Consider the following 55,129-nt stretch of genomic DNA (forward strand, 5'->3'; position numbering starts at 1 on the left):
GAGCCCGTGCATGACCGATATCGACGATGGCGCACGCGCGCCCCGTGCCCACCAGAAAGCGCGAGACCGCCTCGATAGGTTTTTGCGTGGCCGACAGGCCGATCCGCGTCAGCGGCTCGGTGCACAGCCCTTGCAGGCGCTCCAGGCTTAACGCCAAGTGACTGCCGCGCTTGCTGGCGGCGATGGCGTGGATCTCATCGACGATCACCGTGCGGGTGCTGCCCAGCATCTGCCGGCCGGAGTCCGAGCCCAGCAGCACATACAGCGATTCGGGGGTGGTCACCAGGATATGCGGCGGGCGCTTGCGCATCAGGGCGCGGTCTTTTTGCGGGGTGTCGCCGGTGCGCACGGCGGTGCGGATCACCAATGGCGGCAAGCCGTGGTGCTGTAACTGTGCGGTGATGCCCGCCAAGGGGTTTTGCAGGTTGATCTGGATGTCGTTGGACAGCGCCTTGAGCGGCGACACATACACCACCAGCGTTGCATCCGGCAGTTGCCCGCCATGGGCCAGGCCCTGATGGACGAGGTCATCGAGCACCGCCAGGAAGGCGGTCAGCGTCTTGCCGGAGCCGGTGGGCGCGGCGATCAGGGTCGAGCGACGCTGGCGGATCAGCGGCCAGGCCTGGGCCTGCGCATCGGTCGCCGAGGGGAAGGTATTGCGGAACCAGGCGCTGACGGCGGGGTGGAAGCCGTCCAGGGCCGTGTCCGTGGATTCAGGAAGGTTCATGCAGTCAGTTATGGCGCCGGCCCCGACAAGTTGCAACCCCACACTTTTATCCGTGACGGTTGCGCGATAAACCCGCAAAATGCAACGATTCTTACAAATATCCAAAAACCTTCGTTCCACACAGACCGGGCCTGCTCAATCTATGCGAATGCGCCTAATGTTACTGGGCGGCGGGAATGCCCTCGGGCAGGCGCTGATTCGCCTCGGTGCAGAGGAAGACATCGGTTTCCTCGCACCCAAACCGCCCCAAGATGGCTGGGATGCCGCGAGCCTCACCCAACTGCTCGACGACACCCGTCCCGATGCGTTGATCAACCTCGCCTACTATTTCGACTGGTTCCAGGCCGAGGCCGTCAGCGAAAGCCGTCTGGCCGCCCAGGAGTTCGCCATCGAACGCCTGGCTGAATTGTGCCAACACCACGGCATCACCTTGCTGCAACCGTCCAGCTACCGTGTGTTCGACGGTTCCCGCGCCACCGCCTACAGCGAAAAAGACGAGCCGGTGCCTTTGGGCCTGCGCGGCCAGGCGTTGTGGCGTATTGAACAGAGCGTGCGCGCGACCTGCCCGCAGCATGTGTTGCTGCGTTTTGGCTGGCTGCTGGATGACAGCGTGGAGGGCACCCTGGGGCGCTTTCTGGCCCGTGCCGAAAAAACCGATGAGTTGTTGATGGCGGACGACCGTCGCGGCAACCCGACGCCGGTGGATGACGCTGCGCGGGTGATCATTTCAGTGCTCAAGCAACTCGATTGCGCGGCACCGCTGTGGGGCACCTATCACTACGCCGGCCAAGAGGCGACCACGCCGTTGGCCCTGGGCCAGGCGATCCTCACCGAAGCGCGCAATTATCACGCGCTGGCCATCGAATCACCCACCGCCCAGGCCCACGCGGCACGGCCGGATGCGAGCGATGAACCGCAACATGCGGTGCTGGCCTGCAAGAAAATCCTGCACACCTTCGGCATCAAGCCACGGGCGTGGCGGGCGGGGCTGCCGGCATTGCTGGACCGCTATTACCGCCACACCTGACCCGCTACAAAACCGAATGTGGGAAAGCTCCAAATGTGGGAGGGGGCTTGCTCCCGATTGCAGTGTGTCAGCCAATATACATTTGACTGATGCACCGCGATCGGGAGCAAGCCCCCTCCCACAATCCCCTCCCACAGGGTGATACGGTGTTGCTTAGAACTTGTAGCCGATACCCACCATGTAGACCATCGGGTCCACGTCGACATTTACCTTGGCGCGAGTGCCTTGGCCCAGCGCGTTGTTGTCCACGGTCGCCTTGGTGCTGATGTCGATGTAGCGCGCCTGGGCGTTGATCATCCACTTGTCGTTGATCATGTAATCGGCGCCGATCTGCGCGGCCCAGCCCCAGGAGTTCTCGGCCTTGAAGTTGCTGAAACCGGCTTGCTGTGCACGGCTGCCGACGTGTTCGTCGTAGATCCAGGTGTAGTTGATACCAGCGCCCACGTAGGGTTGGAACGCCGACTTGCTGTCCAGCGGGTAGTACACGACGCTCAGGGTCGGCGGCAGGTGTTTCAAGGTGCCGAGCTTGCCGTTGGCGGCGCCCAGGGCGGTGTTCTTGATCTTCACGTCATGCTCGAACGGAGTGGCGGCCAGCAGTTCGATACCGACGTGGTTGGTCAGCATGTAGGCGAAGTTCAAGCCCAGCTGGGTGTCGCTGCTCATGGTCGCCTTGCCGCCCAGGTTGGTGCCCGCCAATGGGCCCTGGTCAACTTTCACGTGGCCGCTGTCAGCCTTCGGGTTCACGGTGATAGCACCGGCGCGAACCAGAATGTCGCCCGCTTCGTGAGCGTGGACGGCAGGGGCGGCGAGGGCGAGCGCGAAGAGGGACGCGCCGAGCAGGGACTTGTTCATGGGAGCTCCAAAAGGACGTTTAAAAGTTGTACGTCCAATGGTAAAGATCGTTCCGTTCGATCTTTTGACTCAGCTCAATGAATGGGCAATCAGCGCTAGTCCGGCAGTTCGTAGACGTAAATCTTCTCGGCATCCATTTGGTAACCGGCATCCGCCAACTCGCTGGTGGAGGGTTTGACCTGCATTGAACCCTCGATCCAATACGGTTGGTAGAGCTCATCGAGCTTCACGCCGATTTCGCTTTTCACATGCACGATCTGGTTCGACGGCGGCGGCGGTACGTGAATGCACGCGCCGAAATACGGCACCAGCAGAAACTCGGTGGTGCGGCCTTCTTCGCTGACTTCCAGCGGCACGATATAGCCCGGCAAGCGGATATGCTGGCCGTCCAGGCTTTGCACTACCGGCGCGTTGGGCAGTTCCTGCTTGGCCGCGGGCGCGGCCTCGACCGACAAGGCATCGGCCATGTTCGACAGGTCGTGCAACGGTTTCATGTTGGGGATTTCCGGTGGCGCATCCGGCGGGATCATCTCCTGCCAGGACAGGTCCTTGGGCTGGTCGGCGGACCAGGCGGGCACGCTCACCAGCAGCAACAGCGCAAACAGGGCACGACGCATCGAAGCCTTCCTCATAAACGGATCGACAGGCCATCGGCCAGGGATTGCCGATAGGCGCGCCACGCGGGCACGCTGCCCATCAACAACGCTGCGCACAGGATACCGGCGAGCAGTGTCCATTCATATTCGCTCGGCCACGACATCGGCAAGTCCAGCCCGTAGTTGGCCTGCAAATACCCACGCGATGCGGCGATGCACAGGTACAACAAGCCCACGCCCGCCACCACGCCGGACAACGCCAGGGCGAAGGCTTCAAAGATCAGCAGCGTGGCGATATGCCAAGGCCGCGCGCCCACCGAGCGCAATATCGCCATTTCGCGGCGTCGTTCGTTGAGGCTGGTGAGGATCGCCGTGAGCATGCCGATCAAACCGGTCAGCACCACAAACAACGAAATCACGAACAGCGCCTTTTCGGCGGTGCCCATCATGCTCCACAGCTCTTGCAAGGCCACGCCCGGCAAGATCGCCAGCATGGGCTCGCCACGGAAATCGTTGATTTCCCGTTGCAGGGCGAAGGTGGAAATCTTGTTGTTCAGCCCGAGCATGAACGCCGTGATGGCCTGCGGGGTGAGGTCCATATTGCGCGCCTGATCGGCACTGATGCGGCCCTTGCCCTGGGCCGGTACGCCGTTGTGCCAGTCGATATGGATCGCTTCCATGCCGCCGAGGCTGATGTGCAGCGTGCGGTCTACCGGGGTGCCGGTGCGCTTGAGAATGCCGACCACGGTGAACGGCTTGTCATCGTGTTTCACCAGGCTGACGACTGCCACGCCGTGGGCCAGCACCAGCTTGTCGCCGAGTTTGTAATGCAGCGCGTCGGCCACTTCGGCGCCCAGTACCACTTCGAACGGGTCGGTGGCGAAAGCGCGGCCGCTGGCCAATTCGAGGTTCTGTTTGCGGCCGTATTGGTAATGCTCGAAGTAGGACTGGTTGGTGCCCATCACGCGGTAACCGCGATGGGAGTCACCGAGGGAAATCGGGATCGCCCACTTCACTTGCGGGCTGGCGGCGAAGTGCTCGAAGCTGTCCCAGCGGATGTTGTTGGTCGCGTTGCCGATGCGGAACACCGAATACAGCAACAGGTTGACCGAGCCTGAGCGGGCGCCGACGATCAAGTCGGTGCCGCTGATGGTGCTCGCGAAGCTGTTGCGCGCTTCGGTGCGTACCCGCTCCACGGCGAGCAACAAGCACACTGAAAGCGCGATGGCGAAGGCGGTGAGGATCGCGGTAAAGCGGCGGTTAGCCAGGCTGGCCATGGCTAGACGGAACAGATACATCTCAAACCTCTGCGGGCGTGGCGGCGCGATTGAGTTCGGCCAGCGACAGGTTGCGGTCGAACAGCGGTGCCAGGCTCTGGTCATGGCTGACAAACAACAGGCTGGCGCCCGCTTCGCGGCATTCGGCGAACAGCAACTGGATGAACGCTTCGCGGGCGTCATGGTCCAGGGCCGAGGTGGGCTCGTCGGCGATCACCAGTTCCGGCTGGCCGATCAGCGCACGAGCAGCGGCCACCCGTTGCTGCTGGCCGATGGACAGCGAGTCGGCGCGGCGCTCCAGCAGGTCTGGGGCGTTGAGCCCCAGATGCGCGAGCAAGGTGGCAGCCGCCTGATCGACGCTGCCATGACGCTGAACCGCCCGTTGCGCACGCAGCCTGGAGAAGTGGCAGGGCAGCTCGACGTTCTCGCGTACCGACAGAAACGGCAGCAGGTTGAACTGCTGGAAGATATAGCCGGTGTGGTCGACGCGGAAACGGTCGCGGGCACCTGCCGACAGTTCGGTGAGTTCCTGGCCGAGCAGGCGGATGCTGCCGCGGCTGGGTTTCTGCACGCCGCCCAGCAACCCGAGCAGGGTGGTTTTGCCGCTGCCGCTCGGGCCTTTGAGGAACAGGGTTTCACCCGCTTCCAGGCGGAACGCGGGAATGTCCAACAACTGGGGGTGACCCGGCCAGTTGAAGCCCAGGTCAGACAGTTCGATCAATGCTTGGGTCATGTGTTCAGAACTTCAGGGTGGCTGCGGCGGCCGTCGCTTCAACACCTTGCTGGCCGCTCGGACCGATCAGTTGTACCTGGATTTTCTGGGTCGCGGGGAAGGTCTTGAACACTTGTGTCAGGTCAAGGTTGCTCAATGCCGTCGGCGTGGCGCAGGTGAATTGATAGTGGGCGTGGATCTCGCTGTGATCGTGATGATGCTCGTGGGCGGCGGCGCCTTTGCCGTCGGTGGCATGGTCGTCATCGTCGTCGTCATGCTCGGCTTGCGGCTTGTCGCCGAACAGCGGGCTGTTGAGTTCCTGGGTGCTGATCACGCAGCCGGCGGCCTTGGGCAGGTTGAACAGCGCCAGCGGGTTTTCCAGCTGTTTGCGTGCGGCGGCGACCTTGGCCTTGTCGGCGGCGGTGCTGGCCTGGTGTTCGAAACCCACGAGGTTCATGGCCGGGCTGTCGAACTCCACTTCCAGCGCCTGGCCGTCGAGCACGGCGTTAAGGCGGCCGACCCCGTGCTCATGGGCGCCGAGGCTGCCATGTTCATGTTCGTGATCATCATGAGCGTGGGCGACAGCCAATGGCAGCAGGGCAAACGGCAAAGCGAGCAGCAGACGGCGCATGAGAAGGCTCCAGAACATGAAAGTTTTGTTATGTGATCTTATAACAATGTGTGCAGAGTTTGACCGCCCGCTTGGCGTTGCGCAAGCCGCGTGGGAGCATGCCTGTCAGAAAAATGCAGGAGGAAGGACGATGTTGCGAATTCGTGGAACCGTTGGCGATCTGCCGGTGGATTTGACCCTGGAGCTGGACGACGCCGACTGGGCCCGGCTGGGCGCGCAGTTGCAGGCCGCCCCGGCGCCCCTCGCGCCGACTGCTGCGCCAGTCAAGCAGACCGATGATCTATGGCAGAAGGCCCAAGACCTGTTGCGCCAGGCCGGGCAACTCAGCGGGCTGGAATTGCTCGATCAACTGGAAGGGCTGGCCGGCGATGCCGCGTCCGGCAAGCGCCTGTTGGTGCGCTTGCGACACAGTGCCAATGTCAAAGTCGCCAGCGGCGGGGACACGCCGCTGTACCGTTGGGTCGAGGCTTAATACAGCGCGGCGAACAACTTGCGGCGGTATGCCGTGACCAATGGGTGGTCGTTGCCGAGCAATTCGAACACCTGTAGCAGGGTCTTGTGCGGCAAGCCTTCGCTGTAGCTGCGATTGCGGATAAACAGTTTCAGCAAGCCTTCCAGCGCCGCGTCGTACTGCTGGCGTGCCAGTTGTTGAATCGCCAGCTGATAGGCGGCTTCATCGTCCTGCGGGTTTTGCGCCAGGCGGCTTTTCAGGTCGGCGGCGTCCGGCAGGTCGGCCGCCTGGCGCAGGAAGGTGATCTGTGCCTTCGCCCCGGCGAGTGCGGCTTTGTGATCGTCGCTCTTCACGGCATCCAGCACCGCCTGGGCTTCGCCCAATTCACCGCGTTCGGCCAGGCAGCGTGCGTACAGGATCAGCGCGGCGGCGTGGGTGTTGTCCTCGCCCAGCAGTGCGACCAGCACCGCTTCGGCCTCGCTGATACGCCCTTCGGCAAACAGCGCCTGAGCCTGTTCCAGCGGATCGGCCGCGGCCGGTGGCGGCATCTGCACATGTGGTTCCAGCATCGCCCGCACCGCCGACTCCGGCTGCGCTCCGGCAAACCCGTCCACCGGCTGGCCATCCTTGAACAACACCACCGTCGGCAGGCTGCGAATGCCAAAACGCGCAACGATATCCTGCTCGGCCTCGCAGTCGACCTTGGCCAACAGCAACTCGCCCTGATAACTCTCGGCAATCTGCGCCAACAGCGGCATCAACGCCTTGCACGGGGCACACCACTCGGCCCAGAAATCCAGCAACACAGGCTTGTGGAACGAGTTTTCGATGACTGCCTGATCAAAGGTGGCAGTGGTGGCATCGAAGATGTACGGCGTGGGCTCACTCATGGGGCGTCTCGAATAAAGCGGGAATGGCGCAACTATAAGGGCTGGCGCGGGCTACCGGAAGCGGCTTGGCGTTCACTCGCGGGCGGCTTGCCAAAAGGCGTCTTCATACCAATCTCGGGGAAAACCCATCGACTTAAGGTTAACGGCGGGAAACTCACTGATCAGGTGATATAAGCGTTGGTCCCAGCGGGAGTGGGGGCTTATCTGATGCATCAGGTGGGTAAGAATGCAGAGCACCGGAAAAATACGGGCATGTGGTCCAAGTTGGAAAAGATATTCAGGCCAAGGAAAATTGGCTTTCTTTGGCAGTTCCGGACGAATACCGAGTTCTCGATTCCACATTCGCGAGTGATGGGCGCAAATGTTTCGAATAGTGGTCAGTGTATGCAGCCAGGACTGCATTAATGGAGCCGCAAGCCTCAGGCGCTTGGCGATGGCTTTTTTATCGGCGTCCTTGGCCAGGCCTTTGTAAAGATGGGATAGATCTCCCAGGGTGAGTTCCTCCAACATGGCCCAACCAGGCATCAAAGCCGGATGGTTGTAGTTCGTTGGGTAATGGCGTGAGTAGCTCTCTTTCGCTCTATGGCGCTTCAATCGCTCTTTTCTGGTGTTATTTGCGTTCAGCCTGTCGATCCGGTCGCATTCGCGCTGGTAATCACGCAATGCAGTTGACTGTTTCGTCGACAATGTTGAAAGCAGGCGCTGGTGATCGAACGTCGAATGAAATCTCTGTGGATCCATATACCAGTGGCTACCGTAGGTAGGTCCCATGTGGTTGCTGATAACAGCGCGGGATGCAATCTCAACTCTTTCGATGGCATCCATCGTTAGTAATCGAAGGCGCCGGTCAAAATCGTACAGTTGGGTTAACTGGCGGAACTGGCTGCCCTCACGGAACCGATGGTCGAGACTTTCCGGCTTTTGGAAAGGCCGCATGTAAGGGCTTAATCGAAAGAAACTGACGACCTGTAAAAAGGACTCGGCGCGGGCCTCATTTTGAATGTGCAAACCGCGCTGCTTGAGCAGTTCCAATTGAGCAGGAACGTCTATGGCAGGCTTGTTGAATGTCCTCATGCTCAAAAAATACCGAGCATAAAAAACCCGCACAATTTGTGCTTGGTTACTGACGCAACCAGAGGCATGGCGGGTGTATTACTGCGAAGGTTAGGCAGCTGCCCGGCGTTTTGCAAGCCCTTCATACGACCGGCGATAGGCGACGGGGTCTGGAAATGCATGCTGATTAATTGTCCAAGTGCGTGCAAAAGGAGGGCATTTTCCACAGCCATTCCTTTTATGTCTCAGCGAACGTATTGCCAGAAATTTGTAACGTTCGGGTTTAACGCCGCGAATGGTACAGGCTCACCTTGCGAAACTCCCAAGGCTCGGCCAGGTCGGGCAGTGTCAGTGCATCAAGGATCTGCAACCGCCGATAATCCGGGTGCTGGAAGTCCCTGACCCGCGAGTCGGCCACCAGTGCTTCGCGGCCACGGGTGAGGAATTGATCCAGCAGCGGCAGGTTGGCCCGGTCGTAGAGCACGTCGGCCACCAGGATCAGGTCGAAGCGGTCGGCTTCGGCGAAGAAGTCTGCCGAATAACCCAGCGTCACACCGGTGAGTTCGGCATTGGCCCGGCAGGCGGCCAGCGCCAGTGGGTCAAGGTCACAGGCCACCACTTCGCGTGCGCCCGCCTTGACGGCGGCAATCCCGGCCACGCCGGAGCCGGCGCCGAAGTCCAGTACGCGTTTGTCGGCAACCCACTCGGGGTTGGCCGCCAGATATCGCGCCAGTGCCAGGCCGCTGGCCCAGCAGAAACTCCAGTAGGGCGGCTCATGCAGGATACGCCGGGTTTCTTCCTGGCTGAATTCGCGGTCCATGTTGTCCGCATCCAGCAGCCACAATGACAACTCGGTGCCCGGCAGCGGGCAGGGCACCAGTTGGGCGTCGCCGATCAGCTCGCTGAGGGCGCGCTGCAGAGGCAGCGGTGGCGTCATGGTGCCTTGACGAGTTGCAAGGGACCGGTGGTCTGGGTAATCGCCTGGGTGATACGCACGGCAGGCAGGTGCAGGATCAATTGACCGGACTGGCTGGCGCGGCCGCGTAATTCAACCCGCGCACCGGCCGGGAACGCCTCGGGGTTGAAGCGCAGGCGGAAGGCCAGGGGCTTGCCGTTGGCGGACAACACGCTGCTGGCGAGCAATTGTTGCGGGCGGTTGCGCTCATCGATCACCAGCAGTGCCAATTCGACTTCGGCATTGGCCGGCACGCCGTTGAGGATGCCGCTGATTTCCCGCTGATACGCCGGCAAGGGGCCAAGGTCTTCAATACCCGGGACTTTTTTCTCTTGGGCTGGTGTCGGTTGAGGCGCGGTCGGCTTGGGGGCTTCGCTGCTGCAGGCGACCAGAAAACTGAACAGGCCGAGTAAAACCAGTGGTCGTAACTGCATGTACGGCTCCAGAAGTGACAAAATCCGTGGTTTGAAAATCAAGAAACATAATAGCCCGCCTATATACCGTAAAGGCTATGGCTTGTCTTGCCACGGGGATGCGCTACCATGGCCCTCCCTTTTTTTGTTGCCTGCCACCATGCACTGTCCCTTCTGCGGTGCCAACGACACCAAGGTCATTGATTCGCGTCTGGTCGCCGAGGGCGATCAAGTGCGTCGCCGGCGCGAATGCCTGGCCTGCGGTGAACGTTTCACCACCTTCGAAACCGCCGAACTGGTATTGCCGCGTCTGATCAAGTCCGACGGCAGCCGCCAGCCTTTCGACGAAGACAAACTGCGCGCCGGTATGCAGCGCGCCCTGGAAAAACGCCCGGTGAGTGTCGAGCGGCTGGAGGCGGCGCTGGTGCACATCAAGCACAAGCTGCGCGCCACCGGCGAGCGCGAGGTCAAGAGCCTGGTGGTTGGAGAACTGGTGATGGGCGAGCTGCAAAAGCTCGACGAAGTCGCCTATATCCGTTTCGCCTCGGTGTATCGACGCTTCCAGGACCTCAATGAGTTCCGCGAAGAGATCGACCGCCTGGCCCGTGAGCCGGTCAAAGAATGAACCCGTCTTCCACTGCCGAGCAGGCTGTCCTCGACGCTCATTACATGGCCCGCGCCCTGGAACTGGCGCGCAAGGGCCTGTACACCACCCACCCCAACCCGCGTGTAGGCTGCGTGATCGTGCGCGATGGGCAGGTGGTCGGCGAAGGCTGGCATGAGCGCACCGGCGAACCCCACGCCGAGCCCAACGCCCTGCGCGCCGCCGGCGACAAGGCGCGTGGCGCCACGGTGTACGTGACCCTTGAACCCTGCAGCCATCATGGGCGTACCCCGCCGTGTGCGGATGCATTGGTGAGTGCCGGTGTGGCGCGTGTCGTCGCCGGGATGCAGGACCCGAACCCGGAAGTGGCCGGGCGTGGCATGCAGCGCCTGGCTCAGGCCGGTATCGAGGTGCAGAGCGGTGTGCTGGAAGCACAGGCGCGTGCACTGAACCCGGGCTTCCTCAAACGCATGGAGCACGGCCTGCCGTTTGTGCGGGTCAAGCTGGCAATGAGCCTGGACGGCCGCACCGCCATGGCCAGCGGCGAAAGCCAATGGATCACCGGCTCGGCTGCCCGCGCCGCCGTGCAACGCCTGCGTGCCGAAGCCAGTGTGGTGCTGACCGGCGCCGACACCGTGTTAGCCGACGGCGCCCGCCTGACCGTGCGTGCTGCCGAACTGGGCCTGGATGAGGCGACCACCGCTTTGGCCATGTCGCGTCCGCCCTTGCGCGTGCTGATCGACGGCCGCCTGCGCGTGCCGCTTAACGCGCCGTTCTTCAAGGCCGGCCCGGCCCTGGTCATCACCTGCGTCACTCCGGAGAATCAGTTCCCGCGGGGCCCTGAATGCCTGGTGGTGCCGGGGGTTGATGGCCAGGTCGACCTGCGTTCGGCCCTGGTTGCCCTGGCCGCGCGTGGCGCCAACGAGGTGCTGGTGGAGGCCGGTCCGAGCCTGGCAGGCGCCTTCGCCCAGCAGGGGCTGGTGGACGAGTACGTGATTTTCGTCGCCGGCAAGTTCCTTGGCTCCGCCGCCCGGCCTTTGTTGGACTGGCCGCTTGAGAAACTGGCGGATGCCCCCCAACTCAAGATCACTGAAATGCGCGCTGTGGGCGACGACTGGCGAGTCACTGCCATTCCTTTGCCAGTAGCGAGCGTATAATTTCCGGCCTGCGCCCGGCGCAGCCCTGTTTTCCTGGAGAAGGCCATGTTCACCGGCATTATCGAATCCATCGGCAGCATCCGCGCCATGACCCCAAAAGGCGGCGATGTACGCCTGCTGGTTGATACCGGCAAGCTCGACCTCGGCGACGTCAAGCTGGGCGACAGCATCGCCGTCAACGGCGTATGCCTGACGGTCATCGAATTGCCGGGCAACGGCTTTGCCGCCGACGTCAGCCGGGAAACCCTGGACTGCACGGCGATGAATGACCTCAAGGCGGGCAGCCCGGTCAACCTGGAAAAAGCCCTGACGCCCACCACCCGCCTGGGCGGTCACCTGGTCAGCGGCCATGTCGACGGCGTCGGCGAAGTGGTGGCGCGCAGCGAAAACGCACGTGCCGTGGAATTTCGCATCCGGGCTCCCAAAGAGCTGGCCAAGTACATCGCCCATAAAGGCTCGATCACCGTCGATGGCACCAGCCTGACCGTTAACGCGGTAAATGGCGCCGAGTTTGAATTGACCATCATTCCCCACACCCTCAGCGAAACGATCATGGCCTCGTACCAGCCGGGTCGCCGGGTGAACCTGGAAGTGGACTTGCTGGCCCGTTATCTGGAGCGCCTGTTACTGGGCGAAAAGGCCGCAGAGCCATCGTCCGGGAACATCACTGAAAGTTTTCTGGCCGCTAACGGCTACCTGAAATCCTGACCAAGGGGGTGCCGCGTGGCGCTCAATAGCATCGAAGAACTGGTTGAAGACATCCGCCAAGGCAAGATGGTCATCCTGATGGATGACGAAGACCGTGAAAACGAAGGCGACATCATCATGGCCGCCGAGGCCTGCCAGCCTGAGCACATCAACTTCATGGCCAAGCACGCCCGCGGGCTGATCTGCATGCCCATGAGCCGCGAGCGCTGCGAGTTGCTCAAGCTGCCGTTGATGGCGCCGCGCAACGGCTCGGGTTTCGGCACCAAGTTCACGGTTTCCATTGAGGCGACCACCGGCGTCACCACCGGTATCTCCGCCGCTGACCGCGCACGCACCGTGCAAGCCGCCGCCGCCAAAGACGCCAAGGCGGAGGACATTGTCAGCCCGGGTCACATTTTCCCGTTGATGGCCCAGCCGGGTGGCACCCTGGCACGTGCCGGCCACACCGAGGCGGCCTGCGACCTGGCGCGCATGGCCGGTTTTGAGCCGAGCGGGGTGATCTGCGAGGTGATGAACGACGACGGCACCATGGCCCGTCGTCCTGAGCTGGAAGCTTTTGCCGCCGAGCACAACCTCAAGATCGGCACCATTGCCGACCTGATTCACTACCGCATGATCCACGAACGTACCGTTCAGCGGATTGCCGAGCAGCCTCTGGACAGCGAGCTGGGCCAATTCAATTTGGTGACCTACCGTGATTCAGTGGAAGGCGACGTGCACATGGCCCTGACCCTGGGCAACATCTGCGCCGAAGAACCGACCCTGGTGCGGGTGCACAACATGGACCCGCTGCGTGACTTGCTGATGGTCAAGCAACCGGGGCGCTGGAGCCTGCGGGCCGCCATGGCTGCGGTTTCCGAGGCAGGCAGCGGTGTGGTGCTGCTGCTCGGTCACCCGCTCGATGGCGATGTGCTGCTGGCGCATATCCGCGAAACCGCCGACCACGCACCGGTGAAAAAACCGACCACCTACAGCATCGTCGGTGCCGGTTCGCAGATCCTGCGTGACCTCGGTGTGCGCAAAATGCGGCTGATGAGTGCACCGATGAAATTTAATGCGATATCCGGTTTCGACCTGGAAGTTGTAGAATACGTGCCCTCCGAATAAAGGCCGGCGATTTTTGCCCCTTGTTCGCGGTTAAATCATCACTAAGGGGCGCCTTTTTCGCGTCCCGGCTCTTTAAGAGATTTATCGAATGACCCTGAAGACCATCGAAGGTACCTTCATCGCCCCCAAAGGCCGCTATGCCCTGGTGGTTGGCCGCTTCAACAGCTTCGTGGTTGAAAGCCTGGTAAGCGGTGCCGTGGACGCCCTGGTTCGCCACGGTGTGAGCGAAAGCGACATCACCCTCATCCGTGCCCCTGGCGCCTTCGAAATTCCGCTGGTTGCGCAAAAAGTCGCACAGCAGGGCGAATACGCGGCGATCATCGCCCTGGGCGCGGTCATTCGTGGCGGTACTCCGCATTTCGAATACGTGGCTGGCGAATGCACCAAGGGCCTGGCCCAGGTGTCCATGGAATTCGGCGTACCGGTTGCCTTCGGCGTGCTGACCGTTGACTCCATCGAGCAAGCCATCGAGCGCTCCGGCACCAAGGCCGGTAACAAAGGCGCCGAAGCTGCCCTGTCCGCCCTGGAAATGGTCAGCCTGCTGTCGCAGTTGGAGGCCAAGTGATTTCCGACGAGAGCGATCGTTTCAACCCACGCGACCCACGCCCAGCGGACGCCGGCAAGCCATCGAAGAACGAGAAGCGTCGTGCTGCTCGTCAGCTGGCGACCCAGGCGCTGTACCAGCGCCACCTGGCGGGTGCTTCGTTGAACGAAATCGAAGCGCAGTTTCGCGTCGACAACGATTTTACCTTTGCCGACCTGCCGTACTTCCACGACATCCTGCACGGCGTGCATGCCCACCTGACCGAGATCGATGCGGCCCTGGCACCGTGCCTGGACCTGACCATCGAAGAGCTGGACCCGGTTGAACTGTGCGTGATGCGCTTGTCGGCCTGGGAACTGCTCTATCGCGTTGACGTACCGTACCGCGTGGTGATCAACGAAGGCATCGAGCTGGCGAAAGTCTACGGTTCGACCGACGGCCACAAGTTCGTCAACGGCGTGCTCGACAAACTGGCCCCGCGCCTGCGTGAAGCTGAAGTGAAGGAACACAAGCGCTGATCTGCGCTTGAGTCCCTGATGGGTGAGTTCGAGCTGATCCGCAACTACTTCGCCGCCGCGCCCTGTGCGCAAGGCGGCGAAGGCATTGCCTTGGGGATCGGCGACGACTGCGCCTTGCTGGCGCTCCCGCTTGGGGAGCAGTTGGCAATCTCCACGGATACGTTGGTGGCCGGCGTGCATTTTGCCGACCCTTGCGATCCGTTCCTGCTCGGCCAGCGCTCGTTGGCTGTGGCGGTGAGCGACCTGGCTGCCATGGGCGCCAACCCTCTCGCGTTTACCCTTGCCTTGACGACGCCGACGGTCGATGCCGATTGGCTGCAACGCTATGCCCAGGGTTTGAACGCCATGGCCCAACGCTGCGGTGTGAGCCTGGTGGGTGGCGACACCACCCGTGGGCCGCTGAGCCTGACCCTCACGGTATTGGGGCGTGTCCCGGCTGGGCAGGCGTTGACGCGCAGCGGGGCACGGCCGGGTGACCTGCTGTGTGTGGGCGGTGAGTTGGGCGACGCTGCTGGTGCCTTGCCGCTGGTGCTGGGCCAACGCAGTGCCCAGGCGGCCATCGCCGATCCGTTGCTGGCGCATTACTGGTCGCCGCAACCGCAGCTGGCCTTGGGGCTGGCGTTACGGGGCAAGGCCACGTCTGCGATGGATATCTCCGACGGGCTGCTGGCGGATTGCGGGCATATTGCCAAGGCGTCATCTGTCGGCCTGTTGGTCGAGCGTCAGAAGCTGCCACTGTCCACGGCCTTGCTGGCGTTTGTCGGCGATGACGAGGCGCGTGTGGCCGCCTTGAGTGGCGGCGACGACTATGTGCTGGTATTTACCTTGCCACCGGCCCAGTTGGCGCCGCTGCAGGCCGACGGCTGGCCGATCCATGTGATCGGTCGGGTCGAGGCGGGGCAGGGCGTGAAGCTGCTCGATGTAAACGGGCAGGACATCACCCCGGCCGTTCGGGGCTATCAGCATTTTTGCGAAACGCCATGAACCGGCGAGCTGCGCTACCCTTTATACGGTCCACACTGTGTTGGAGACCGTCACCATGCCTATGCGTCACTGGCTGCTGATTGCGTTGTGTGCCGTCGCCCCGCTGGTGCCGGCGGATGAAGCGTCGCCCCCAGGCAAGATCATGCTGGCCAGCGAGGAATGGAACGACTACACCAACGCGGATGGTACGGGGCTGGCCTGGGACGTGTTGCGCCAGATCTTCGAGCCGGCAGGCATCACCTTGCAACGCCGCAGCGTGCCTTATACCCGCTCGGTCGGCCTGGCCCAGCGCGGCGAAGTGGATGGCTGGGTGGGGTCCTACCGCAACGAAGCCGATGGCGTGCTGTACCCCCGCTGGCACTTTGATTCGGATCACATCTACGCCCTCGGGCTGGCCACCGCGCCGACACCGGGTATCGCCACGCTGGGCAACTATCGTCTGGCCTGGGTGCGTGGCTACAAATATGAGGCGTACCTGCCCAATGTGAAGCGCTTCCACCCGATTGAGCGGCGCAGCGGCATTCTGCCGATGCTGCAATACGGCCGTGCCGACTTTTATATCGATGCGCTCCCCGAAGCCCAATACATCCTGGCTCAGGCAGACGACCCCACACAATTCAAGCTCACCCATATCGCCGAACTGCCGGTGTACGTAGGCTTCGCCGATAACGAGCGGGGGCGTGCCCTGATGACGGTGTATGACCAGCGCATCGCTGTCCTGGTCAAAAGTGGTGAGCTGAAGCCGATTTTTGCGCGCTGGAAACAGCCCTATCCGTTCTGACCTGCATAGAACCAGGATGAAGGCCAATCGAACCGATTGATCTTTATCAGCGATAATTCAGCTTAAGCGTCTGTAGGAACCTGCTGTTACAATGACCGCCTTTGTGAAATCTAGAAATCAGGAGCACACGGTGCCCGTCGTTTTCGTCGCCGCTTCCAAGCTGCCTACCCCTTTTGCCACGTTCACCATGAACGGCTTCCTTGAAGAGGCCACCGGTCGCGAGCACGTTGTGCTCAGCCTGGGTGACATCGCCGACGGCGCGCCGGTGCTGGGCCGTGTGCATTCTGAGTGCCTGACCGGTGACGCACTGTTCAGCCAGCGTTGTGACTGCGGTTCGCAATTGGAAGCCGCTTTGCGCGCCATCGCCCGTGAAGGCCGTGGCGTGTTGTTGTACCTGCGTCAGGAAGGCCGCGGTATTGGCCTGATGAACAAGATCCGCGCCTATGAATTGCAGGACGGCGGCGCCGATACGGTGGAAGCCAACGAGCGCCTGGGCTTTGCCGCCGACCAGCGTGACTACGCCATCTGCCTGCCGATGCTGGAGCATCTGGGCGTGAAATCCCTGCGCCTGATGACCAACAACCCGCGCAAGGTCAAAGCCTTGACCGAGATGGGCATCACTGTGGCCGAGCGTGTGCCGCTGCACACGGGGCACAACCCGCACAACAAGCTCTACCTGGCGACCAAGGCCAGCAAACTCGACCACATGATGGGCAACGAACATCAGGGCGAGGTCGACCGCGCGTGACCCGTGGCCAGGTAAAGCGGCGGCTGTCCTTCAATTGGTGGCAGTACCTGGCCCTGGCGTTGCTGCCCTTGTTCGTGATCAACCTGCTGTTCAGCCAGGCCGAACCCATGCTGTCGGTGCTGGCCATGCCGTTTTTTATCGCCGGCGTGGCCTCGATGTTTCTGAGCCTGCGCTACTTCAACGGCTATAAACACGCGCTGATCGCCACCTCTAAAGCCCTCGACACCCCCGATGAACCGGCCGCCTGGATTACCCTCGCGGCGCGTCGACGCACGGCGTTGATGGTGGCTGCCCTGCCGGCCTGGATCGGTACGCTGGCGGTATTCGTGGGCCTGGAAGCCGTGCCGTTGTGTTTGCTGGCACTCTCGACCCTGGTGTTGTTCTACCTTTATCGCATCCCGCGTCAGCTGGGATGAGGCGTCATTGGCTGGCGGTGCTGCTGCTGGCATTCAGTGTGCCGGGGCTGGCCGTTGAACGGGTGGTCAGCCTGGCGCCATCTCTCTCTGAAATCGTCGTGGAACTGGGGGCGGCCGACCTGCTGGTGGGCGTGCTCGACGGCGGCGAACGTCCTGCTGCATTGGCCAAGGTGCCCTCGGTCGGGCATTACGGCCAACTGGATATGGAGCGCCTGCTCAGCCTCAAGCCGGACCTGATCCTGCTGTGGCCCGGCAGCATCGGCCCGGCCCAGCGTGAGCAACTGCAACGCCTGAATATCCCCGTGTATGTCGCCGAACCCCACAGCCTTGAGCAACTGACCGGCCAAATCCAAGCCATCGCCGAGCAGTTGGGGCGGGCCGAGGCGGGCCGGCAGTTGGCGGGGCAGTTGCATAAGCGCTTGGCCGACCTGCGCCAGAGCTACCAACGGGCCGAGCCGCTGCGGGTGTTTTATCAGGTGTGGAACCCGCCGCTGTATACCGTCGGTGGCGGGCAGATCATCAGCGATGCGTTGAGTGTGTGCGGTGCGCGCAATGTGTTCGATGACCTCAAGCTGCCCGCGCCGCAAGTCAGCATCGAGTCGGTGTTGCAGCGCAATCCCGAGGTGATCCTGGTCGGCGATCAACTTCAGTTGGAAGCATGGAAAGCATGGCCTCAAGTCGCCGCAGTGGCGCAGGGGCGGTTGCTGGTGGTGCCGGACAAGGGCCTTGAGCGGCCCAGCGGGCAGATGCTGGAGGCGGTGGCGCGCTTGTGTGAGGTGCTTGCCCGTTAGAGTTCCGGAGTCCAGGTGACGCCAAACATCAGCGTCCGACCTTCTTCGCGGTAGCCATATTGCTGGCCTTGATACTGATACAACGCCCGGCTGTAGCGTTTATCCAGCAGGTTATCGAGCTTCATGTTCAGCGCGATTTCACGGCTCATGGCCCAACTGGCGCGTAACCCGAGCAGTCCATAGCCGCCCAACGGGTGTTGGTTCTTCGGGTCGTCGTAGCTGCTGCTGACGGCTTGCCAGCTGGCGCCTACGCCGAAACGCTCGAATTGCCGATCCAGGTCCAGGCTCAGGGTACGCCGGGCGCGACGTGCCAAGGTGCGCCCGGTATCGCGGTCGCGTGGGTCAATCATGGCCAGGCCCAGGCTGCCTTGCCAGCCGAACAGATCCTGCCTGAGTGTGGCTTCGAAGCCATTGATGCGTGCCGAACTGACGTTTTGCGGGCCGTCGCTGCCGAACACGATCGCGTCCTGGATATCGGTGCGGTACAGCGAAGCTTCCAGGCGGGCGGTGTCGCTGAGTTGGCTGCGCCACTGCACTTCGTAACTTTTCGAGGTTTCGGGGCGCAGGTTCGGGTTGCTGTTTTTAAAGCCGTATTCGTCCGGGTAGTACAGGTCATTGAACGTCGGGGCGCGAAACCCCTCGCTGTAACTGAACAGCAGGTCGTTGTCCGGGTTGACGGGCAGGGTCAAGCTGCCGCTCCAGCTGTTGTGGCCGCCGAACTGCTGGTTCTGGTCGCGACGCAGGCCCAGCTCGGTGGAAAAGTACCGCGCTGCAAAGCGATGCTGGATAAACACCGCACGGTTCCAGCGGCTGTCTTCGGCGAGCGCGGTGCTGCTGTTGACCTGATCTTCGTAGCCATCGGCGCCCAGGATCAGGCTGTTCTGATCATTGAGGGTCAGGTCGTTCTGCCAGTTCAGCGAATTGCGGTAGGTGTTGAACACACTGCGTTCATCGCTGAGTTTATCCAGCGAATCTTCGCGGTTTTCGCTGTGGCCCAGTTCGACGCGGGACTTCCAGGTGTCGTTGATCCGCGCGTCGATAAAGCTGCTGACGTTACTGACGCTGAAGTCGGTGTAGGGTTTCTGTTGGAAACTCTGGAAGGTGGTCGAGTCATAGCGACCAAACGGGTTGTCGTACGCGCTTTTGCCACGGTTATCCAACACGTTGATGCCGGCGTCGACCTGGTCGCTGAAGGCGTGGCTCAGGCTGAAACTGAGGGCCTGGTTGCGATAGGCATCATGATCGCCATCGCTGGGGTAGGAGGTGTAGGTGCGGTTGATCCCGGCGGTGTCATCCAGGCTGGCGCCGAGGTTGAAGCGGGTCTGCGAATCGCCCCCGGACACTCCCAGGCTGCGTTCCCACGTCTGGCGGCTGCCGAAGCCCAGGTGAAGGCGCGGTTGCAGACCGGACGTCGTATTGCGCCGGGTGAAGATCTGAATCACCCCGCCAATGGCATCACTGCCGTAGATCGCCGAGCGTGAGCCTCGCAGCACCTCGACGCGCTCGATCTGCTCGATATTGAGGTATTGCAGGTTGCTGGTGCCAGTGGTGGAACTGCTGATGCGTTGGCCATCCACCAGCACCAGGCTCTGGGCGGTGGAGGTCCCCCGAATGTAAACGTTGGTCGCGCTGCCGCGGCCACCACTCTGTGCTACCTGCACACCCGGCACGCGGCTCAGCAAGTCGCTCACGCTGCCGGGCTGCAAGCGGTCGATGTCGTCGCGGGTGAAGACTGTGTTGGCGGTGCTGCTGTCACTACGCGCCTGGACCTGGCGGTTGGCGCTGATGACCACGTCGGGGAGTTTCAGGGCGTCGTCGCGGGTGTCGGCGAGCAGGTCGCAGGCGGGCAGAAGCAGCAGGGCGAAGTACAGGCGTTTCATGATCTGTCCGTAGATTTGAAGTGAACACCCATCAAATGTGGGAAGGGGCTTGCTCCCGATTGCAGTGTGTCAGTCTCAGTATCTATGACTGATCCACCGCTATCGGGAGCAAGCCCCCTCCCACTATTTGATGCTTGTTACAGGCCCAGCAGCGTCATGCGCTCACGCACCGCTGCCTCGATACCGGCTTCATCCAGCCCGCACTCAGCCAGCATCTGCGCCGGCTTGGCATGTTCGACGTACACATCCGGCAAACCCAGGTGCAGTACCGACTTGAGCACATTCTCCCGCGCCAGGAACTCGCTGACCGCCGCGCCCGCACCGCCCATGATGGCGTTCTCTTCGAGGGTCACCAGCAGCTCATGGCTACCGGCGATCTCGCGCACGAGTGCTTCATCCAGCGGCTTGACGAAACGCATGTCGACCACGGTGGCGTCGATCTTTTCGGCCACTTTCAAGGCTTCGGCCAATTGCACGCCAAACACCAGGAATGCCGTCTGGCGGCCTTGGCGGCGCACGATGCCCTTGCCGATCTCGATCGGTTCCAGGTCCTTCTCGATCAGCGCATTCGGGCCCGTGCCGCGTGGGTAACGCACTGCAGCCGGGCCGTTGTACAGGTGGCCGGTGCTGAGCATTTTGCGCAGTTCGTTCTCGTCGCTTGGCGTCATCACCAGCATGCCGGGGATGCAACGCAGGTACGACAGATCGAAACTGCCGGCGTGGGTCGGGCCGTCTTCGCCCACCAGGCCGGCGCGGTCGATGGCGAACAAGACGTCGAGATTCTGCACGGCCACATCGTGGACGAGTTGGTCGTAACCGCGCTGCAGGAACGTCGAGTAGATCGCCACCACGGGCTTGGCGCCTTCACAGGCCATGCCGGCGGCGAAGGTGACCGCGTGCTGCTCGGCAATCGCCACGTCGAAGTAACGCAGCGGGAAACGCTCGCTGAACGCCACCAGGTCGGAGCCTTCCTTCATGGCTGGGGTAATGCCCACCAGGCGTGGGTCGGCGGCGGCCATGTCGCACAGCCATTCGCCAAATACCCCGGAATACTTAGGCCCGCTGGCCTTTTTCGGCGCAGCGGCGGGGGCGTCCAGTGGCTCCAGCTTGGTGATCGCGTGGTAACCGATCGGGTCGACTTCCGCCGGCGCGAAGCCTTTGCCCTTCTTGGTGACGATATGCAGGAACTGCGGGCCCTTGAGGTCGCGCATATTGCGCAGCGTGGCGATCAGGGTCGGCAGGTCGTGGCCGTCGATGGGGCCGATGTAATTCCAGCCCAGCTCTTCGAACAGGGTGCCAGGCACCAGCATGCCCTTGGCGTACTCTTCGGTGCGCCGGGCAATTTCCCACGCGCCCGGCAGGCGCGAGAGCACCTTCTTGCTGCCTTCACGCATGCTCGCGTAAGTACGGCTGGAGAGGATTTTGGCCAGGTAGTTGGACAGGCCCCCGACATTGCGCGAGATCGACATGTCGTTGTCGTTGAGGATCACCAGCATATTGGCGTCCACTTCCGGCGCATGGTTCAGCGCCTCGAAGGCCATGCCGGCGGTCAATGCGCCGTCACCAATCACGGCAATCGCCTTGCGCTCGCTGCCTTGCAGGCGGGCGGCAATCGCCATGCCCAGCGCTGCACTGATGGAGGTGCTGGAGTGGCCGACGCCAAAGGTGTCGTACTCGCTCTCGGAGCGACGCGGGAAGGCGGCCACACCGTCCTTCTGGCGCAGCGTGCTCATGCGCTCGCGACGACCGGTCAGGATTTTATGCGGATACGCCTGGTGGCCCACGTCCCACACCAGCCGGTCGTCCGGGGTGTCGAACACGTAATGCAGGGCGATGGTCAGCTCGATAACGCCCAGCCCGGCACCGAAATGCCCACCGGTCTGGCCGACCGTGTAGAGCAATTCCAGGCGCAACTCATCGGCCAGGGTTTCCAGCTCGGCTTCACCCAGTCGACGCAGGCCGTCCGGCGTGGCAGCACGGTCGAGCAGGGGCGTGGACGGGCGCTTGCGGGGAATCTCTTGAAACGTCGTGGGCATCAGGCGAATCGTTATAGGTATAAAAGAGGCGGCAGTTTACCTCAAGCATCGCCAACTGCCCACGCGAAGCGCCGAACTTGGCTGATTAGGCGGCGCGAATGGCCGCACTTGCTCAGTTGCGGCTCAGTGGCGGCGTTCGACGATATACCGCGCCAGGTCGCGCAGCGGCTCGGCGGCCGCGTCGAAAGGTCGCAGGGCCTCCAGGGCTTGGTCGCGCAGTTCCAGGGCATAGACCTTGGCGGCTTCAAGGCCGAGCAGGGACGGATAAGTCGGTTTGTCCCGGGCGATATCGGCACCTTGGCGTTTGCCCAGGGTGGCGGTGTCACTTTCCACATCCAGAATGTCGTCCTGCACCTGGAACGCCAGGCCGATGGCCCGGGAGTAGGTCTGCAGGGCCGCCAATTGCGCAGCTTGCGCGCGGCCACTGGCCAGGGCGCCCAGGTGCACGGCAGCTTCGATCAGCGCGCCGGTCTTGTGGCGATGCATGTGTTCCAGGGCGTGCTGGTCCAGCTTGAGGCTGACGGAGCCCATGTCGATGGCTTGCCCGCCGACCATGCCGGCCGGGCCGGCGGCGTGGGCGAGTGTGGTCACCATGCGCAGGCGGATCTCGGCATTCACGCTGCTCAAGCGCGGGTCCAGCAAGGCGCTGAACGCCAGGCTCTGCAGGCCATCACCGGCCAGAATCGCATAGGCCTCATCAAAGGCTTTGTGAGTCGTCGGTTGGCCGCGACGCAGATCGTCGTCGTCCATGGCCGGCAAATCGTCATGCACCAGGGAGTAGGCGTGAATCAGTTCCACCGCACACGCCGCGCCATTGGCCTCCTCGGCCGGAGCGCCCAGGGCTTCACAGGCGGCATAGGCCAGCAATGGGCGCACGCGCTTGCCGCCATTCATCACGCTGTAGCGCATGGCGGCATACAGGCGGTCCATTTCCGGGCTGGGCGCAACAAACAAGGGCTCCAGCGCCGCGTTGACCCGGGCTTGGCTACTGGCCTGATACGCGTCGATCATTCCGGCTGTTCCGCATCGAAAGGTTCCTCGGCCAACTCCCCGTCACGTTCCAGCAGCACTTGCACCTTCTGCTCCGCCTGCGCCAACGCGCTCTGGCAGTCGCGAGTCAGGCCGATGCCTTGCTCAAACGCCGTCAACGAGTCTTCCAGCGACAACTCGCCGTTCTCCAGACGCTCGACCAGGGCTTGCAGGTCGGCGAGGGATTGTTCGAAATCGAGTGCAACTTTTTTGCGGGCCATGGCGGCTATTCCGGTAGACGGTAAACCGGCGCGACACTAGCAGACATGGGGGATTGGGGCAAATGAGTGGGGCGCTGTTCAATCTTTCCCATTGTTGATTTGATAGCGTGTGCTGCGGCCTCCACCGGGCAATCGCACCAGGCAGCCGGTTTCCAGCAGATCAGCCAGGTGACGCGTCGCCGTGGCTTTTGACACCTTGGCGACGGCTTGGTACTGAGCGGCGCTGATCCCGTGCTCAAAGCCCTTTTCACCGCCGTCGAGCAGGCGGTTGAGCACCTTGATCTGTTCGGCGGACAACGCGAGGTCGCGGTGCTGCTGCCAGAAACGGCTTTTGTCCAATACCCGATCAATCCGAGCCATCGCCTGCTGCAGGCTGTTCAACAGGGTTTTGAGGAACCATTCCAGCCAGTCGGTGATATCCAGCGTGGCCTTCTGACTGGACTCCAGTGCGTGGTAATAACCGGCGCGGTCCTCGAGAATGCTGGCCGACATTGCGTAAAAACGGATGGCTTGGTGCTCGCCCTGGGCCAACGCCAAATCCGTGATGGCACGGGTCAGGCGACCGTTGCCGTCATCGAATGGGTGCAGCGTGACAAACCAGAAATGCGCCACGCCGGCGCGGACCAGTGGGTCCAGTTCCGGTTGATTACGACTGCTTTCAAACCATTCCAGGAACTCCTCCAGCGCTTGCTCAAGGCCCAGGCGTGGCGGCGCCTCGAAATGCACGGTCGGTCGGTCAAGCCGGCCCGATACCACCTGCATGGGCTCATCCCCGCGCAGTGCACCTATATTCAATGCGCGGGCGGCAAAGCCTGCCTCGGGTGCCGGAAACAATAAGTGGTGCCAATTCAATAGACGCGAGAGGGTGAATGGCTGCGCGAATGGTTGAGTGGCATCCATCATCAGTTCAGCAAGGCCCTCGCTGCGACGGCTGACCTGCCCGTCTGTCATTGCCTCCAGGCCCATCCGTCGTGCCAGGGACGAACGCACCGAACCCACATTCAACTGTTCCCCCTCGATGGCCGAAGAGGTCAGGATGTTTTGCAGCAACGCATCCAGCGCATTCTGCGCACTGACCGTTTGGCTGACTGTACCGAGCATACCCAGCAGCTTGCCTTGCGCTTGCCCGCACTCGCGCAACAAGGCGGCCAGGCGTCCCGGTTGCCAGTGGAAATGCGGCCAATCGTGGTGTTGCCAGATCCAGAGCGGGTGATCCATGGAGAGATACCTGAGCGTGTGAGCCGAATAAAAACGCTATTCGGCTCATTATGTGAGCCGATTGTGCATTCTATTCGGCTCATCGTCCACTCAGGCAGGGGCTGTGGCCGATTGAGAGCAACGGCCGTGTGCGTTTTTTAATTGGGCTTCGAACTCGAGCAGCCCCGTCTGCATCTTTTGCAGTGCAGCCATCTGTACGGCCAACTCGCGTTTCTTATTGTTGATGGCCTGTTCCGCCCGTTCCCAAGGCAATGCGTCACCCTGGTGGCCCTGAAGGATTTCCTGCAATTCCTTGAGTTTGAACCCCAGCTGTTGCGCGCACTTGATAAACATCAGCAACTCAACGCTCTGCTCCGAATAGACCCGGTATTGGCCTTGGCGCTGCGGTTCTGGCAGCAGCCCAATCGCCTCATAGTGACGGATCGCCTTGATGGTCGTGCCTGACAACTGCGCGGCTTTGCCGATGTACATGAAAACTCCCTTTTCCTATTAAAGCGCCGGCCTGTTTCAGCCACTTGTCCCGCTGCGCCGCAGTAGAGCCCAGCACCGGCCCGAACTGCAACGTCTTGACCGGCTTGATGCCGCAAAACGCCAGTGTGGTCTTGCACATCTGATGGATGCCCGGCATGCGATAGAACCAGCGGTAATACCAGGGTGGTGTGTCCAGGGTCACCAACAAGTGTGCGGTCCGGCCCTGCAGCAGCTTGTCAGGGAACGCCTTGCCGGCTCGGTATTTGAAGGCGAAGCCGGACAGGAACACGCGATCGATGAAGCCCTTCATCAAGGCGGGGATGCCGCCCCACCAGACCGGGAAAACAAACGTCAGATGGTTGGCCCAAAGGATGTCGCATTGTGCGCTGAGCAGGTCGAGCTCCAGTGGTTGGGCCTGGCTGTAGCCGTGGTGCAGGACGGGGTCGAAAGCCAGCTCCCCCAGGCGCAACACGCGTACTTCATGGCCGGCGGCTTTTGCGGCATGGATGTAGGCGTCGGCCAGGGCCGAACAGAAGCTGGCGTTAGAAGGGTGGCCGAGAATAACCAGGGTGCGCGGCGGCATGAGGTGAGGTCCTGAACAGGGTGTTTCAGGGTAAGGGTTGCCGTATAGGGGAGAGTCAAGCGTGGGGTCCGCAATGCGCCGATTTGTCAGTGCCAGCAGGACGTTTCGGTAATCCTTGGAAGGCTGTTCCTGAACCGCCCTTGGCCCCTTGTGACAGCCAATCCCCCTGACTAGCCTGCCTCAAAACTCAACGAGTGAAACGGCATGAGCGAAACCTGTACCGGCTTGACCACGCCTCCAGCGGGCTACAGCGACTGGCTGACGGACCTGAAAGGTCGTATTCACGCGGCGCAACAGCGCGCCACACTGGCGGTCAATCGGGAGCTGGTGTTGCTCTATTGGCAGATTGGCCACGACATCTTGACCCGCCAGGCCGAGCAAGGGTGGGGGAGCAAAGTCATTGATCGCCTGGCCCAGGATTTGCGCACGGCTTTTCCCCGCATGAAGGGGTTCTCACCGCGAAATCTCAAGTACATGCGCGCTTTTGCCGAGGCGTGGCCAGACTCGGAATTTGTGCAAGAGGTGCTTGCACAATTGCCTTGGTATCACCAACTTGCGCTACTGGACAAACTCCCCAGCCCCGAAACCCGGCGCTGGTATATCGCCCAGGCAATCGAGCACAACTGGTCGCGTAATACCCTGGCCATGCAGATCGAAAACCGATTGCTGGAACGCAGTGGCAAGGCTGTCAGCAACTTCGAATATCACCTGCCCAAGCCGCAATCCGACCTGGCGCGGGAATCGCTAAAAGATCCCTATCGTTTCGATTTCCTCAGCCTGGGCCTGGACGCGCAGGAGCGTGACATCGAAAACGCCTTGATCAAGCACGTCACCGATTTCTTGTTGGAGCTCGGTGCGGGTTTCGCCTTCGTCGGCCAGCAGGTATTGCTGGACGTCGGCGGCGATGAGTTCTTCGTCGACCTGTTGTTCTATCACTTGAAGCTGCGCTGCTACGTGGTGATAGAACTGAAAGCGGGCAAGTTCAAACCCGAGCACCTGGGGAAGTTGAGCTTTTATCTCGCGGCTGTCGATGCCCAGCTTAAGCATCCACAAGACGGACCCACCATCGGCCTGCTGTTGTGCAAGAGCAAGAACGAAGTCGTCGCCGAATATGCGCTGCGCGACAACAATCGACCGATTGGCGTGGCGCAATACCAGTTGGTTGAGTCGTTGCCCGCAGAGTTGCAAACCAATCTGCCGAGTATCGAGCAGATCGAACGGGAGCTGGCGGGCTGATTGCGAATGGCGAGTTACTCACGAAAAAAGCCTGCTGTTCAAGGCAGGCTTAGTGGTGCAGCGGTTGACTCAGTCCTTGCGCGCCGTCAGCGCCGAATAACTATTCATCAAGTTGCGATAGTTAGGGATGCGCTGGGACAACAGGTTCCCCAGCCCTTCAATGTCGTTGCGCCAGTCGCGGTGCAGCTCACACGCCACCGAGAACCAGTTCATCAACTGCGCCCCGGCTTGGGTCATCCGGCTCCACGCCGCTTGCTGCACCGTGGTGTTGAACGTACCGGACGCATCGGTGACCACAAACACCTCAAACCCTTCGGCCAATGCCGACAACGTCGGGAACGCTACGCACACATCCGTCACCACACCGGCAATGATGATCTGCTTGCGGCCGGTGGCCTTGATCGCCTTGACGAAATCTTCGTTGTCCCACGCATTGATCTGACCAGGGCGAGCGATGTACGGCGCGTCCGGGAACATTTCCTTCAGCTCCGGCACCAGTGGGCCGTTAGGGCCTTGCTCGAAGCTGGTGGTCAGGATGGTCGGCAGGTTGAAGAACTTGGCCAGGTCGGCCAGGGCGAGCACGTTGTTCTTGAATTCGTTGGGGGAGAAGTCCTGCACCAGAGAGATCAGGCCGGTCTGGTGGTCAACCAGCAGAACGATGGCGTCGTCTTTGTTGAGGCGGTTGTAGGTTGGAGTGCTCATGGTTGAATCCTTTTTGTTTAAGTGGGTTTGGCGTTGCGTTCAACATGGGCACAGATTACTGGGGGAGTGCTGGGCGATAAATCGGCTGAAACAAGTCATACCGTCAACTCAAAAGGGACAATCTTGGATGGCTAAAAATCTCACGCGTGAGCTATTGAGCCCGGCAAGCATTACCTGTAGATTTTTCACGCGTGAGTTTTTCAGAGCGAGGTCAGTGGTATGAACAGCAGCTCTCCATCGAGCCCGTCAGCAGGGCCCGAGACCGATTCAGCAAGCCTTCAGGGAGAGCGCTTGAAACCGTCCGCGAAAAAACCATCGAGCTTCTACATGAAGCAGATGCGCGCGGGCCTGGCGGCCGCCGGTTATGTGAAACACGAGACTTGGGTGCTTCCCGAAAATCGAAGCCTGCTCAAGCAAATGGAGAAACAGCTTCGCCAGCCGATTCTAGCTGGCTCATTCTTGTCGGAGACTTATATGAGCGCAGGTACTAACTGGAACATCGATCGCCTCTTCAGCGCGCTTCAGGGCCTGGACGAGGTGGTCAACAAGGACATCACGCTTTCTCTGCTTCAAGGCTCCGAGTCCAGCATCAAGCTGGAAATGAACGACTTCGGTGGCTTGCCGATTTACATCGCGGTGGTGGGCGAGCAGATCATCGTGGATACCGTGCTGGTCGACGTCGAATCCATCAACGACGTACCCCGGTTCAATGACGCGGTGCTGCGCAGCCGGGAAATGTTCCCGCTGTCTTCCATCGGTATCGAGTCCATGCCTAACGGGCAGGTCGTCTACAACATGTTCGGCGCGTTGAGCTCCGACTCCAGCCTGACCAACATCGTGACCGAGGTGAAAACCCTCGTCGACAACGTGCAGCGCGCCAGCGAAGCCTTTGAACGTTTCTTCAATTAAGTATTCGGGAGTATCCAATGACTCAATCCATCTGGAGCAAACTGTTCACCGCGCTGCGTGGCGGTGCCAACGAAGTCGGCGAATCGATCGTCGATCAGCAAGCCTTGCGCATCCTCGACCAGGAAATCCGCGATGCCGACAGCGCCCTGGCCAACGCCAAGCGTGAACTGGTCAGCATCATGGCCAAGCACAAACTGGCGACTGATCGCGTCAATGAGTACAACGCCAAGATCTCTGACCTGGAGTCCAAGGCGATGGCCGCGATCCAGGCCAATCGTGAAGACCTGGCCCTTGAAGTGGCCGAAGCCATTTCGACCCTGACCAACGACCGCGACGTCGAGCAAAAGCAGGCGGCCGAGTTCGGTGGCTATGCCGACGGTATGCGCAAGGACATCACCAAGGCCGAAGGCCGGATCAAAAGCCTGCGCCAGCAAGTGGATATGGCCAAGGCGCGTGAAAGCGTGCAGAAGGCCCAGGTCAGCGCTTCCATCGCCAGCGGCGGTGCCAACGGCAAGCTGGAAACCGCCGTCGGTACGCTCAATCGTCTGCAGGCCAAGCAGCAGCAACGCGCCGCTGAGCTGCAAGCCCAGGACGAACTGGCCGATGCATCGACCGGTACCGACCTCGAGCGCAAGCTTCGCGAAGCTGGCATCACGCCGAACGAAGGCAGTGCCAATGCGATTCTGGAGCGTCTGAAGCAAAAGTCGGCTGAGTAAATACAGCCGCAACAAGAAGGGCGCTGTCTGCCCTTCTTTTATGTCGAGGTCAGGATGGACGCCCTGAAAGGTTTCAAGACAATCGCAGGCCTGGCTCTGTTCATGGTCGCGCTGCAACTGCTGAATGTAGCGACCGGCTACAGCCTCATGGCGTTTGGTCTGATCCCAAGAACACTGCAGGGGTTGGCCGGCATCCTCACGTCACCGTTTTTGCATGCGTCTTTCGCCCACCTGAGTGCGAACCTGATTGCCTTCCTGGTACTGGGTACGCTGGTGATTATCGAAGGGCTCAATCGATTCGTGACCGTCAGCGCGATCATTATTCTGCTGGGCGGTTCGCTGGTTTGGTTATTCGGTTTTGCGGGCATACACGTGGGGGCCAGCGGCTGGGTATTCGGCTTATGGGCCTACCTGTTGTCTCGCGCCTGGTTTCACAGGAGCTGGAGCAACCTGATAACAGCGGGTGTCGTAGCGGCGCTGTATGGCGGCCTGGTCCTGGGCTTTCTTCCTCGCCAAGGGGTTTCCTTCGAAGGGCATCTGTTTGGTGCATTCGCCGGATTTATTGCAGCCAAGGTACTTCTCTCCAAACCACGTAGCAGGTTTAATGCCGGCTGAGCGCACTCGAGCATCCAGATGCCGAGGCGACGACATCAGGAAGCAAAAACCCAGGGAACCAGGGACGAAATGTCGATTTTTCTTCTATTGCGCATGTACGCTTCCTCCCTTTTTCACCGTTTCGGCTGGGCAGGTCTGGTCATCGCCTTGGGCGTTCACCTGAGCACGGCTTATCTGGGCCTGGTATATCTGGGCGAGCAACACCTGACTGCTCTCGCCACATTTGTTTACTTCTATCTCACCACCACGCTGACCGTCGGCTATGGCGATCTTGCGCCGCAGACTTCGGCAGGCCGAGTGTTCGTGGCGGCTTGGGTCATGCTCGGAGGCATCGCGCTGCTGACCGCAGCCATCGGTAAAACCACCAGCAGTGTCATCGATGCATGGAGAAAAGGCATGAAGGGAAAAGGCGATTTCACCGGCAAGGTCGGCCATACCGTGCTCATCGGCTGGGAAGGTGCATCCAGTGAGCGGGTCATTGAGTTGTTGCTGCAGGACGAGACCTCGAACGACAACCTGATCGTCATCTGCGATTGCACCCTCGACGAAAACCCGATGCCGGGCAAAGCGGCATTCATCCGCGGCGAAAGCCTGTCCTCCATCGCGTTATTGCTGCGTGCGGGGGTACCCGGTGCAGAGCGCGTGCTGGTGCGGACCCCCTCTGACGATCTGACCCTGGCCACCGTGCTGGCGGTGAACCAACTCAATCCTGTCGGGCATGTGGTCGCCCACTTCAATGACAGTGAAATCGCCGCACTGGCCAGCTCCTATGCACCCCGCCTGGAGTGCACCTCAAGCATGGCCATCGAGATGCTGGTGCGCGCCTCTCAGGATCCGGGCTCGTCGGTGGTCATTAATGAGCTGCTGTGCGTGGGGCAGGGTGCCACCCAATACCTGATGAAGTTGCCCGAAGCCTTTGAAGCCACCTTCGGCGACCTGTACACCCGGATGAAAGAACAGCACAACGCCACGCTCATCGGCTATCGCGCCAAAGATGCCCAGCAACCGTCGATCAACCCGCCCAGCGCCACCCGCGTTGAAGGCGGCGAACTCTTCTACATCGCCTCCACCCGCCTCAAGGAAATCTCCAATGGGATGGTTTAAACAATTGATGGGGCTTGAGGCCCCGAACGCGAATACCCCAGCGAGCCGGACCGCCGCCGAACCGCTGCCGACGACCGGGCCGCTGGGCCTGGCGCCGGGCAAAGGCGTGATGTTCGACAGCAGCCTGAAGTTGCTGCTCGATGGGCAAACCACGGTGGTCATCCCCGGCTCCCAGGAAATCTGGAGCAACGGCACCATTGACCTCGGGCAGTCGACCTGGCTGTCGCGCTATTACATGAACGACGAAGACTACTGGTTGCAGGTGCACACCACAGGCGACATCGCCGGGCAGGTCGAGTCGGTGATCCTGTTCAACTACCTGAGTTACGTCACTATCAGCAGCGAAGCGGAACTGCGTCGGCTGGCCGGCCCGCAAAGCCTGATCGGGTTGCCGACCTACACCCACGACGGCGTTGAATACGCGCGCGTGTGGGGCAGCGAAAATGGCCAGACAGAACTGGTGGCGATGAGCGAGCAGGTGATAAACCCCGAGACCTCCTACAGCGTCGAGCACCGCTCGATGCTATATGCCCGTGATACCGGCCTGACCGATCGCCGGGAGTTCCTGCTGTTCTCCGTCGAGGAAGACGCTGAAGGCAACGTCAGCCTGAGCACGTCGCTGGGCATCTCGCTGTACACAACCGATTTGAATGTGCTCTAAAAAAGGAAGAAGTCCATGCTCGAAGCTCTCTCTATTTCCCTGAACAAAGCGGCCGTGTTCGGGTTTGTCATCTATATCCTGGGGGCTGCCGTGCTGTTCGGCCTGTTCCAGTTCATCTACACCCGCGTCACCCCGCACAAGGAGTTCGAGCTGATCCGTGCGAACAACGTGGCGGCGGCGGTCGCGCTGGGCGGTGCGATTATCGGTTTCGCGATTCCGGCCAGCAATGTGATTGCGTACTCGATCAACCTCCTCGACTTCGCCGTCTGGGCGGTGATCGCAGCCGTCGTCCAGCTGTTGGCGTTTCTGCTGACCAGCCTGGTGCTCAAAGGCACGTCCGAGCGCATCAAGAACGGCGAGCTCGCGGCCGGTATCTACGTGGCCGCCGTCGCCATCAGCGTCGGCATGTTGAATGCCGCGTGCATGACGCCTACCCAGAACTGATTGCGCACGGAGCCTTTGATGAAACGAAGCAAGTATGTCCAGCTGTCGCTGGCTGCGTCGGTCGCCATGGCGATATCCGGTTGTGGGCCGACGGAAAAAACCTACGATTTGCAGAAGAAGTACAACTTCCAGTCGGTTCAGCAATGCGCCGATGAAAAGCTTCCGGTGGACGTCTGCTCGGACGCCTACATGACGGCCATGGCTGAGCACCGCCGCATTGCGCCGGTGTACGACAGCCAGGCCGATTGCGATGCCGACTTCGTCGCCGACTGGTGCCAGCAGGACTCCTCCGGCAAGTTCATCCCCAGGCTGGGCGGTTTCGAACTGACCGCCGCGGGCCAGGTGACACAGTCCCAGGTCGACGCTGCCAACGCCCAAGTGGCTGGCGCGCAAGCGAGCGGTGGCGGCTCCGGCTTCTCCACCAGCAGCCTGCTGACCGGGCTGCTGATCGGCAACATGCTGAGCAACAACCGCAACAGCTACAGCTCCGAGCCGGTGTATCGCTATCGCGATGATCGCGGCAACTACGCCTCCTCGACGCTCAACCAGCGCGTATCCAATGGGGCTACATTCGGCCGCTCGAACCAGGCCCGGTACGGCAGCAGCAACTACTCGAACACGCTGCGCTCTTCGAGCAAGCCAGTGTCCGTTGCATCGTCCACCTCCCGTGGCGGTTTTGGCAGCAAGGCCAGCGCACGCAGCGGCTGGGGCGGCGGCGGGTCGAGCAGTTAAGGAAATCTGGCCATGAAGAAAATCCATTGCGCAGAGCGTCATGACTGGAAACAGACGGCCGAAAGCCTCGGCTTTCTGTTCCATACCATTGACGACGAACCCTACTGGGACGAGAGCGCGTATTACCAGTTCACGCTCAAGCAAATCGAGCAAGACCTCGAAGACCCGACCACCGAGATCCATGACATGTGCATGGACCTCGTGGCCCGCGTGGTCCACAGCGAAGAGCTGTTCGGGCGCCTGAGCATTCCCGCAGCCTTCTTCGACATGATCCGAACCTCATGGCTCGAAGGGCACCCGCACTTGTATGGACGCATGGATTTCTCCTACAACGGCGCCGGGCCGGCCAAGTTGCTGGAACTCAACTACGACACACCGACCAGCTTGTATGAAGCGGCGGCGTTCCAGTGGGGCTGGTTGGAACAATGCATCGAGCGCGGCTTGCTGCCCAAGCATGCCGACCAGTTCAACAGCATCGATACCAAACTGCACCAGGCTTTCGCCCAGTTGCAGGTCAAGCAGCCGTTCTACTTCGCCTCGATGAAAAACTCGGTCGAAGACAAGGGCACCACCGACTACCTGCGCCTGGTCGCGGAAACAGTCGGCATCGAATCGCGCCACATCGACATCGAAGACATCGGCCTGACCAGTGAAGGCCGTTTCGTCGATCTCGAAGATCGCTGGATTCCCCACCTGTTCAAACTGCACGCCTGGGAATTCATCTTCCACGAGCCTTTTGGTGCGGCGATTGCCCAGAGTGATACGCAGTTTTTCGAGCCCGCCTGGAAATCCATCCTCTCCAACAAAGGCATCCTGCCGCTGTTGTGGGAGTTCAACAAAGGGCACCCGAATCTGCTCGCATCCCACCTGGATACCGACCCCGGCAAGGCCGTGCCGAAGGGCTGGGTGCGCAAGCCGTTCTTCTCGCGGGAAGGCGCGAATATTGAGCTGCAAACGGCTGACGGCCTGATCGTGAAAGAGGACGGGCCTTACACGGATGCGCCGTTTATCCTTCAAGAGTTTGCGCCGCTGCCACGGTTTGGCGACAGCTACACACTGATTGGCTCTTGGGTGATTGGCGATCAGGCCGCAGGCATCGGCGTGCGGGAGGACAATAGTCTGATTACCAAGGATTCGAGCCGGTTTTTGCCGCACTTGATACTGGACTGAGCACATCCGCTGGGGTACGAATGATCAGCGGCGGGCAGCCAGGGTTTCCAGGCCGCAGAGGAGGGTGTCGACGTAGAACGTGAAGCTGTCATTCAGCGCCGCGTCGACACCATTTTGCCAACGCAGGCTGAAGCCGCGATTGCTCAATTGGTCCATGTTCTGCGCGAGCGTGGGGTGTTGCTCCGCGTCGACGGCCCGCAGGTTTTCCTGCACCTGGCGCTGCCAGGCAGCGGTGTTCTCCGGCAGGGGGGCGAACTCCAGTGTGGTGAACCCGGCGAGGGCGGCGATAAAGGAGTTATAGGCCCCAGCCAGGGAAGGGCCGCTGAAACCGGCCTGTTGCAACGCGGCCAACACGCCTTCGACCAACTTGAAATCCGTGCTGGCGTTGGACACCAATTGCGAACCCAGCAGTGGTGCGATATTCGGATGTCGGCGCACTGCGTCATGGCAGTTGACCATCGCCGCACGCAGATAATCCTGCCAGCGTTCCTGAGGCCCAGGCGCTACATTTTCCAGGACTTTGGCCAGCACTTCGCTTAACAACAACTCCCGCGACGAGACATACCAATAGATGGCCGTCGGGTATACGCCCAGGCTGCCGGCCAGGTTGCGCAGGCTGCATTTCTCCAGGCCCTCGCGGTCGATCAGCGTCAGTGCGGCGCTGATGATGGTGTCTTTGTTGAGTGGGTTTTTGGCCTCTTCGCCAGCGGCTTTTTTACGCCTGCCGCGTGGGTTTGCGGTTTTGCTGGTCATGGTCAGGGCTCCGGTTAAGCGACGGCGAAAGGATAGCGGTTCACCGATTCGCTGTCGCTCTTCCGGGGGGCGGCGTCAGTGGCCTGCGTAGCGCTCGACGAACAACTGCGTGGCCGTCACCAGTCGGTTCAGCTCGTGCTCGGTCAGGGGCAGGCTCAGGGCAAACAACCCGCGTCGCGCACTGTAGATCCCAGATTCGAGCAGGTGAAAGAAGAACAGATCACGCAGGTGGTTCTGGCCCGTCGGACTATCCGCAGGGCGCCTGATCGGCAAGCCGGTGGGATGCAGGTTCATCACCGAACCTTGTCCGGTAAATTGCATCGATACAGGTGTCAGCACCGCATTGAGTTGCTCGCGCAGCCGGTCGCCACGGGCGTTGAGTTTCAAGGCTGCGTCGCGGGTATACACCTGCTCCAATCCCGCGATCCCCGCCGCCATGGTCAGCACATTGTTGTTGAATGTGCCGGCGTGGGAGAGGCCGCCACGCCGAGGGTCAAACTGCGCCATGATCTCCTCTCGGCCGCCGAGTACGCCGCACGGCATGCCGCCGCCGAGGTACTTGCCCAGGGTGATCAGGTCGGGCGTGATCGCGAGTTTTTCCTGCAGGCCACCGGGGCCCAGGCGCGAGGTCATCACTTCGTCGAAGATCAGCAGCGTGCCATGGGCCTGGCTCCGCTCCCGCAACCCTTGGAGAAAACCCGGCGCGGCGCAGATACATCCACCCGCACCCAACATGGGCTCCACCAGGATCGCCGCAATGTCGACCTGCTCATGCAGCAGCCGCTCCACGCTGCCCAGGTCGTTATAGTCGGCCAGGTACACCCGGTGCGGCACATTCATCGGCGTGTTCGCCCCGGCAAAACTCAACACGCCACCGTGATAGCCGCCGTTGAAGGCGATGACGCCACTGCGCCCGGTGTAGGCTTTTGCCGCCGCCAGCGCGAGTAAATTCGCCTCGGTGCCGGAGTTGGTAAAGCGCACCTGCTCGATACAAGCGAAGCGCTCCACAATCAACGTCGCCAGGCGCGCCTCCCACTCCGTGTGGGCACTCAGGTTCAAACCGTTTGCCATGGCGCTCGCCAGGGCATGGGTGATGATCGGGTGGGAGTGCCCATACAGCGCTGCGGTGTATTCGGCCAGGAAGTCGACGTAGCGATGCCCGTCCAGGTCATCAAGAAAACACCCGCTGCCTCCCTTCATCACCAGTGGGAAGGGTTCATAAAACAACACCGACCGCGTATTCCCGCCAGGCATCACCCGCGCCGCCCAATCCAACTGGCGGGCACTGTTGGGGTTGGCGCGAATGTAGCGTTGGATGCAGCGCTCAAGCTCAAGCATTCCAGGCATCACTCACCCCCTTCTTCGACGCGGCGCGTTTCGGATACACCAGCATCAACAGCGCAAACCACGCCGCCGCCACATAAAACGCCGCGCGCGTCTCCGGGTCGCGGATCACCAGCACCGTCAGCACGCCCAGGTAACCCAGCACCAGCACACTGCTGACCTGGGGCCAGGGCAAGCGATAGTGCACCTCCTTCAATTCGTTGCGCCGCACCTTGCGGCGATAGGCCATATGCGCCGTGATAATCACCACCCACACCCAAATCAGCAAGCCCAGGATTCCGGTCATCAACAGGCTGAAAATGCTCTCCGGGATCCAGTAGTTGAGCAGCACGCCGACCAGCAAAATCGCGGTCGATACCATCAAGCAGCGGGCCGGCACCTGGCGTGGGCTCAACACCTGCAACTGGCGGGGCGCTTGCTGAAGATGCGACAGCGCAAACAACATCCGGCTGGTGGCAAACAGCCCGGTATTGCACGAAGACGCCAACGCACTGATCACCACGAAATTGATAAGCCCGGCGGCCATCCCCAGCCCGATACTGTCGAACACCATCACAAACGGGCTTTGCGCCGTATCGATCTGATTCCACGGATACAGCGCCATGATCACCGCCGTCGACCCGAGATAAAAAATCGCCATGCGCCACAGGATGCTGTTGATTGCACGCGGCAACGTACGCTGTGGCTGCGCCGTTTCCGCCGCCACCAAACCCACCACCTCAACCCCTGCAAAGGTAAATGCGGCGACAGGTACCGCGAACCAAAAGCCGCTCCAGCCATTCGGAAAAAAACCAGCATGCCGCCAGAGATTGGCCACCGAAGGTGCCGTCTGCGCCGAGGTTTCCAACTCAAACAACAGAATTACCAACCCCGCTACAATCAGCCCGACAATCGTCAACACCTTGATCAACGCCAGCCAGAACTCCACCTCGCCAAACGTCTTCACCGCAAACAGATTGATCACCATCAACATGCCCACGGTGACCAACGCCGGAATCCACTGCGGCAACTCCGGGTACCAATACTTCATCAGCAAACCAATCCCGGTGACCTCCAGCACCCCCACCAGAATCCAGATCATCCAATACGACCACCCCGTGATAAACGCCACCCGCGGCCCCAGAAACTCCTCCGCGTAGGTCGCAAACGACCCACTGCTGGGCCGATACAACGACAACTCCCCCAGCGCCCGCGCAATCAGATAAACCATCCCCCCACACAACGCATACGCCAGCAACAACGCCGGCCCCGCCGTGGCAATCGCCTTGCCCGAGCCCAAAAACAAGCCGGCCCCGATAATCCCGCCAATCGCAATCAGCATCACATGGCGCTCCTTGAGCGACCGCGCCAGGCCATGGTTGGAAGAGTGAAGCGGTGTTGTAGTCATCAGCATTCCCCGAGCTGCATTGCGCAGCAGTGGTTGACATGAATCCGGCTCAGGCCGGTTTTATTGTACGGTGTGCAATAAGCAGGTTTTGGGCCAGCGCAGAAGGGAGGCGGGGGTATTGGGGTTAAACGGTTTGTTTAGATATGCGTGTAGGACGTTTCGTCTGGCGTTTATCGGGTAAGGGCAAGGCGAGCAAGTGTCACCAGGGAACACAGGTGGGTGGGCGGAACACAGGGGCGAGAATGCGCTGATTTTCGAGGGCCAGCAGGGCGGGTCGCTTTCATTTGCGGGACGTTTCCGAGAGAATCCCAAGCGCATTGCGCCAGCGGGGATGGGTGACTAGGCTGCGGTTTGTCACTGCTTATTCAGTGATCGGGTTTAGTCGCCCGGATTCGTCTCCATCTGCTGTGTACGAAGCCCAACGCAAAAACGATCACCATCCGGCTAGATCACGATTCGGCTGAGGGAGCACTGGCAGCGCCACGTGGTCCGGCCAACTACTTTTCCGAGATCATCAAGCGTACCTTGGCAAAACTGGGCATCGAGACTGACCTAGCCTTTAACCTGGAATTCACCCATGGCAGCACGGAGAATCACCCTCTCCACATTCATGGGGCACTGTGTATTCCGGACGACAGGCTCAAGGAGGCTTCAGAGGCACTTCGGAAGGCGCTGGCGATGGGTTACAGACAGCGTACATTCTCATAGAAGCACCCCGGAGTGCGCACTGGTGCGCTGCCTACTGCATCAAAGAGTACACCGCTACGGCTGGTCGGCTTGAAGCTGAGCGAGACCGCAAAAGCCGTCCAGACCACGCCACCCAAAAGCTGACACAAGTGGCGAAGGTCTTCTACGAGGACATCAGTGCGTGGCTCAATTTGTGATGGCACGAAATCAGAGAACGCGAGGCCAATTGCCTCCGATCCAGCCCGGAATACGCAAGCCTCATAGCGAACGCTATGAGGCCATCAGGGCTTGGGTACATTCCTAAAACAGCGAGGCTAGCCCTGCATTTCCTTTGAGGCTAGCTACCGTGGATCGAACCTTTGATGGAGAATTTTTCGGTCGTTCCGTCAAGACGATTCACCCAGAAGCACTTAGTGCCGAAGTCAGCACTTCGAACACTGAAGTCGGTGATACCGCACCCAATTTTTTCGGTGGCCTTTGGATGATTCTCCAACGCCGCTCGCAATATCACCGCGTCGCCAGCATTGACACGATCACCTACGTCATACCGCTGTAGCATTTTCGTTAGGTGCGCGACTGCGTCCCCTCTCTTGGCGAATTGCAGTGGACCTAGGGTAATGGGCTTCGCGGGCATGTGTAACCTCCAATTCAGCGGTGGGATTATGTGGCAACGTCGTCAGGTAGCGCGAGACGCACGCGTACCTCGCGAATGATGATGGCTGGGATATCCATTGCATGGAGTTGCCCCACACGCTCGGAGATCCACGATACGCATTCCTCTTTGTTGAGGTCGTCGCGGGCAATTTTCTCGTACAAAGCGACCGCGCTCATTCGGGAGAGGCCGAGTTCCATGAGCGAGAGAAGGGTTGTCGATGAAACGCCGAACTCAAGTTGGGTTCCGATATCCAAACTGTCATCAATCAAGTCTTCACGGCCAATCTCGCGAAGATGCAGATGCAGCACATCCATATAAGCCGAAAAATACTTCGGTGCCTTGAAGCGTGCGATCTGCTCTACTAGTTCCATCGTTCCGCGGATAAGCTCCGGGAGTTTGAAAGACCGGCCCACATCTTGGTGCCATTCGATGCTATCGCGGATGATCCTCGCCAGCGAGTAACCCTTTAGCCATTTGAAGATGATCAACGCAAAAAGCTTGATGCGATTCTCAGGGGTGAAGGCGAGAAACAAGTGTTTGTTTATCCTCACCATAATAGTAATGAAGCGGTCGTAGCTGTCATTACTCGCAACCTCGGCCGGAAGCAGGTTTTCGACATCACCTGCGTAGGCGCGGAAAGCTTCGAGAAGACGCTGAAGGCCAACTGCGCTCACACCTGGGTGCCGAGCGGCTAAATCTACGTTGATTTCAATCTGCGTTACCAAGGCACCGAGAGCCTCGTCAAGCTTTGCTATAGACGCAGCGTCATGGCGTTTCGCGAGGCTTGCTGCTGATATAGAACCGAGTCGCATGAAGGTGGTGAGCAGATAGGCGCCAACCTGCTCGAACGTATCAGCATCTTCGATGCTGGACAGATCTGATTGTCCACGACGCAAGAGATAGTCCGCCATGCTGTCACCAAGTTCGAGAACAGCGTCGCTTTCCCGCTTAATGGGATAGCGTGCGCGGCTGGGAACTCCCGTGGGCCAAGCCTGCCTGTCCTCAGGATCGATGCAGATGATATTTCCTTGGAACTCGTCACCCCATCGGCCCGCGCGTCCAGCCAAATTCCAGAAATCGTGCGGTTCCATCGGGTGTCCCTTCCCTTTGCGAGGTCCGCGCACCACGATTGTGCGACACGACAGGTTCACGCCTTCGATCAAAGTTGAAGTGCATACAAGGAAGCGAAGCTTCCCCGTCCGAAATAATCGCTCTATCTCTAGCCTGAGCAACGACGGCATGTTGCCATAGTGGAACGCGACCCCTAGCTCAACTAAAGGTGCAAGGCGGAAATCCTGATGCACGCCCTTCCGAGCAAGCTCAGCGAGCTGTGAGAGCTCCCAATCGATGAATCCAAGGTTGGGTAAGAGCTGGCTAATGAGATCCGCGACATCTTCCGCCTCACTAGCACCATTCGTGTAGACGAGCGTACCACCTCTCTCTCCGGCAGCTGCGGCGATAAACGCAAGGCGCTTTTTTAGTCCATCCGGCGTGCTCGCGAGCTGAAGTGTTCCTACAGGAAGTGTCGAACCCTGCTGCCGAAGAGTAAGCGTCCAGAGCTTCGATTTTCGCGGCATCTGGGTGGCGATCATCAGATTCTGAAGGACCGTGGAGGAGTCGCTATCAACAGCGATGGTCTGCACGCCAACAGGCGCATCCATAAGCAACTCTTCCGGGTTTTGGGTCGCGGGGCTTAAAAATACAGCCTTCAACTTAGGATTTGCACGGGTAGCCCGCTCTACCGCATCCTGCAAAATTACACCACGCTGGTTATCACCGATCTTGTGCGCCTCGTCCACAATAAGTAGGTCGATAGAGAACATATCGTTGAGCACATTCGCAAGAAGGTGCAGCCGTTCCTGCGTGAACACAAGAATCACCCGCGCGCCGCCAGTGCGAGCAGCTTTGTACTTATCGGCAAGAGGAAGGGACGATACCTCAATTAGCTCGGTATTACCGAGAAGTCCCTTGAGGTTGTTCTCTATCTCAGAGACCAGCGCGCGGGTTGGGGCGAGATAGACCGCTACCCGAGTCCCGCCCGTAATCACTTGGTCTATCAGCCACTGAAGTACAAGAAACGTCTTGCCCGAGGCTGTAGGTGCTGATGCCGAAAGCCAGCGGTTACCGGCCGCATTGATCCAAAAGCGTTGCTGAAAGTCGTTTACCTGTAGCCAGACGCCGCTAGATTGCACCAGGATGGAACGGTCCATTTCACGACGCTGAGCTTCGAGGCGCAAAGCAACACCCAACCGTCCGTCAAGACCGGATTCCACCAAGCCCCGATCGGTGGCTAATGCGATAGCCCGGAAGTTTGAGAGCTTGCCCAAAAGTACAGCACCTGCGTCTTTGAATGCCTGATCGTCCGTCAATGAAATTGCAGCAGTTGCAATTCGGAGTGCTGCTTCTTGATCGCCCCTTTGATCCGATCGCGCCAGAATGCTGCCAGCGAGTAACAACCTGGGCCAATCAATAACTGAAGCTGTCGGTGCGGAAAGGTCGAGCACCAAATTATCGAGTTCATTGCGCACGGTGAGTCGAGTGACCGCATCGAGATCTTCCCGAATACCCTCTTGGAGAAGCCACGATTGGAGGTTGGCGAGGCTCATTCGTCCTTAATCCCCATCGCCTTGAGGAATGCGGCGCGGAAACCTTCGGCCGATGGCAGAGGTAAACAGAACACCTCGATTTCCATCTGCTCAAGCTTCTCGAGCTTAAGCCGATTTCCGATGCTTTTACTCCAACTAGTTAGTTCCGCGCGGGATGCTTTAACGATCTCTTCCGCAACCCCTTTCGCATCACCTTTGGGATAGAATGGTGCGTCGAAGCCCACAAGGGCGACACCGCAATACTGGACCCGGTTAGACATAACTGACGACTTATCAAAATACTTTTTGAGTGCATCGGTGAGTACTGGATTACTAAGATCCGCCTTATCACTCAGGAGTATCAGATCACTTTCCCGTTCCGCTTCTTCGTGTTCGGGCTCGATCAGGAAGGGGGCGAGGGAATTGAAGCAGTCGCGAATCGCAGAACTCGCATCCCCGTAGACTTTCGATTCGCCCCAGTAGAGTTTCAAGATACCTTCCGGTGTCACGCCCGCATACACTCCATCCGCGCCGTGATAGTGCATACGATTATCCGTCTTGAGATCCATCTTGCAGAGAATCTGTGGCAGCTTGAGGAAGCGCTCCGCCAGCAGAAACAACAGCATCTCTCCACCTTCACCGGTGTTTGTCAAATCAGTAAACGAGCGCTTGGCCCGCTCAACGAGCTCGGCGACTGCCTCGGTGCTGTTGAACCTACGATCCCGGGCTTTCGCCTCAGCGAGCTTCGAGCGCGGGATCGCATAATCAGCAACGGCGTTCCGCATGAACTCTGCTAACCGACGTGGTTGAACACGGCCGTTACCATCCACCGAAAGACAGTGACAGTGAATCTTGACCAAATGTCCGTCAATGAGTACGTCACGTTCTACGAGCTCAAGGTGAACCTCAAGCGCTTCCGGATCTCCTGTAAGAGCAGATTCGAGATCGATGGGAGTGATGGTTGACAAGTGGCCTCCATGGCATCTACCCGGTTGCCTTCAGACGGGTATTAGCAGCAAATGTAACCGCCCGCGCTTCCGTAGTCCACGGGCTCGCTAACGCACAAACACTTAAACCAGGTTGCGATCATTCGATTCGCCGCCCCTGGCACATTCACAGCCAAATTACTAAGCCGGCAGGTTTTTTAGCTGCCTTGAGCCACTCTCAGTCCTCATTTGGGTCGCTGCCGTATTGGTATTTGCGAAGCTCAATGCTTCGAACTGCGCGCGCTCTTTCCTGCTCAATCAGACTCTGGAGGCCTTCTGTAAGCCATCCGGCAAACCTCTGGACTCGCTCGTTCTCGTCGTTCATCCAGCACGACACCTGCTGTAGCTTGCTTTTATACGCCTCAACCATGCCGTACTCGCCACCCACGACGCCCGTGGACTCGATCGCGGCAGCAACTTCATTCCAAGTCCTGGATTGTTCAGGCACTGCTTTAATGATCTCCTTGCAAACATCCAAGATTGCAGGCGAGCCTTCATAGATGCGCAGAATGCCAATGACGAACTCAATGTCATTATCATTACCCGACTTTACGTATTGCAGCATCGGCTCTTCCAGAGTGGTCGTAAACTCAGGAAATGCCGATTTGACGGTCCGCGCTCCGCGATAGCTAAACATGTAACGATCTTCAGAGTCGAAGTCGACTCGAGTAGCCGCCAACAGCGCCTCTGGCGCCAGCGCAAGCAGCTCGTTCAGCTTAGTAAGCTGAAAGGGCATGGCTTCAAACCTGTCTTGAGTACCGTCATCGGTCTCGTGCTTTCGCTTAGCTAAAACTCGAGCGTGTTTGAGGCGGCCAATTAAAAAGTCGATAAGCGCTTGGAGATCGTGCTTCCCGATTTCATAGAGAACGTTCTCAGCCTGATAGTCTATCTCTGGCAGCGATGTCAAAGAGGCAAGCACCTCGGCGCGCTCACTCGGCTCCATTGTGCTAAGCAGCGCTTTGAATTCCCGGCTGAACCAGATCACGCTAGCCCAACTGGTGTCATCGCGCTTAGCAAGCTCTCGCAGGGTGTGCATGAAGATAGACTTAGCACCCATCTCACCTTCGGCATAAACGCTCGCCGCCACGCCCAGCACCTCGATCATGGCTCCCTGGTCATCGAGCGCAGCAGCGCGACCAGCAACCTCTGTCAGCACCTGTAAGCGTGAAGCGCCCACCTTATACAAAGACTTGGCAATCTTTGACAAATGCTTTCCGGCTTCAATCCAGCGATTCACGATCGCCTCAATATGGTTCGGCGTCGTACTGGCCCAGAGACCACGCATTAGTGCGATGAGAAAGGGCGCCATGGCTTCTTCGTGGTCGGTGAGAAGCTCCAGCGCAAGATCGGATCTCTCCTTTCCGATGGACTCCAAAAAGTCGTAGTAAACCGGAAACATCGCCAGGTCATTCGACCTTGTCTTCGAGAACTCTAAGATCCGATCACGCCACATGACATAGCTGGCTTCATTGATCTCCGAGAGATATTGACGGGCGGCCGCACGCCGCTTGTTATCGCTATAGTCCCAGGCTTGCTCAGAGCGCTTCAGCTCTTCCCAATCTCCGAAAATGCCCTCAAAGCCGATTAGCTGCTTGTAGACTTGGTACTCAGAATGCTCGGCGAGCTCATCACGAATCTCCAGCGCCTTGCTTTTGATTGCTTGAGAAGCTCCATGGTAATAGTCCCAGTAAGCTAGGTGCTCTATCTTCTGCACCAAGGGCAACTCCTCAGTCCCCACCAGGCTACGCATGAAATCAAGCACCATGATCGCGTCCCGCTCGAACATGGCAGAAGTTTCGGCGTGGTCAATGGGGCCTTCACGCCGCGTTGCTGAGTCCAGAGTCAGCAGAACCTGCTTACGGTGTTCAACTGAAGTGTCGAGCCCAAAGATTCGCTGAGCCAGGCAGATGGCGGCAAGGCGCATGTCGGCAACGCCGCCATAGTTCGCGATCGAGCCACGCCGGATCGTGACGCTTTGGTACGACCAGGATGTCCCTTCCAGGGTTGGAGAGAGCACTATGCCAAGCACCCGAAGGATGATGTTCGCGTTGGCCAGCAAAGCCTCGTTATGAAGTCCGTCGAGGTGCGAGACTATACGCGCCTGAGGCTCTGCACCCAGAGGGCGATCTCCGTAGAAGACGTCCAAGTCGAATGTCGCGAGCGACTCAAGCGCCCGATCGGCCTTGGCCTTAATTTCCTTGTCAGCGACACGCGACATCTCCAGTAGGAAGTCCACCACCTGTTCCGTGTGCAGGTAGCGAACTTTCTCGGCAACATCGATGGCATCACGGGTCAAGCTCTCAGTAGAGCGATAGCGAAGCCTACTGCCGGAGATCGGCGATCCATCCTGGGTCAATGTTCGATTTGGCAGTGAGCGCACAAATGCCTGGAGCAATGGCAGCGTCGCCATGTGGAACCTGGTAACCAATACAGCAAGTATCTTCAGAGAATCCGATAGCTCGTCGTAGTCGGTGCTCTTCTGGAGCGCTGCCTCTATGCGGTTGAATTCGTCGCTTAGGCGTTGATCTACGGCTGCGGACTTGATGTCTACGAGCTTCGAAAGCGCCGCTAGACGCAACTCAGAGTTGCTCATCCTGTGATCCTCAGTAGCACGTTGGTGACTGTATCCGTCGCCGCTGCCTGCCTTGCTAGAGTTCGGCTTGTGGGTATGAAGTGCGTGTCGGCGTCTTTAAGCCTGCCGGACAGCACCAGCGTGCGGGCTTCATGCTCAGCGATGTCGCGATTGAAGCCTGCCGCCTCAAGCGCGGAAAAAAGTGTTTCCTTGGAGGGGATATCGAGCGTCTCAATCAATCCCAACACAATGACGTCCAAATCCTTGAATTCCGGGCTGCGGAGCTGATCGAGAGGGACAGGAGCCTCCTCAACAGCAGGTCGCTGTATGGGGGCGACGGCGGTTGCTTGCTCAATGTCATCAAGGAGAGTCTGGACATCTTGGTAGACCCTTAAGCCTTCCTTCTCAAAGGCATTGGTGAGTTTGTTGTCGCCGACCAGTGCACAATGCTGGCCATTTCTGGTCTTGATCTCGACCCCTGCTTCAAGAATCCATGAATCGGGGATGTCCTTGCGCCTGGCTTCACGTTCCTCCCTCGGATTGAAGGGCGGATCTACTTTGAAATACCTGCCCCATGCATTGGCTGCGTGTGCCTTGGATATCTCAATAACCTCGATTTTGTTGAGCTCCACAAAATGGCTGAAAGTCGCTCTTGAATTACGCTCAACGTCTTCAGCATTCCATAGCTCTATATGGGCCTCCGCTAGACCCTCCACCAGCAAACCTTGCATGCCGCGCAGCAGCTTGGCGTACTTCGTCCTTATTTCCTCAACTGCCTGTACATGCTTTTCAAACTGGGCGGTCCGTTCCTCTTCCAGAACAATGTGCGGGATGTAGATTTTCAGCTTGCCCATTTGGGACTGCAGCAGAAGGCGCTTGAAGTCTGGGTGCTGGAAGGGAAGCCTGCGCAGCATGCTGGTGTCGATGATGAGGTGGAAGACATCCATAGTCGGCGAAGCCTGATAGAGAGGGATCGATGCCGGACATTAAGGGACCCGAGTTCGTTCGAGTCAAGATCATGAGTCGCTGCGGTCTTTTGGTGTGGCGGTTAGGGATTCCGTCAGAAAGTCGCTGGTGAAGCGACTGCTGTTATTGCTAGGCGCAAGAAAAGTATGGGCTGGGGTATGGGCTGGAGAGTGGCAGGGTGGTAGAACCCCGGATTTGCCCGATTTTTACAGGCATTAAAAAGCCGGCTTGTGGCCGGCTTCTCGGGGACTGCCTCAGCTTGTTTTTGACAAACCTCAGCAGCCTTCAAATCGCTCAGCCAACATCGCGTCTGGCTGAATAGTAGGGGCATCCGCGGGAACTCCTCCGCTTCGCCTGGCAGGGTGTGTGGCTGAAAGCCTCCCCTGCCCAATGTGCCGCGCATGATACCCACATTCACCTCAATTGCCCACCTCCGGTTCCGATTTAGAGCCTTCCCAGCCCAAAAGCTGGTCATCCAGAGGCACGGGTGGGCGGCGGTTGTTGAGGGTGGACCACCAGAATACCCAGCCCACGATCTGGAAGTTCTGTTCGAAGCGTTGTTCGTAGGTGAGGTATTCGTCGGGGTGTTCGGCGGCGTTGTGGCTGCGCATGCGCAGGCCGCCGCCGGGGCGGTTGTAGAGGTATTTGATGCGTAGCATACCGTCGTGTTCGACGGCGTAGATTTCGCCGTCGATGATTTGGGTGCGGCCACGGTCGACGGCGAGGGTGGCGCCTTGTTGGATGATCTCGATCATGCTGTTGTCGACCATGTAGGCGCCACAGGCGCGGTCAGGGTTTACTGTGAGGAGGTCGAGGGTGTGCCGGGAGACGCGGATGCGTTCGGTGGAGGTGAATGTGGGGTGGAGGGGGATCTCCACGTCGAGTTTTTCTGCAGGGCAGGCCGGGCCTGTGAGGTATTTGCCGCTGTCTTCGCGGGTGAGTGCAGTCCTTGCAGTGGGGCCGTCCAACAGGAAGTTGGCCGGTGGATGTTTGGGGCCCAGGCCGGTGTTCAGCCACCGGCTGGAGACGCATAACAGCTCTGCGATCTCGTTGAGTCGGCCCATGGGGACGCCGCGCTTGAACCAGTTGTTCACGTGCTGAGGCGTGACGCCGCGGTTCTTGGCGAAGTCGGAGGCGGAAAGATGAACTTCCCGTAATAGCGCTTTTAAACGATCACCTGATGTATTCATAAACGCAGAGTTTACTGGCCGGGAAAACTAATCAAATAAACTATGCGTTGAATTGCGCCTGTAGGCTTTTACTGGGTTGTAGCCGGATTTTTCTATAGTTCCAAGTTATTAAACAGGGTTAGTTGTTAGTTGAACTTGGTGTTTAATTTTATGCATAAAAAAGCCCCGAATAGTCGGGGCTTTTTGTATTGCCGAAGCAATGAAGAACCGGTATCAGCCTTTGTAGGCGGCAACCGACTTCATGATCTCGGCGCGGGCGGCGTCTGCGTTGCCCCAACCGTCGATCTTCACCCATTTGCCTTTTTCGAGGTCTTTGTAGTTCTCGAAGAAGTGCTTGATCTGTTCCAGCAACAGTGGTGGCAGGTCGGTGTATTCCTTCACGTCCACATACAGCTGGGACAGCTTGTCGTGGGGTACTGCGATAACTTTGGCATCGCCGCCGCCATCGTCGGTCATGTTCAGGATGCCGACCGGGCGTGCACGGATAACCGAGCCTGGGGTCACCGGGTAAGGGGTTACCACCAGCACGTCGAGGGGGTCACCGTCGTCAGCCAGAGTGTTGGGGATGAAACCGTAGTTGGCCGGGTAGAACATTGGGGTGGCCATGAAACGGTCAACGAACAGGCAGTCGCTGTCTTTGTCGATTTCGTATTTGATCGGCGCGTGGTTGGCCGGAATCTCGATGGCGACGTAGATGTCGTTCGGCAGGTCTTTGCCAGCCGGAATCTTGCTGTAGCTCATTGGGCGTTGCCCCCGTTAATTGGCCAAGAAACTTGGCCGGATTGGCCTAAAAGTGGCGGCGATTATAGGCATATTCTGACGCTGATGCCATGCGCCAGACGTCGTAAGCTCATTCGCCGTGCGGCGAGTAGCGCGGGTCATGGGCTTGTAGCCGGACCAGGCGTTCCAGCGGGTCCTGGCGGTAAAAACGGCTGAGTTGCGCGTATACCTGCGGATAATGGCTGACCAGTAAATCCGGGGCACTGAAGAAATATTCGCTGGTGACGGCGAAGAACTCCGCCGGGTTTTCGGCGGCGTAGGGGTCGATCTCGGTTTCGGCGTCCGGGTTGGCGTCCAGCTGGCGATTGAGGTCATCAAACGCGCTTTGCATCACGCTGGCCCATTCCTGCACGCGCATGTCGTGATGCAGCGGCGGCAGGCCGTTGGCGTCGCCGTTGAGCATGTCGAGTTTGTGCGCCAGTTCGTGGATCACCAGGTTGTAGCCTTCCCAATTGCCGCTGGCCAGGACGCCGGGCCAGGCGAGGATCACCGGGCCTTGTTGCCAGGCCTCGCCGCTGTGTTCGCCGTCCCATTCATGCTCGACGCCGCTGGCATCGCGATGGCGCTGCGGGCTCAGGAAGTCATCGGGGTATAGCACGATTTCATGGAAGCCCTGGTACCAGTCCAGGTCTCCCAGGTTCATCAAGGGCAGTTGCGCCTGGGCGGCGAGCAGCAGGCGTTGTTCCTGATGCAGTTCGACGCCGGGCAGGGCGGTGAGGTGCTTTTCGGCGAGGAACACCACGCAGGCTTCGCGCAGCCACTGGTCTTGCTCGGCGCTGATGCCGTCGAGGAAGGTCAGGTGGTGGCGCACCCGCTGCCAGGTGTCATCGGCAATCGGGTGCTTGGCCAGCAGGCGCCGGCGACGCCAGGCGCTGAGGGACCACATCGGTGATCAGGGCTTGGCTTCGGAGGAAGCGTTGCCGAAGCGGCTGCGGATCACGCCGATGATCATCGGCACCAGCGACAGCAGAATGATGAACACCACCAGCAACGACAGGTTTTTCTTGATAAAGGGCACGTTGCCGAAGAAGTAACCCAAGGTCACCAGGCCACCGACCCAGATTACGGTGCCGAACACGCTGAACCCGAAGAAGCGAGGGTAAGGCATCTTGGCGATACCGGCGACGAACGGTGCAAAGGTGCGCAGGATCGGCAGGAAACGCGCCAGGGTCACGGTTTTGCCGCCGTGCTTGTCGTAGAAATCGTGAGTCTTTTGCAGGTAGTCGCGGCGGAAGATCTTCGAGTTCGGGTTACTGAACAAGCGTTCTCCTGCCGTTCGTCCGATCACATAGTTGGTGCTGTCCCCCAGGATCGCCGCCAACATCAACAGGCCGGCCAGCAACACCGGGTCCATGCCGCCACCTGCGGCGACGGCGCCGGCGATGAACAGCAGCGAATCACCTGGCAGGAAGGGCATGACCACCAGGCCGGTTTCACAAAAAATAACCAGGAACAAAATGGCGTAGATCCACACACCGTAGTTTTTCACCAGCATGTCGAGGTACACGTCGAGATGCAGGATAAGGTCAAGCGGGTTGAAATCCATGAAAGGCACCTGTGTGAATGGCCCGGCTCAGCAGGCCAGTGCGGGGGGCTACGGTTAAGTTGGGCTACAAGCTTATGTCGTGATTCTTACAACCGAAAGAGGCCCGCATTATACGGATCGGCAAGTGAAAAGCGTGTTGGTTTTGTAGCGGGGGATGTCGCGATTATCAAAGCTATACATCAATCCAGATGTGGGGGATGTGGGAGGGGGCTTGCTCCCGATAGCGGTAGGTCGGCCAATCAATGTATCGACTGATACTGCGCTATCGGGAGCAAGCCCCCTCCCACAGGTCAACTTCCACAGGTGATTGAGGGTGTTCTGCGGTCAGTCTTCACTGATCGGCAATACATAGTTCTTGAACTCGGTGTCTTCACGAAACCCGATCGACTCGTAGGTCTTCTGCGCCACCTTATTGTCACTGCTGGTGGATACTCGCAGCCGCACCGCCTGGGTTTCCTTGGCCATCTTCTTCGCCGTGCGCATCAGGTTGTCCGCCACCAGTTGTCGGCGGGCGTCTTCGGCGACGTAGATGTCGTTGAGAATCCACACGCGCTTGAGCGACAACGACGAAAAGCTTGGGTACAGCTGGCAGAACCCGAGCAGTTTCTTGTCGTCGTCATCCGCCAGGGCCAGATAGATCACCGACTCCTTGCGCCGCAGGCGCTTTTCCAGGAAGTTTCGCGAGGAGTCCGGGAACGGCAATGCGCCGTAGAATTCGCGGTATTTGACGAACAGGGGCGTCAGCAGGTCCAGGTGTTCCAGGGTCGCTTGAGTAATCCGCATGTCAGGCCTCGACGTCAAATGGGGGGATGACCACGCAAGCGGCCGTGACTCGATGCTGCCTAATGGCGCTAAAAAGCGCAATCATGCGGCTATCGGTCATCCGCTGGGCTAAGCAGGAAATTCCCTTTCATCAGGTCCGGATCATCCGACTCGATGGTCTGAACCTGCGCCTCGTCCTTGAGGTTGACGCCCGACAGTTGCCGGCGGCACGCCTCTTTCATCAAGTAAAGCAGGCGATGAGCCGCCATGCCGTAACTGAGCCCCTCCAGGCGCACATTCGAGATGCAATTACGGTAAGCGTCGGTGAGGCCTACCTTGGGGTTGTAGGTGAAATACAGCCCCAGGCTGTCTGGCGAGCTTAGCCCTGGACGTTCGCCGATCAGGATCACCACCATCTTGGCGCCGAGCAATTGGCCGATTTCGTCGGCCACCGCCACACGGCCCTGTTCCACCAGAATGACGGGAGATAAAGACCAGCCTTCGGCGTGGGTCTGTTCTTCCATGCGCGTCAGAAATGGCAGCGTGTGTTTATGCACCGCCAGCGCCGACAAACCATCCGCGACCACCACGGCCAGGTCGACCCCGCCAGGGTGGGCGCTCGCGTAGTCGCGCAACTGTTGCGCCGAGTCATCGCTCAGGCGTCGCCCCAGGTCCGGGCGTTGCAGGTACATATGCCGGTCGACGGCGGCGCTGTGCAGCAACAGGCTGTCACGGCCACGTTCGGCCAGTTGGCGGCTCAGGCCGGCGTGGTCGAAGGGCAAGTGCACCGCGTCACGCGCCTGGGCGTGGGCGAATTGAAAATCCAGCTGCGCCTGGGTGGGAATGCTGGTGCCGGTGCGGCCCAGCGCAATGCGCGCCGGCGTCAGGCGGCGCAGTTCCAGCCAGGGGTTGTCGGGGAGTTCTACGGGTTGCACAGGCGGCTCCTTCATCCCAATTGCGCCAAGGCGTGGCGAAACGCTGGTGGCAGGCTGTTGCCGAAGTGCACCTTGCCGTCGGCTTGCGTGAAGATGCCCATTTTCGCCAGCCACTGTTCAAACTCCGGTGCCGGTTTCAGCCCTAGGGTCTGGCGGGCGTACAAGGCATCGTGGAACGAGGTGGTCTGGTAGTTGAGCATGATGTCGTCGGAGCCCGGGATGCCCATGATGAAGTTGATCCCGGCCACACCCAGCAGGGTCAGCAGGGTGTCCATGTCATCCTGGTCGGCTTCGGCGTGGTTGGTGTAGCAGATGTCGCAGCCCATCGGCACGCCCAGCAATTTGCCGCAGAAGTGATCTTCGAGGCCGGCGCGGATGATCTGTTTGCCGTTGTACAGGTACTCCGGGCCGATAAATCCTACGACTGTGTTGACCAAAAACGGCTTGAAATGCCGCGCCACGGCGTAGGCACGGGTTTCGCAGGTTTGCAGGTCCACGCCAAAGTGTGCGTTGGCCGACAAGGCACTGCCCTGGCCGGTTTCGAAATACATCAGGTTCTGGCCCAACGTGCCGCGGTTCAGGCTCAGGCCTGCGTCGTAACCTTCCTGCAGCACGCTCAGGCTGATGCCGAAACTGGCATTGGCCGCCTCGGTACCGGCAATCGACTGAAACACCAGGTCCAGCGGCACGCCACGGTTGATCGCCTCGATGGAGGTGGTGACATGGGTGAGCACGCAGGCTTGGGTGGGGATTTCGTAGCGTTGGATGATCGCGTCGAGCATTTCCAGCATGGCGCAGATCGAGGCGATGCTGTCGGTGGCCGGGTTGATGCCGATCATGGCGTCGCCATTGCCATAGAGCAGGCCATCGAGAATGCTCGCGGCGATGCCCGCCGGTTCATCCGTCGGGTGGTTGGGCTGCAGGCGGGTGGATAAGCGCCCGCGCAGGCCCAGGGTGCCGCGAAACTTTGTGACCACGCGGATCTTCTGCGCCACCAGCACCAGGTCCTGCACGCGCATGATCTTCGATACGGCGGCGGCCATTTCGGGTGTCAGCCCTGGCGCCAGGGCGCGTAGGGATTGTTCATCGGCGGCCTCGCTGAGCAGCCAATCGCGCAGGCCGCCGACGGTCAGGTGGCTGACGGCGGCAAACGCCTGTTGATCATGGGTGTCGATGATCAGCCGGGTGACTTCATCGCTTTCATACGGGATCAGCGCTTCCTGCAGAAAGTGCTTCAGCGGGATATTCGCCAGCGCCATCTGCGCGGCCACCCGTTCACCGTCGTTCTGCGCGGCCACGCCGGCAAGAAAGTCCCCGGAGCGTGCAGGGCTGGCCTTGGCCATCACGTCCTTGAGGCTGTCGAAGCGGTAGGTTTGCGTACCCACCGCGTGAGAAAAACTTGCCATACAGTGTCTCCTTGGCGGCACGGGCAAGGCGCCCGCGCCGAGGTTTACGGCATTTCAGTGCAAGGCGGCTTCTGCGGCCTGGATCGCCGCGAATTCCTCTTCCGGCGTGCCTGCTACCAAGTGATGCCGGCTGTAGAAAGCAAAGTAAGCAATTAATACTCCATAGATGATCGCGGCGCCAATGACGACGCGAGGGTCGACCAGAAAGCCCGCCACCACGGCCACGCAGGCCAGCACCAAGGCGACACCCGAGGTAAAGATCCCGCCCGGTGTGCGGTACGGACGGTCCATTTTGGGGCGGCGGATGCGCAAGGTGATGTGCGCGGCCATCATCAGTACGTAGGAAATGGTCGCGCCAAACACCGCCACCAGAATCAGCAAATCACCTTGGCCGGTCAGCGACAGGCCAAAGCCGATGATGCCGGGGATCACCAAGGCAAAGACCGGTGCTTTGCTTTTGGTGGTCTGGGACAGTTTGCGCGGCAGGTAACCGGCGCGGGACAAGGCGAAGATCTGCCGCGAATACGCGTAGATGATCGAGAAAAAGCTGGCGATCAGCCCGGCCAGGCCGACCAGGTTGACGAAGCCGCCCATCCAGGTCGAACCGCCGTAGGACAGCGCCAGCGCTTCAACCAGCGGGTTACCCGACTTGATCAGCGCATAAGTGCCCGCGCCGCCCGGTGCAATGACCAGAATCAGCAAGGCGAAACTGGTCAGCACCACAATGGCGCCGATCAGGCCCCGAGGCAGGTCGCGCTTGGGGTTCTTGGTTTCCTCGGCGGCCAGGGGCACGCCCTCTACGGCGAGGAAAAACCAGATCGCATAGGGAATCGCCGCCCACACCCCGACGTAGCCGAAGGGCAGGAAGGTGCTGGCGCCCTTGGCTTGCGTCACTGGGATATCCAGCAGGTTGGCGATGTTGAAGTGCGGCGCCATCGACACCAGGAACACCCCCAGGGCAATGGCCGCAATGGCGGTGATCACAAACATCAGCTTCAGGGCTTCGCCCACGCCGAAGATGTGGATGCCGATAAAGAGGATGTAGAACGCGAGGTAAATAATCCAGCCGCCAATGCCGAACAGCGACTCGCAATAAGCCCCGATAAACACCGCGATGGCGGCGGGCGCAATGGCGTATTCAATCAGGATGGCGGTGCCCGTAAGGAACCCGCCCCAAGGGCCGAAGGCACTGCGTGCAAACCCGTAGCCGCCGCCGGCGGTGGGGATCATCGAGGACAGTTCGGCCAGGGAAAAACACATGCACAGGTACATGGTGGCCATCAGCAATGTCGCCAGGAACATGCCGCCCCAGCCACCTTGGGCCAGGCCGAAGTTCCACCCGGCGTAGTCGCCGGAGATGACATAGGCAACACCAAGGCCGACCAGCAGCACCCAGCCGGCGGCGCCTTTTTTCAGTTCGCGTTGTTGGAAGTATTCGGAGTCGACTTTTTCGAAGTCGACGGAAGAACTCGTGGGTTCGCTAGGCATGGGAAGTACCTTCCATTCTTATTGTTTTTAACTCGGCCTCTGTGTGCCGAATGTGGGAGGGGACTTGTTCCCGATAGCGGTGTATCAGGCAACAGGGGTGCGAATGAAACACCGCAATCGGGAGCAAGCCCCCTCCCACAGTTGAGTGCATTTCAAATGCAGGAGAAGGGTATTAGTTAGAAAAAGCCCAACGGATTAATGTCGTAACTGACCAGCAGGTTTTTAGTCTGCTGGTAGTGATCCAACATCATCTTGTGCGTTTCGCGGCCCACGCCGGATTTCTTGTAACCGCCAAACGCGGCATGCGCCGGGTACAGGTGGTAGCAGTTGGTCCACACGCGACCGGCCTTGATCGCCCGGCCCATGCGGTAGGCGCGGTTGATGTCGCGGGTCCATACACCGGCCCCCAGGCCGAACTCGGTGTCGTTGGCAATGGCCAGGGCTTCGGCTTCGTCCTTGAAGGTGGTGATGCTCACCACCGGGCCGAAGATTTCTTCCTGGAACACGCGCATCTGGTTATTGCCCTTGAGCAGGGTCGGTTGGATGTAATAGCCGCCGGCCATGTCGCCGCTGAGCTGCTCGACCTTACCGCCGGTCAGCAGTTGCGCACCTTCGCCCTTGGCGATATCCAGGTAGGACAGGATCTTGTCGAACTGCTGCTCGGACGCCTGGGCGCCGACCATGGTGTCGGTGTCCAGCGGGTCGCCCCGTTTGATCTGTTCGATCTTCTTCATCACCACCTTCATGAAGTCGTCGTAGATCGACTCTTGCACCAGCGCCCGCGACGGGCAGGTGCACACTTCACCTTGGTTGAAGAACGCCAGCACCAGGCCTTCGGCGGCTTTTTCGATAAACGAAGGCTCGGCCTTCATGATGTCTTCGAAGAAGATGTTCGGCGACTTGCCACCCAGTTCAACGGTGGACGGAATAATGTTGGTGGCCGCTGCATGCATGATGTGCGAGCCCACCGGCGTGGAACCGGTGAAGGCGATCTTGGCGATGCGCTTGCTGGTGGCCAGCGCTTCGCCGGCTTCTTTGCCGAAGCCATGCACCACGTTCAGCACGCCCGGCGGCAGCAGGTCCCCGATCACTTCCAGCAGCACGTTGATCCCCAGCGGGGTTTGCTCGGCAGGCTTGAGCACCACGCAGTTGCCGGCGGCCAGGGCCGGGGCGAGTTTCCACGCGGCCATCAGCAGCGGGAAGTTCCACGGGATGATCTGGCCGACTACGCCCAGGGGCTCGTGGAAGTGGTAGGCGGCGGTGTGTTCGTTGATTTCGGCGCTGGTGCCTTCCTGGGCGCGGATGCAGCCGGCGAAGTAGCGGAAGTGGTCGGCGGCCAGCGGGATGTCGGCGTTGAGGGTTTCACGCACGGCCTTGCCGTTGTCCCAGGTTTCGGTGATGGCCAGCAGTTCGAGGTT

General features: G+C 60.0%; 57 protein-coding genes (2 of these 57 only partly in view). 22 read left to right on the forward strand and 35 right to left on the reverse strand.

The annotated features are described in order from the left end of the window. Positions 1–727, reverse strand: partial view of a DEAD/DEAH box helicase gene (locus tag ACQRBV_RS26230; protein WP_411985456.1) — the beginning only. The gene continues 3,521 nt to the left of window position 1, outside the view; 727 of the gene's 4,248 nt are visible here — the first part of the coding sequence; its start codon is at positions 725–727; its stop codon lies off the left edge, out of view. A 142-nt stretch (positions 728–869) separates the two neighbouring features. Between ACQRBV_RS26230 and ACQRBV_RS26235 the strand changes: the two genes are divergently transcribed. Next, the gene (locus ACQRBV_RS26235; RefSeq protein ID WP_090365586.1) at positions 870–1,754 is read left to right on the forward strand and encodes a sugar nucleotide-binding protein; all 885 of its coding nucleotides are present in this window, start codon (positions 870–872) and stop codon (positions 1,752–1,754) included. 153 nt (positions 1,755–1,907) lie between these two features. On the opposite strand, the gene ACQRBV_RS26240 is transcribed toward ACQRBV_RS26235, so the two are convergent. From ACQRBV_RS26240 to ACQRBV_RS26260, 5 genes are all read right to left on the reverse strand, one after another. Then, complete coding sequence (locus ACQRBV_RS26240) at positions 1,908–2,606, reverse strand: OmpW/AlkL family protein (protein WP_060755268.1); 699 nt, start codon at positions 2,604–2,606, stop codon at positions 1,908–1,910. Positions 2,607–2,701: 95 nt separating this feature from the next. Then, positions 2,702–3,223, reverse strand: a complete 522-nt coding sequence (locus ACQRBV_RS26245; protein ID WP_060755267.1) for a DUF3299 domain-containing protein — start codon at positions 3,221–3,223, stop codon at positions 2,702–2,704. 11 nt (positions 3,224–3,234) lie between these two features. Further along, positions 3,235–4,500 (reverse strand): ABC transporter permease, encoded by a 1,266-nt coding sequence (locus ACQRBV_RS26250; RefSeq protein WP_090365588.1) that lies wholly within the window; start codon positions 4,498–4,500, stop codon positions 3,235–3,237. A gap of 1 nt (position 4,501) precedes the next feature. Continuing rightward, positions 4,502–5,212, reverse strand: a complete 711-nt coding sequence (locus tag ACQRBV_RS26255; protein WP_060755265.1) for an ABC transporter ATP-binding protein — start codon at positions 5,210–5,212, stop codon at positions 4,502–4,504. Between the two features lie 4 nt (positions 5,213–5,216). Continuing rightward, positions 5,217–5,822 (reverse strand): DUF2796 domain-containing protein, encoded by a 606-nt coding sequence (locus tag ACQRBV_RS26260; RefSeq protein WP_090365589.1) that lies wholly within the window; start codon positions 5,820–5,822, stop codon positions 5,217–5,219. 130 nt (positions 5,823–5,952) lie between these two features. Here ACQRBV_RS26260 and ACQRBV_RS26265 point away from each other — a divergent pair, with 130 nt between their 5' ends. Further along, positions 5,953–6,294, forward strand: coding sequence for a hypothetical protein (locus tag ACQRBV_RS26265; RefSeq protein WP_205345016.1), 342 nt, complete (start codon positions 5,953–5,955; stop codon positions 6,292–6,294). On the opposite strand, the gene trxA is transcribed toward ACQRBV_RS26265, so the two are convergent. From trxA to ACQRBV_RS26285, 4 genes are all read right to left on the reverse strand, one after another. Further along, positions 6,291–7,163, reverse strand: a complete 873-nt coding sequence (trxA, locus tag ACQRBV_RS26270; RefSeq protein ID WP_411985457.1) for a thioredoxin — start codon at positions 7,161–7,163, stop codon at positions 6,291–6,293. The two genes, ACQRBV_RS26265 and trxA, sit on opposite strands and share 4 nt — an antisense overlap. Before the next feature lie 72 nt (positions 7,164–7,235). Then, positions 7,236–8,237: an Abi family protein gene (locus ACQRBV_RS26275; RefSeq protein WP_411985458.1), complete on the reverse strand. Its 1,002-nt coding sequence runs from the start codon at positions 8,235–8,237 to the stop codon at positions 7,236–7,238. A gap of 262 nt (positions 8,238–8,499) precedes the next feature. Next, positions 8,500–9,153, reverse strand: a complete 654-nt coding sequence (locus ACQRBV_RS26280; RefSeq protein ID WP_411985459.1) for a class I SAM-dependent methyltransferase — start codon at positions 9,151–9,153, stop codon at positions 8,500–8,502. After that, a complete protein-coding gene (locus ACQRBV_RS26285) occupies positions 9,150–9,605 on the reverse strand; it encodes a YbaY family lipoprotein (protein ID WP_060755258.1) in 456 nt (151 codons plus the stop codon). Before ACQRBV_RS26285 ends, ACQRBV_RS26280 begins: the two co-directional genes overlap by 4 nt. Before the next feature lie 139 nt (positions 9,606–9,744). On the opposite strand from ACQRBV_RS26285, the gene nrdR reads away from it, so the two are divergent. The 11 genes from nrdR to ACQRBV_RS26340 all read left to right on the forward strand — a co-directional run bounded on the left by nrdR (position 9,745) and on the right by ACQRBV_RS26340 (position 17,942). After that, the gene (gene nrdR, locus ACQRBV_RS26290; RefSeq protein WP_029299433.1) at positions 9,745–10,209 is read left to right on the forward strand and encodes a transcriptional regulator NrdR; all 465 of its coding nucleotides are present in this window, start codon (positions 9,745–9,747) and stop codon (positions 10,207–10,209) included. Continuing rightward, entirely contained in the window at positions 10,206–11,345 is a 1,140-nt protein-coding gene (ribD, locus tag ACQRBV_RS26295) for a bifunctional diaminohydroxyphosphoribosylaminopyrimidine deaminase/5-amino-6-(5-phosphoribosylamino)uracil reductase RibD (RefSeq protein WP_411985460.1), read from the forward strand. Before nrdR ends, ribD begins: the two co-directional genes overlap by 4 nt. A 45-nt stretch (positions 11,346–11,390) precedes the next feature. Next, positions 11,391–12,053: a riboflavin synthase gene (locus ACQRBV_RS26300; protein ID WP_411985461.1), complete on the forward strand. Its 663-nt coding sequence runs from the start codon at positions 11,391–11,393 to the stop codon at positions 12,051–12,053. Positions 12,054–12,068: 15 nt separating this feature from the next. After that, positions 12,069–13,160: a bifunctional 3,4-dihydroxy-2-butanone-4-phosphate synthase/GTP cyclohydrolase II gene (ribBA, locus tag ACQRBV_RS26305; protein ID WP_060755255.1), complete on the forward strand. Its 1,092-nt coding sequence runs from the start codon at positions 12,069–12,071 to the stop codon at positions 13,158–13,160. Positions 13,161–13,248: 88 nt separating this feature from the next. Beyond that, on the forward strand, positions 13,249–13,725 hold the full coding sequence (ribH, locus tag ACQRBV_RS26310; protein WP_003194576.1) for a 6,7-dimethyl-8-ribityllumazine synthase: 477 nt from the start codon (positions 13,249–13,251) through the stop codon (positions 13,723–13,725). Beyond that, positions 13,722–14,222 (forward strand): transcription antitermination factor NusB, encoded by a 501-nt coding sequence (gene nusB, locus ACQRBV_RS26315; protein ID WP_060755254.1) that lies wholly within the window; start codon positions 13,722–13,724, stop codon positions 14,220–14,222. The genes ribH and nusB overlap by 4 nt, the downstream gene beginning before the upstream one ends. An 18-nt stretch (positions 14,223–14,240) precedes the next feature. Continuing rightward, complete coding sequence (gene thiL, locus ACQRBV_RS26320; protein WP_411985462.1) at positions 14,241–15,206, forward strand: thiamine-phosphate kinase; 966 nt, start codon at positions 14,241–14,243, stop codon at positions 15,204–15,206. 55 nt (positions 15,207–15,261) lie between these two features. Continuing rightward, positions 15,262–15,987: a substrate-binding periplasmic protein gene (locus ACQRBV_RS26325; RefSeq protein WP_411985463.1), complete on the forward strand. Its 726-nt coding sequence runs from the start codon at positions 15,262–15,264 to the stop codon at positions 15,985–15,987. A gap of 130 nt (positions 15,988–16,117) precedes the next feature. Then, a complete protein-coding gene (gene ribA / locus ACQRBV_RS26330; protein ID WP_060755251.1) occupies positions 16,118–16,735 on the forward strand; it encodes a GTP cyclohydrolase II in 618 nt (205 codons plus the stop codon). After that, positions 16,732–17,151, forward strand: coding sequence for a hypothetical protein (locus ACQRBV_RS26335; RefSeq protein ID WP_060755250.1), 420 nt, complete (start codon positions 16,732–16,734; stop codon positions 17,149–17,151). Before ribA ends, ACQRBV_RS26335 begins: the two co-directional genes overlap by 4 nt. Further along, on the forward strand, positions 17,148–17,942 hold the full coding sequence (locus ACQRBV_RS26340) for a cobalamin-binding protein (RefSeq protein WP_411985464.1): 795 nt from the start codon (positions 17,148–17,150) through the stop codon (positions 17,940–17,942). Before ACQRBV_RS26335 ends, ACQRBV_RS26340 begins: the two co-directional genes overlap by 4 nt. Here the strand turns inward: ACQRBV_RS26340 and ACQRBV_RS26345 are convergent. From ACQRBV_RS26345 to ACQRBV_RS26375, 7 genes are all read right to left on the reverse strand, one after another. Beyond that, positions 17,939–19,822, reverse strand: coding sequence for a TonB-dependent receptor domain-containing protein (locus ACQRBV_RS26345; protein ID WP_411985465.1), 1,884 nt, complete (start codon positions 19,820–19,822; stop codon positions 17,939–17,941). The genes ACQRBV_RS26340 and ACQRBV_RS26345 overlap by 4 nt on opposite strands. A gap of 137 nt (positions 19,823–19,959) precedes the next feature. Then, a complete protein-coding gene (gene dxs / locus ACQRBV_RS26350) occupies positions 19,960–21,858 on the reverse strand; it encodes a 1-deoxy-D-xylulose-5-phosphate synthase (protein ID WP_411985466.1) in 1,899 nt (632 codons plus the stop codon). A gap of 123 nt (positions 21,859–21,981) precedes the next feature. Continuing rightward, entirely contained in the window at positions 21,982–22,869 is an 888-nt protein-coding gene (gene ispA, locus ACQRBV_RS26355) for a (2E,6E)-farnesyl diphosphate synthase (protein WP_411985467.1), read from the reverse strand. Then, on the reverse strand, positions 22,866–23,108 hold the full coding sequence (locus ACQRBV_RS26360; RefSeq protein ID WP_003194556.1) for an exodeoxyribonuclease VII small subunit: 243 nt from the start codon (positions 23,106–23,108) through the stop codon (positions 22,866–22,868). The genes ispA and ACQRBV_RS26360 overlap by 4 nt, the downstream gene beginning before the upstream one ends. 78 nt (positions 23,109–23,186) lie before the next feature. Further along, positions 23,187–24,326 (reverse strand): Fic family protein, encoded by a 1,140-nt coding sequence (locus ACQRBV_RS26365; RefSeq protein WP_411985468.1) that lies wholly within the window; start codon positions 24,324–24,326, stop codon positions 23,187–23,189. A 90-nt stretch (positions 24,327–24,416) separates the two neighbouring features. Further along, positions 24,417–24,797, reverse strand: a complete 381-nt coding sequence (locus tag ACQRBV_RS26370; RefSeq protein WP_411985469.1) for a MerR family transcriptional regulator — start codon at positions 24,795–24,797, stop codon at positions 24,417–24,419. Continuing rightward, entirely contained in the window at positions 24,736–25,380 is a 645-nt protein-coding gene (locus ACQRBV_RS26375; protein WP_411985470.1) for an NAD(P)H-dependent oxidoreductase, read from the reverse strand. The genes ACQRBV_RS26370 and ACQRBV_RS26375 overlap by 62 nt, the downstream gene beginning before the upstream one ends. 204 nt (positions 25,381–25,584) lie before the next feature. Between ACQRBV_RS26375 and ACQRBV_RS26380 the strand changes: the two genes are divergently transcribed. Continuing rightward, positions 25,585–26,616, forward strand: coding sequence for a PDDEXK nuclease domain-containing protein (locus tag ACQRBV_RS26380; protein ID WP_411985471.1), 1,032 nt, complete (start codon positions 25,585–25,587; stop codon positions 26,614–26,616). 69 nt (positions 26,617–26,685) lie between these two features. Here ACQRBV_RS26380 and ycaC read toward each other — a convergent pair whose 3' ends face one another. Continuing rightward, a complete protein-coding gene (ycaC, locus tag ACQRBV_RS26385) occupies positions 26,686–27,318 on the reverse strand; it encodes an isochorismate family cysteine hydrolase YcaC (RefSeq protein ID WP_060755241.1) in 633 nt (210 codons plus the stop codon). A 327-nt stretch (positions 27,319–27,645) separates the two neighbouring features. Here ycaC and ACQRBV_RS26390 point away from each other — a divergent pair, with 327 nt between their 5' ends. From ACQRBV_RS26390 to ACQRBV_RS26425, 8 genes are all read left to right on the forward strand, one after another. Next, positions 27,646–28,227: a YjfI family protein gene (locus ACQRBV_RS26390; RefSeq protein WP_411985472.1), complete on the forward strand. Its 582-nt coding sequence runs from the start codon at positions 27,646–27,648 to the stop codon at positions 28,225–28,227. Between the two features lie 17 nt (positions 28,228–28,244). Next, positions 28,245–28,943 carry a PspA/IM30 family protein gene (locus ACQRBV_RS26395; RefSeq protein WP_060755239.1) on the forward strand — a complete coding sequence of 233 codons (699 nt, stop codon included), beginning with the start codon at positions 28,245–28,247 and terminating at the stop codon, positions 28,941–28,943. A gap of 54 nt (positions 28,944–28,997) precedes the next feature. Next, a complete protein-coding gene (locus ACQRBV_RS26400; protein ID WP_090365615.1) occupies positions 28,998–29,558 on the forward strand; it encodes a rhomboid family intramembrane serine protease in 561 nt (186 codons plus the stop codon). Positions 29,559–29,627: 69 nt separating this feature from the next. Then, a complete protein-coding gene (locus tag ACQRBV_RS26405) occupies positions 29,628–30,662 on the forward strand; it encodes an ion channel (RefSeq protein WP_090365617.1) in 1,035 nt (344 codons plus the stop codon). Next, complete coding sequence (locus ACQRBV_RS26410) at positions 30,649–31,323, forward strand: DUF2491 family protein (RefSeq protein WP_411985473.1); 675 nt, start codon at positions 30,649–30,651, stop codon at positions 31,321–31,323. Before ACQRBV_RS26405 ends, ACQRBV_RS26410 begins: the two co-directional genes overlap by 14 nt. Positions 31,324–31,338: 15 nt before the next feature. Further along, positions 31,339–31,767 (forward strand): DUF350 domain-containing protein, encoded by a 429-nt coding sequence (locus ACQRBV_RS26415; RefSeq protein WP_090365620.1) that lies wholly within the window; start codon positions 31,339–31,341, stop codon positions 31,765–31,767. Between the two features lie 18 nt (positions 31,768–31,785). Further along, entirely contained in the window at positions 31,786–32,499 is a 714-nt protein-coding gene (locus ACQRBV_RS26420) for a DUF1190 domain-containing protein (protein ID WP_411985474.1), read from the forward strand. 12 nt (positions 32,500–32,511) lie between these two features. Then, positions 32,512–33,669, forward strand: coding sequence for a glutathionylspermidine synthase family protein (locus ACQRBV_RS26425; RefSeq protein WP_411985475.1), 1,158 nt, complete (start codon positions 32,512–32,514; stop codon positions 33,667–33,669). 24 nt (positions 33,670–33,693) lie between these two features. Here ACQRBV_RS26425 and ACQRBV_RS26430 read toward each other — a convergent pair whose 3' ends face one another. The 17 genes from ACQRBV_RS26430 to exaC form a co-directional block, all read right to left on the reverse strand. After that, complete coding sequence (locus ACQRBV_RS26430) at positions 33,694–34,422, reverse strand: TetR/AcrR family transcriptional regulator C-terminal domain-containing protein (RefSeq protein ID WP_411985476.1); 729 nt, start codon at positions 34,420–34,422, stop codon at positions 33,694–33,696. A gap of 75 nt (positions 34,423–34,497) precedes the next feature. Beyond that, positions 34,498–35,769, reverse strand: a complete 1,272-nt coding sequence (locus ACQRBV_RS26435; RefSeq protein WP_411985477.1) for an aspartate aminotransferase family protein — start codon at positions 35,767–35,769, stop codon at positions 34,498–34,500. After that, entirely contained in the window at positions 35,753–37,153 is a 1,401-nt protein-coding gene (locus ACQRBV_RS26440; protein ID WP_411985478.1) for an amino acid permease, read from the reverse strand. Before ACQRBV_RS26440 ends, ACQRBV_RS26435 begins: the two co-directional genes overlap by 17 nt. A gap of 1,024 nt (positions 37,154–38,177) precedes the next feature. Beyond that, positions 38,178–38,474 (reverse strand): DCL family protein, encoded by a 297-nt coding sequence (locus ACQRBV_RS26445; protein ID WP_411985479.1) that lies wholly within the window; start codon positions 38,472–38,474, stop codon positions 38,178–38,180. 26 nt (positions 38,475–38,500) lie between these two features. Then, on the reverse strand, positions 38,501–41,101 hold the full coding sequence (locus ACQRBV_RS26450) for a DEAD/DEAH box helicase (protein ID WP_411985480.1): 2,601 nt from the start codon (positions 41,099–41,101) through the stop codon (positions 38,501–38,503). Continuing rightward, positions 41,098–42,048, reverse strand: coding sequence for a HamA C-terminal domain-containing protein (locus ACQRBV_RS26455; RefSeq protein WP_411985481.1), 951 nt, complete (start codon positions 42,046–42,048; stop codon positions 41,098–41,100). Before ACQRBV_RS26455 ends, ACQRBV_RS26450 begins: the two co-directional genes overlap by 4 nt. Before the next feature lie 196 nt (positions 42,049–42,244). Beyond that, positions 42,245–44,659, reverse strand: coding sequence for a hypothetical protein (locus ACQRBV_RS26460; RefSeq protein ID WP_411985482.1), 2,415 nt, complete (start codon positions 44,657–44,659; stop codon positions 42,245–42,247). Then, positions 44,656–45,585 (reverse strand): PIN domain-containing protein, encoded by a 930-nt coding sequence (locus ACQRBV_RS26465; RefSeq protein WP_411985483.1) that lies wholly within the window; start codon positions 45,583–45,585, stop codon positions 44,656–44,658. Before ACQRBV_RS26465 ends, ACQRBV_RS26460 begins: the two co-directional genes overlap by 4 nt. Before the next feature lie 438 nt (positions 45,586–46,023). Further along, positions 46,024–46,794, reverse strand: a complete 771-nt coding sequence (locus ACQRBV_RS26470; protein WP_411985484.1) for a LexA family transcriptional regulator — start codon at positions 46,792–46,794, stop codon at positions 46,024–46,026. Positions 46,795–47,007: 213 nt separating this feature from the next. Beyond that, the gene (gene ppa / locus ACQRBV_RS26475) at positions 47,008–47,535 is read right to left on the reverse strand and encodes an inorganic diphosphatase (RefSeq protein ID WP_003176323.1); all 528 of its coding nucleotides are present in this window, start codon (positions 47,533–47,535) and stop codon (positions 47,008–47,010) included. Between the two features lie 109 nt (positions 47,536–47,644). Beyond that, entirely contained in the window at positions 47,645–48,460 is an 816-nt protein-coding gene (locus ACQRBV_RS26480; protein WP_060754750.1) for a zinc-dependent peptidase, read from the reverse strand. A 6-nt stretch (positions 48,461–48,466) separates the two neighbouring features. Beyond that, positions 48,467–49,120, reverse strand: a complete 654-nt coding sequence (locus ACQRBV_RS26485) for a DedA family protein (protein ID WP_060754749.1) — start codon at positions 49,118–49,120, stop codon at positions 48,467–48,469. Positions 49,121–49,444: 324 nt separating this feature from the next. Further along, entirely contained in the window at positions 49,445–49,903 is a 459-nt protein-coding gene (locus tag ACQRBV_RS26490; RefSeq protein WP_060754748.1) for a GNAT family N-acetyltransferase, read from the reverse strand. A gap of 89 nt (positions 49,904–49,992) precedes the next feature. Continuing rightward, positions 49,993–50,832, reverse strand: a complete 840-nt coding sequence (gene eutC, locus ACQRBV_RS26495) for an ethanolamine ammonia-lyase subunit EutC (protein WP_104996073.1) — start codon at positions 50,830–50,832, stop codon at positions 49,993–49,995. Continuing rightward, entirely contained in the window at positions 50,829–52,223 is a 1,395-nt protein-coding gene (locus tag ACQRBV_RS26500; protein ID WP_411985485.1) for an ethanolamine ammonia-lyase subunit EutB, read from the reverse strand. Before ACQRBV_RS26500 ends, eutC begins: the two co-directional genes overlap by 4 nt. 54 nt (positions 52,224–52,277) lie before the next feature. Continuing rightward, entirely contained in the window at positions 52,278–53,711 is a 1,434-nt protein-coding gene (gene eat / locus ACQRBV_RS26505; protein WP_411985486.1) for an ethanolamine permease, read from the reverse strand. Positions 53,712–53,887: 176 nt separating this feature from the next. Then, on the reverse strand, positions 53,888–55,129 hold the 3' portion of the coding sequence (gene exaC, locus ACQRBV_RS26510) for an acetaldehyde dehydrogenase ExaC (RefSeq protein ID WP_104996070.1). It continues 279 nt past the right edge of the window; the window shows 1,242 of its 1,521 coding nt (coding positions 280–1,521); the start codon falls outside the window, past its right edge — the gene reads right to left on this strand; the stop codon is at positions 53,888–53,890.

The organism is Pseudomonas sp. R11F (assembly GCF_050312575.1).
Classification (GTDB): Bacteria; Pseudomonadota; Gammaproteobacteria; order Pseudomonadales; family Pseudomonadaceae; genus Aquipseudomonas; species Aquipseudomonas palleroniana.

What these genes read in the sequence shown, in the direction of transcription:
- ACQRBV_RS26235 (WP_090365586.1), top strand. Translation starts at nt 870, where the DNA reads ATGCGAATGCGCCTAATGTTACTGGGCGGCGGGAATGCCCTCGGGCAG.
- ACQRBV_RS26240 (WP_060755268.1), bottom strand. Translation starts at nt 2,606, where the DNA reads ATGAACAAGTCCCTGCTCGGCGCGTCCCTCTTCGCGCTCGCCCTCGCC.
- ACQRBV_RS26245 (WP_060755267.1), bottom strand. Translation starts at nt 3,223, where the DNA reads ATGCGTCGTGCCCTGTTTGCGCTGTTGCTGCTGGTGAGCGTGCCCGCC.
- ACQRBV_RS26250 (WP_090365588.1), bottom strand. Translation starts at nt 4,500, where the DNA reads ATGTATCTGTTCCGTCTAGCCATGGCCAGCCTGGCTAACCGCCGCTTT.
- ACQRBV_RS26255 (WP_060755265.1), bottom strand. Translation starts at nt 5,212, where the DNA reads ATGACCCAAGCATTGATCGAACTGTCTGACCTGGGCTTCAACTGGCCG.
- ACQRBV_RS26260 (WP_090365589.1), bottom strand. Translation starts at nt 5,822, where the DNA reads ATGCGCCGTCTGCTGCTCGCTTTGCCGTTTGCCCTGCTGCCATTGGCT.
- ACQRBV_RS26265 (WP_205345016.1), top strand. Translation starts at nt 5,953, where the DNA reads ATGTTGCGAATTCGTGGAACCGTTGGCGATCTGCCGGTGGATTTGACC.
- trxA (WP_411985457.1), bottom strand. Translation starts at nt 7,163, where the DNA reads ATGAGTGAGCCCACGCCGTACATCTTCGATGCCACCACTGCCACCTTT.
- ACQRBV_RS26275 (WP_411985458.1), bottom strand. Translation starts at nt 8,237, where the DNA reads ATGAGGACATTCAACAAGCCTGCCATAGACGTTCCTGCTCAATTGGAA.
- ACQRBV_RS26280 (WP_411985459.1), bottom strand. Translation starts at nt 9,153, where the DNA reads ATGACGCCACCGCTGCCTCTGCAGCGCGCCCTCAGCGAGCTGATCGGC.
- ACQRBV_RS26285 (WP_060755258.1), bottom strand. Translation starts at nt 9,605, where the DNA reads ATGCAGTTACGACCACTGGTTTTACTCGGCCTGTTCAGTTTTCTGGTC.
- nrdR (WP_029299433.1), top strand. Translation starts at nt 9,745, where the DNA reads ATGCACTGTCCCTTCTGCGGTGCCAACGACACCAAGGTCATTGATTCG.
- ribD (WP_411985460.1), top strand. Translation starts at nt 10,206, where the DNA reads ATGAACCCGTCTTCCACTGCCGAGCAGGCTGTCCTCGACGCTCATTAC.
- ACQRBV_RS26300 (WP_411985461.1), top strand. Translation starts at nt 11,391, where the DNA reads ATGTTCACCGGCATTATCGAATCCATCGGCAGCATCCGCGCCATGACC.
- ribH (WP_003194576.1), top strand. Translation starts at nt 13,249, where the DNA reads ATGACCCTGAAGACCATCGAAGGTACCTTCATCGCCCCCAAAGGCCGC.
- thiL (WP_411985462.1), top strand. Translation starts at nt 14,241, where the DNA reads ATGGGTGAGTTCGAGCTGATCCGCAACTACTTCGCCGCCGCGCCCTGT.
- ACQRBV_RS26325 (WP_411985463.1), top strand. Translation starts at nt 15,262, where the DNA reads ATGCCTATGCGTCACTGGCTGCTGATTGCGTTGTGTGCCGTCGCCCCG.
- ACQRBV_RS26340 (WP_411985464.1), top strand. Translation starts at nt 17,148, where the DNA reads ATGAGGCGTCATTGGCTGGCGGTGCTGCTGCTGGCATTCAGTGTGCCG.
- ACQRBV_RS26345 (WP_411985465.1), bottom strand. Translation starts at nt 19,822, where the DNA reads ATGAAACGCCTGTACTTCGCCCTGCTGCTTCTGCCCGCCTGCGACCTG.
- dxs (WP_411985466.1), bottom strand. Translation starts at nt 21,858, where the DNA reads ATGCCCACGACGTTTCAAGAGATTCCCCGCAAGCGCCCGTCCACGCCC.
- ispA (WP_411985467.1), bottom strand. Translation starts at nt 22,869, where the DNA reads ATGATCGACGCGTATCAGGCCAGTAGCCAAGCCCGGGTCAACGCGGCG.
- ACQRBV_RS26360 (WP_003194556.1), bottom strand. Translation starts at nt 23,108, where the DNA reads ATGGCCCGCAAAAAAGTTGCACTCGATTTCGAACAATCCCTCGCCGAC.
- ACQRBV_RS26365 (WP_411985468.1), bottom strand. Translation starts at nt 24,326, where the DNA reads ATGGATCACCCGCTCTGGATCTGGCAACACCACGATTGGCCGCATTTC.
- ACQRBV_RS26370 (WP_411985469.1), bottom strand. Translation starts at nt 24,797, where the DNA reads ATGTACATCGGCAAAGCCGCGCAGTTGTCAGGCACGACCATCAAGGCG.
- ACQRBV_RS26375 (WP_411985470.1), bottom strand. Translation starts at nt 25,380, where the DNA reads ATGCCGCCGCGCACCCTGGTTATTCTCGGCCACCCTTCTAACGCCAGC.
- ACQRBV_RS26380 (WP_411985471.1), top strand. Translation starts at nt 25,585, where the DNA reads ATGAGCGAAACCTGTACCGGCTTGACCACGCCTCCAGCGGGCTACAGC.
- ycaC (WP_060755241.1), bottom strand. Translation starts at nt 27,318, where the DNA reads ATGAGCACTCCAACCTACAACCGCCTCAACAAAGACGACGCCATCGTT.
- ACQRBV_RS26390 (WP_411985472.1), top strand. Translation starts at nt 27,646, where the DNA reads ATGAAGCAGATGCGCGCGGGCCTGGCGGCCGCCGGTTATGTGAAACAC.
- ACQRBV_RS26395 (WP_060755239.1), top strand. Translation starts at nt 28,245, where the DNA reads ATGACTCAATCCATCTGGAGCAAACTGTTCACCGCGCTGCGTGGCGGT.
- ACQRBV_RS26400 (WP_090365615.1), top strand. Translation starts at nt 28,998, where the DNA reads ATGGACGCCCTGAAAGGTTTCAAGACAATCGCAGGCCTGGCTCTGTTC.
- ACQRBV_RS26405 (WP_090365617.1), top strand. Translation starts at nt 29,628, where the DNA reads ATGTCGATTTTTCTTCTATTGCGCATGTACGCTTCCTCCCTTTTTCAC.
- ACQRBV_RS26410 (WP_411985473.1), top strand. Translation starts at nt 30,649, where the DNA reads ATGGGATGGTTTAAACAATTGATGGGGCTTGAGGCCCCGAACGCGAAT.
- ACQRBV_RS26415 (WP_090365620.1), top strand. Translation starts at nt 31,339, where the DNA reads ATGCTCGAAGCTCTCTCTATTTCCCTGAACAAAGCGGCCGTGTTCGGG.
- ACQRBV_RS26420 (WP_411985474.1), top strand. Translation starts at nt 31,786, where the DNA reads ATGAAACGAAGCAAGTATGTCCAGCTGTCGCTGGCTGCGTCGGTCGCC.
- ACQRBV_RS26425 (WP_411985475.1), top strand. Translation starts at nt 32,512, where the DNA reads ATGAAGAAAATCCATTGCGCAGAGCGTCATGACTGGAAACAGACGGCC.
- ACQRBV_RS26430 (WP_411985476.1), bottom strand. Translation starts at nt 34,422, where the DNA reads ATGACCAGCAAAACCGCAAACCCACGCGGCAGGCGTAAAAAAGCCGCT.
- ACQRBV_RS26435 (WP_411985477.1), bottom strand. Translation starts at nt 35,769, where the DNA reads ATGCCTGGAATGCTTGAGCTTGAGCGCTGCATCCAACGCTACATTCGC.
- ACQRBV_RS26440 (WP_411985478.1), bottom strand. Translation starts at nt 37,153, where the DNA reads ATGACTACAACACCGCTTCACTCTTCCAACCATGGCCTGGCGCGGTCG.
- ACQRBV_RS26445 (WP_411985479.1), bottom strand. Translation starts at nt 38,474, where the DNA reads ATGCCCGCGAAGCCCATTACCCTAGGTCCACTGCAATTCGCCAAGAGA.
- ACQRBV_RS26450 (WP_411985480.1), bottom strand. Translation starts at nt 41,101, where the DNA reads ATGAGCCTCGCCAACCTCCAATCGTGGCTTCTCCAAGAGGGTATTCGG.
- ACQRBV_RS26460 (WP_411985482.1), bottom strand. Translation starts at nt 44,659, where the DNA reads ATGAGCAACTCTGAGTTGCGTCTAGCGGCGCTTTCGAAGCTCGTAGAC.
- ACQRBV_RS26465 (WP_411985483.1), bottom strand. Translation starts at nt 45,585, where the DNA reads ATGGATGTCTTCCACCTCATCATCGACACCAGCATGCTGCGCAGGCTT.
- ACQRBV_RS26470 (WP_411985484.1), bottom strand. Translation starts at nt 46,794, where the DNA reads ATGAATACATCAGGTGATCGTTTAAAAGCGCTATTACGGGAAGTTCAT.
- ppa (WP_003176323.1), bottom strand. Translation starts at nt 47,535, where the DNA reads ATGAGCTACAGCAAGATTCCGGCTGGCAAAGACCTGCCGAACGACATC.
- ACQRBV_RS26480 (WP_060754750.1), bottom strand. Translation starts at nt 48,460, where the DNA reads ATGTGGTCCCTCAGCGCCTGGCGTCGCCGGCGCCTGCTGGCCAAGCAC.
- ACQRBV_RS26485 (WP_060754749.1), bottom strand. Translation starts at nt 49,120, where the DNA reads ATGGATTTCAACCCGCTTGACCTTATCCTGCATCTCGACGTGTACCTC.
- ACQRBV_RS26490 (WP_060754748.1), bottom strand. Translation starts at nt 49,903, where the DNA reads ATGCGGATTACTCAAGCGACCCTGGAACACCTGGACCTGCTGACGCCC.
- eutC (WP_104996073.1), bottom strand. Translation starts at nt 50,832, where the DNA reads ATGAAGGAGCCGCCTGTGCAACCCGTAGAACTCCCCGACAACCCCTGG.
- ACQRBV_RS26500 (WP_411985485.1), bottom strand. Translation starts at nt 52,223, where the DNA reads ATGGCAAGTTTTTCTCACGCGGTGGGTACGCAAACCTACCGCTTCGAC.
- eat (WP_411985486.1), bottom strand. Translation starts at nt 53,711, where the DNA reads ATGCCTAGCGAACCCACGAGTTCTTCCGTCGACTTCGAAAAAGTCGAC.